The organism is Bosea sp. 29B (assembly GCF_902506165.1).
In the GTDB taxonomy this organism is placed as follows: Bacteria; Pseudomonadota; Alphaproteobacteria; order Rhizobiales; family Beijerinckiaceae; genus Allobosea.
In genome coordinates this window covers 3624657-3679598 of record NZ_LR733817.1, presented here as the reverse complement: position 1 = coordinate 3679598, position 54942 = coordinate 3624657, and the positions used below count along the sequence as shown (strand labels likewise).

The following is a 54942-nucleotide window of genomic DNA, read 5'->3' as shown; positions in this document are numbered from 1 at the left end:
GTGCCGGGCGGTGAGAACACGCTCTTCATGCCGGTGCGGGCATTGGGCGCGCCGCAGACGACCTGGACCGGCTCGCCCGAGCCGGTGTCGACCATGCAGACGCGCAGCCGGTCGGCATTCGGGTGCTGCTTCGCCTCGATGACATAGGCGATGGTGAAGGCACTGAGCGCCTTGGCCTTGTCCTCGACGCTTTCGACCTCAAGGCCGACACGCGTGAGCGTCTCGGTGATGGTGTCGAGCGTGTCGGTGGTGTCGAGATGCTCTTTGAGCCAGGAGAGGGTGAACTTCATGGTCTTCCGTCGCTACGCATATTGACCGCCGAGAGCGCCGGGACGGCTTGATTGAGCTCGTCCTCGCCATCGGCCTTGATCTTCATGGCATTGCCGCGCCAGCTGACTTCGCGCGCGACGAAGGCATAGGCCCAGATGCCGGGGAAAGCGAGATCGCGCGCCAGATAGGCGAGCGGGGTGCGCCAGTTCACGAACCAGCCGACGCCCCTGGCCAGCACAATCTCGCCGGCATACCAGAGCGCCAGCACGGCGAGCACGCCCTGCCAGGCGGAAAAGCCGAAGGCCGGTGCGCCGAAGGCGGCAAGCACGGCCGGCACCAGCGGGCCGACCAGGATCTCCGGCGCGAAGAAAGGCAGGAAGGTGACGCGGCGCAGGCGCGCCCAGCGGAACTGGCGCTGGACGACGTCGCGCAGGTTGCGCGGCCCGAGTGGCTGCTCGAAGGGCTGGCCGACGAGATGGACGCGCTTGCCGGCCTTGCGCACCAGCTTGGTCGCAGCCGCATCCTCGGCGATCTCGGCGGCCAGCGCGGCGATGCCGCCATTGGCGTCGAGAAAGGGCTTGTTCCAGAGCATCGACTTGCCTTGGGCGAACCCGAAACCGAGCGCCTCGCCGGCATATTGCCAGCGCGCCTGGAAGGTATTGAGGAAGGCGCACTCGACCTCGGCGCCGAAGCAGCCTGGCCGCGAGCCGGCCGGCGTCGAGCAGACAAGGCCGGTGTCTTCGCGCCAGGAGGCCATCAGCCGCTGGGCATAGTCCTTCGGCATCAGCACGTTGGAATCGGCGAGGACGACCCAGTCGTGACGCGCCGCCTCCCAGCCCTTGATGCAGTTGTTGAGCTTGGGATTGGCGCTGACGGCGACATCGCCGACGATCAGGCGGACGCGATCAGCGCCATAGACCCCGATCAGTTCCTCGATCAGCGGCACGATCGGATCATGGCCGTCGGCGACGCAGAAGATCGTTTCATAGACCGGGTAATCCAGCTCGAGGCCGGAGGTCAGCGTCTCCCGGCTGAAGGTCTCGATGCCGCGCACCGGACGCACGATCGTCACCGGCGGCGCGAGCTTCTGCAGGCGCGACGGTGCCTGCTTGCGGCGCAGGCGCACGAAGGCGACGGCCAAGCACAGCAGATTGGCGGCGACCATCAGCGCCGCGATCAGCCCAGCCCATTGCGCGCCGTTCATGCGTCTCCCCTCAGGGTGAGGTTTAAGAGGTCAACCCGCCGGTCAGGGTCGGCAGGTCGAGCGGGCGGAAGCCGTAATGCGACAGCCAGCGGACATCCGCCTCGAAGAACGGCCGCAGGTCCGGCATGCCGTATTTCAGCATGGCGATGCGATCGATGCCCATGCCCCAGGCGAAGCCCTGGTAGACGTCCGGGTCGAGCCCGCAATTCCTGAGCACGTTCGGATGGACCATGCCGCAGCCGAGAATCTCGAGCCAGTCCTCGCCCTCGCCGAAGCGGATCTCACCGTCCTTGCGCGAGCACTGGATGTCGACCTCGGCCGAGGGCTCGGTGAACGGGAAGAAGGACGGGCGGAAGCGCATCTTGACGCCCTCGACCTCGAAGAACGCCTTGCAGAACTCCTCCAGCACCCATTTCATGTGGCCAAAATGGGTCTTCTTGTCGATGACGAGGCCCTCGACCTGATGGAACATCGGCGTGTGGGTCTGGTCGGAATCCATGCGGTAGGTCCGGCCCGGGCAGATCACCCGGATCGGCGGCTCCTGCGACATCATCGTGCGCACCTGGACCGGTGAGGTATGGGTGCGCAGCAGCTTGCGCTCGCCATTTGCATCCGGCGCGAAGAAGAAGGTGTCGTGCATCTCGCGGGCGGGATGGCCGACCGGGAAGTTCAGCTTGGTGAAGTTGAGATCGTCGGTCTCGACGTCCGGGCCTTCGGCGACCGAGAAACCCATGTCGCCGAAGATCGCGGTGATCTCGTCGATGACCTGGCTGATCGGGTGGATGCGCCCGCGCGCCTCCGGGCCCTCGCGCACCGGCAGCGAGATGTCGAGCCGCTCGCTCGCGAGCCGCGCTTCCAGCGCCGCCTCGCCGAGCGCGTCCTTGCGGGCGGCAAGCGCCTGCTGGACGACATCGCGCAGGCCGTTGATGCGCGGCCCCTGCTCCTTGCGCTCCTCGGGCGTCATCGCGCCGAGCGTCTTCAGCAGGGCCGAAACCGAGCCGGACTTGCCGAGCGCCGCGATGCGCAATTGCTCCAGCGCCGTTTCGTCGCCGGCCGCCTCGATCTCACCGACAAGTGAATCGCGAAGAGTGTCGATGTCGTTCATGCCTGCTCTGGTCCGTTTGCGAGGCATCTTCTATGGTGTCGGCGGCGGAGAGGCTAGGGGCAATCGTGCTGGCAAAGCATCTCGCCAGCACGGAAATGCCACCCGAAATCCGGGATCGCGTGCAAAGATGACAATCTTGTCTCAAGCTCGGCGGCGCGTGCTTCTTTCCACGGCTTTTGCCGGCCTATTCGCTGCCGCATCACCGGCATCCGCCCAGCAGAGCGGCCAGCGCGTCACAATCACCGGCGAGATCAGCGACAGCTGGTGCACGATCAGCGGCCTGATGTTCGCCAGGGGCACGGCACATCATCAATGTGCGATCTGGTGCGCGCTCGGCGGCATTCCGGTCGCGATCCGCGACGCCGGCGGCAATCTCTACCTGATCCTGAAGATCGGCGACGACGAGGACAGCGCCGGAAATCCGCGCGTGGCAAAGATGGCGACGCACGAGGTCACGGTCGATGGCGAGCTGCTGGAGCGCGACGGGGTGAAGTACCTGCTGGTCGATCGCATCGCCGACGACAAGGGCGTCATCAACATGACGCAGGAGGAACACGGCATCCAGCCGTTCGGGAACTGAAGCCATGCGCGGCAGCCTCAAGGCACTGATCATCGCTGCGGGCCTGGCTACCGGCCCCGCCCTCGCTGCAGAGCCCTGGAACATCCCTCATGAGAAGCAGGCCGTACTGAAGGGCCGCGTCGTCGATGCGCTCTGCCAGCTCAAGGGCCGCTGTGCGCCCGATTGCGGCGGCGGCAAACGGCAACTGGGTCTGCTGCTCGCCGACGGCACATTCAGGCTGGTGGCGAAATCGAACATCGATTTCGCCGGGGCGACCAGCGACCTTGCACCCTATTGCGGCCGCGAGATCGAGGCCGACGGCCTGCTGATCGAGAACCCAGCGGTGACCCTGTTCTTCGTCCAGCGTCTGCGCGAGAACGCCGGGCAGGACTGGATCGCGGCCGAGCGTTTCAAGACCGAGTTCGAGGCGAAGAACGGCAAGGCCGAGGAATGGTGGCGCGCCGATCCGGAGGCCAACCGGATCATCGCCGCGGACGGGCCGTTCGGCATCAAGGGTCTCCAGCCGAAACCGAAGCCGTGAGCGCACGTATTACACGCCGAAACCTCTTCGTCGGGCTGGGCATGACGCTGACGACGAGAGCCTTCGGCCACGACCACAAGGCGGCGCCCGCCTCCCCGACCGCAAGCGCAGCGCCCGATCCGCTGGCGGCGCAGTTCGGCGGCCCGTTCGCGCTGACCGACCACACCGGCAAGCGCGTCACCGACGCCGACTTCCGCGGCCGCTTCATGCTGGTCTATTTCGGCTTCACCCACTGCACCGACACCTGCCCCGTCGACCTGCCGGTGATCGCCGGAGCCCTCGATGGGCTCGGCCTGCTCGCCGAAAGGATCACGCCGCTGTTCATCAGCGTCGATCCTATCAACGACACGCCTGCCGTGATGGCCACCTACGTCGCCAACTTCCACCCACGGCTGATCGGACTATCCGGCAGCGAAGTCGAGGTCGCCGCCGCCGCGAAGGCCTACAAGGTTCACCGCCGCAAGCTGACGCAGGCGCATCACGGCCTTGGCGAATACACGATCGACCATGGCTCGCTGACCTATCTGATGGGTCCCGATGGCCGCTTCCTGACTTTGCTGCCGCACGGGACCTCGCCGGAGCGCATGACGGCGGTGCTGCGCAAATACCTGTCGTGATCGCACGGAATTGGGCCAGATAGAGCCGATTGAGTCGGCGCGTTCCCGATCCTTCGACCACACCCGGTCCGACGGACACGCCAGCCGGGAGACGAGCATGCCCGACAACAGCGCCCAGAAGAATTCGCCCTCCTACCGGATCGCCGCACTCGACCAGGACTTCCTCCTCGGCGACTCGATGCGCGGGGCGCGCTTCATGCTCGAATACCAGAAGGCCGAGGATGCCTTGCGCGCCCGCGGCATCGTCTCGACCATCGTCGTCTTCGGCTCGGCGCGGGTGCGCGAGGGCAATCCGTGGTACGAGGCCGCGCGGAGCTTCGCCCGGATCGCCTCGGAACGTGGCGGTGCGCTCGACGGCAAGGATGGCGGCAAGCGCCATGTCATCGCCACCGGCGGCGGGCCCGGCATCATGGAGGCCGCCAATCGCGGCGCCACCGAGGCCGGCGCGGTCTCGATCGGCTTCAACATCACCTTGCCGCATGAGCAGGATCCGAATGCCTGGTCGACGCCGGACCTGACCTTCCGCTTCCATTATTTCGCGATGCGCAAGATGCATCTCGCCATGCGGGCGGCTGCGCTGGTCGTCTTCCCCGGCGGCTTCGGCACGCTCGACGAGCTCTTCGAGATCATGACGCTGGTGCAGACCGGCAAGATGCCGCCGGTGCCGATCGTGCTCTACGACAGCGCCTACTGGCAGGGGCTGATCAATCTAGAGCGGATGGCCGATGCCGGTTTCATCCGGCCGGAGGATTTGAAGCTGTTCTGCTATGCCGACAGCCCCGAGGAGGCCTATCAGCGCATCGTCGATGGCGCCGGCGAGAGCTGGACGCCGAAGGCGGTGGGCAAGGTGCAGACCTGAACGGCTCCGTCCTGCCCTCTATCGCCGTGGGTGCTGGATGTCGGCGACAGTGCGGAGCCGGCGGCCGACTGCCGGGCCGGTATAGACATCGGCCTGCCGGGCGGCGTCGGCGAAGACGATGCCGGTGTCGGCCTCTATCTTGGTCACCGGCACCTGGAAGTTCTGGCCGGGCTTCGTGCTGTTTGGACCGACGGGGAGCTGCTCGAACGGGATGTCGAGCGCATAATCCTGCTGGCTGACGATGTACCCGCTCGTGAAGAGCTTGTCGGCCTTGTCGGCGACGGCGATCACCTTCCAGTAGAATTGCGGGATGCGGATACCGCGGTGAAGCTCGTCGTCCGAGCGGAGCAGCGGGCCTGAGAAGACGGAGGCCCGCACATTCTCCTCGTCGGTGTTGTAGAGCAGGAAGTTCTCGAGACCCTGCCAGAGGTCGGCGCCCTGGTTGAAGCCCCAATATTGCGGCGAGCAGTTGGTCCAGTGGAAGGTGTCGTCATTCGCCAGCTTAGCCTCTCGGATGCCGCCCCAGACCGGATCGAGCCGGCGCACAAGATGGCCGCGGTCGAAATAGTTCTTCCGAGGCACCGGCTCGTTGCCATAGAGCTCGTCACCGTTCTGCAACTCCTCCGGGATGCGGCCATCATAGAACCAGGCGTCGTTGCCGCGGTCGAGATTGGTCCAACGCGTCCCGTCGATGTTGACCGCCGTGTAAAAGGCGAGCTTGCGATCCTCGGCGCCATTCAGGACCACGGAGAAATGCAGATAGCGCAGCACATCGTCCGCCGCGCCCGCCACCTTGGCCGGCGCACCATGGCGTAGCGCGGCCGGGCCGAGAGTCGGCAGCGGGATCCGCGTCGGCAGGAAGTCCGGTTCGTAGCCACGCCGCCCGTCGAAAAAGGAAACCGGATGGGTACGCCGGGTCGGCCTGCGCGCAGCCTCGAGCACCGCCGCCTCGGCGGCGACAGCAGCGATCGTCGCGATAGCCGGCCCAGCGATCAGCGGTGGCCCTATGATGCTCTGCGCCGGCACGGTTCCGGCGAAGGTCTTCACGCCGGTGGCGTCGGCGATCAGATCGACGATCAGCGGCGAGCGGACAAAGCCGTCGAGTTTCGACTGCCGCTCCAGATCAGCGATCAGTTTCGAAATCCGGACACCTTCATTGGCCAGCCAATGCACTTTATCGGCCGGGAGGCGCCTGGCCAGCGCCGCAGGTGCCGTGGTGCCGTCCGCGAGCACCCAATGCTCCTGCCCCTGGACAATCTTGCGATCGGGGACGCCGGCATGGTGCAGGCAGATCACCTGCCAGGCATCGGTGAAGACCGGTGCACCGGACGAGCCGGGGGCCGTATCCGAGGAATACCAGAGGAAGTTGTCGCGGGTCGGATCGGCGCGATCGCCATATTTGACGATCTTGTTCTCGCGCAGCGAGATGCGCTTGGTCCGGGCATCGGGGTGCTGGATGATCGTCGCGTACTGGCCGAGTTCGGTCTTGCCGGTGCGCGGATCGAGGCGCAGGAAACCGAGATCGGCGAGCGCGACATCGCCATCTTCGCTCGCCGGCGCCAGCGCGACGACGGTGTAGTCGAGCACATTCCTGTCGCTGGTGACGAAGCCGTCCTGCGGCGTCAGGCGGAAACGGGTGGGCCGCTTCAGCCGGCCCTCCCCGTCGAGCTCATACCCGAACTCGACCGTCGCCGTGATCGCCTCCTCGACCGAGCCGATGACATGGTTGTTGGTCAGGAGCAGGCGCGGGCCGATCAGGAAGCCGGTTCCCCATTCGCTGCCGTCGCCGACCGGCGCCGGCACGTTGATGCGGCAGACGGTCCGGGCCGCGAGCAGGCCGCGCTCGAGATAGTTGATCTCGACGAGGTCGTTCTCGCCGAGCAGGGCTTCGAAGACGTCGAAGTCGACGCCGGCCCCGGCGCGCGTGCGATGGACGATCTGCTCGGCCAGGCTTTGCGGGTCCTGGGCCGGGCGCTTCAGCTTGCGGCCGGCAGCGATGTCCTTGGCGAGACGGTCGTCGGCGACGAAATTCGAGATCTCGAGCATGGTGCGATCCTCCCCGCAGGAAGGGAGCACGCGATCGCAACACAACCGTGACGCGCGCGACCAAGCGGCCGCGAAAAGCAAAAGGCCGGCGTTTCCGCCGGCCTTTCGTATTCCGATCAGGTCAGATCACTCAGGCGGCCTGGGCCTCGGCGCCCAGCGCGCCCTTGACCGTCTCGACCACCGCAGCGAAGGCGGCGGCGTCGTCGATGGCGAGGGCCGACAGGGTCTTGCGGTCGAGCTCGAGGCCCGCCTTGGCGAGGCCGCCGATGAACAGCGAATAGGTCAGGCCGTGCTCGCGCACCGCAGCGTTCAGGCGCTGGATCCAGAGCGCGCGGAAGGTGCGCTTCTTGTTCTTGCGGTCGCGATAGGCGTACTGCATCGACCGATCGACGGCCGCCTTGGCGGCGCGGATCGTGTTCTTGCGGCGGCCATAGAATCCCTTGGCGGCCTTGAATGTCTTCTTGTGCTTGGCGTGGGACGTAACGCCCCGTTTCACGCGAGCCATGTTTGATCTCCGGAAAAGTTAGGGGACGTCAGCCGTTGGGGAGGAAGTACTTCTTCACGTTGGCGGCATCGCCTTCGAAAAGAACGTTCGTCCCACGGTGATTGCGGAGCTGCTTGTTGGTCCGCTTGATCATCCCGTGACGCTTGCCGGCCTGGGCGTAGAGCACCTTGCCGGTTCCGGTGACCTTGAACCGCTTCTTGGCGGCCGATTTAGTCTTCATCTTGGGCATTTCAGCTCCTCATAGGTCGCGAGCGCGAACAATGCGCCGCTTCAATTTTGCTTTGGGAAGCAAAGTACGACCGCCACGGCAGCCCTTATCAGCCGGGCGATCGAAGGTGGGGCCTATGACAGAAAAGCCTGGAGCTGGCAAGAGCTTGCAGTTGCGGGGAAAACCGCCCCTCGATGGCATGCCTCGCATCAGCGGACATCTATCATTTGAAAATCGTCATAGAACCGTAATTATTTCCGACCATCGCAGCCGCTTTCCCGCCCGGAGACACTCACCGTGAAGACACCCCTCCTCAGCCTGGCAGCGGGCCTTGCGCTCGTCGCCGCCTCCGCCGTCTCCGCCTTCGCCCAGGGCGGCAGCCAGTCGACCCTCGACCGGATCAAGGCACGCGGCCATATCGTCTGCGGCACCAGCGAAGGCGTGCCGGGCTTCTCGCTGCAGGATGGCAAGGGTGTCTGGAACGGCTTCGACACCGATGTCTGCCGCGCGCTCGCGGCCGCGATCTTCAACGACCAGGACAAGGCGCAATATCTGTCGCTGTCGAGCAAGAACCGCCTGGTGTCTCTGCAATCGGGCGAAATCGACGTGCTGGCGCGCACCACCACCTGGACGCTGAGCCGTGACATCGGCCAGGGCCTCAGCTTCACGGCGGTGAACTATTATGACGGCCAGGGCTTCATCCTGCGCAAGAAGCTCGGCGTGAACACGGTCAAGGAGCTCAATGGCGCCTCGGTCTGCGTCGCCCAGGGCACCACCACCGAGCTCAACCTCGCCGACTACGGCCGCACCAACAACCTCAAGTTCGAGACCGTCGCCTTCGCGACACTGGAAGAGACGGTCGCCGCCTATGAAGCCGGGCGCTGCGATGCCTACACCACCGACCTCTCCTCGCTCGCCGGCACGCGCAACAAGCTGCAGAAGCCGGACGAGCACATCCTGCTCCAGGAGGTGATCTCAAAGGAGCCGCTCGGTCCATGGGTCCGCAAGAGCGACCAGGCCTGGTTCGACATCGTGCGCTGGACCGTGTTCGCGCTGATCAATGCCGAGGAGCTCGGCGTCACCCGGGCCAATGTCGAGGAGTTGGCGAAGACCTCGCAGAATCCGGAAGTGCGCCGCATGCTCGGCGCCGAGAGCAAGTTCGGCGAGTCGCTCGGCCTGAGCAATGACTGGGTGGTGCGGATCGTCAAGGCGGTGGGCAATTACGGCGAAAGCTTCGAGCGGCATTTTGGCGCCCAGAGCCGCAACCCGCTGCCGCGCGGCGTCAACAAGCTCTGGTCGCAGGGCGGGCTGCAATACGCACCGCCGATCCGCTGAGCTTACCTGCAAACAGATCGGGCGGCCTCCTCCGGGAGGCCGCCCTTTTTTGTGAGACGGACTTTACGTTGCGGTTTGCCTTCAGCCCGTCCATGCCATCACCGTCCGCCGCGGCTCGGCGATCAGGCAGAACCCGATCGTGACGATCGCCAGCGCCGAAAACCCGCCGGCGACCGAGACGTAGAAGCCGGTGCTCGCGCCATAGACGTCGATCAGCCAACCGGAGGCGGCCGACCCCGCCGCCATGCCGATACCCATGCCGGTCATCACCCAGGTGATGCCCTCGGTCAGCTTTGAAGCTGGCACATGCCGCTCGACCAGCGCCATCGCGACGATGACGGTCGGCGAGATCGAGGCGCCGGCGATGAAGAGCACGATGCCCAGCATCCAGAGCGACGAGACGATCAGCAGCGGCAGTGTTGTCGCCGCGGCAAGCCCGATCGCGAGCAGCAATTGCGTGGCGAGCGGCATGCGCAGGCGGAGCGCGCCGAAAACGAGGCCGGTGATGAAGGAGCCGGCGGCATAGGCCGCGAGCGCCAGACTCGCCGCCGCCTTGTTGCCCTGCGCTTCGGCGAAGGCGACCGCGGTGACCTCGGCCGTGCCGAAGACGACGCCGAGCGCAACCATCAGCAGCGCGATGATCTGCACCGGCACCAGGCGGATGGCGGAGTTGCTGGCGTCGACGCCTTGCGCGTGCACGGGCGGCTCGGTCGCGCGCTGCGCCACGAACAGGGCCATGCCGACAGCGAGCATGATCGTTGCCGCAAGCGGCCCGGCTTCCGGGAACCAGATGACGCTCAGGCCGATCGAGATCACCGGGCCGAGCATGAAGATGACCTCGTCAATGACCGATTCGAAGGCAAAGGCGGTGCGCAAATGCGGCGTATCGCGATAGATCTCGGTCCAACGGGCACGCACCATCGCCATCATGCTCGGCTCGAGTCCGGCGAGAGCGGCAAAGAGGAAGAGCACCCAGATCGGCGCCTCGAGGCGCGTCGCTAGCATCAGCCCGATCAGCGCGACGATGGTCGCGAGCGTCGCGGGAATCAGCACCTTGCTCTGACCATGGCGGTCGACCAGCCGCGAGATCTGCGGCGCGATCAGCGCATTGGACAGCGCGAAGGTCGCGGCGACGCCACCGGCAAGCCAATACTGGCCGCGCGCCTGGGAGAGCATGGTGACGATGCCAATCGTCAGCATCGAGAATGGCATGCGGGCGAGGAAGCCGGCGGCTGAAAAGCCGATCGAGCCGGGAGCCCGGAAAATCTCGCGATAGGGGTTAGGCATGGACGTCTCCGTCACATCAAAGCGTGATTGACATACGTTGCGTATGTGACATGAGTAATTACATACGCAACGTATGTCAATTCACATACGCACCGTATGCGAAAGGAACATGGACGATGCGCAAGCCGCGCAGCCAGATGATCGCCGAGACGCGGACCAAGCTGATCGCCGCGGCGCGCGCCGCCTTCGGCACGGTCGGCTATGCGCAGACCTCGATGGATGATCTCACCGCCTCGGCCGGGCTGACGCGGGGCGCGCTCTACCATCATTTCGGCGACAAGAAGGGCCTGCTCGTCGCGGTGATCACCGAGATCGACGGCGAGATGAATGCCCATATGCAGGCGGTCTCGGCGAAGGCCGGCGACCCCTGGACCGGTTTCCGCGACGAATGCACCGCCTATATCGAGCTGGCGCTCGACCCTGAAATCCAGCGCATCATGCTGCGCGACGGCCCGGCGGTCCTCGGCGATCCCTGGGACTGGCCCACGCTGAGCGAGTGCATCCGCTCGATGACGGAAAGCCTGACGAAGCTGGCCGAGACCGGCGTCATCGCGCCTATCGATCCCGAAGCGGCTGCGAGGCTGATCGCGGGAGCAACGCAATATGCGGCACAATGGATCGCGAACGCCCCCGAGCCGGAAGCGATCTCGCGCAAGGCGATCGACGCCTTCAACCTCATGCTCGACGGGCTGCTGGTTCGGAGCTGACCTCGTCGGCTTTCCCATAAATACGAGTCGTCCCGGGCGACCGGAGGGAGACCCGGGACCCATTCCGGAACCTCTATCGGTGAGGCTCCGGAATGGATCCCGGATCGGCGCCGCTTCGCGGCTTGTCCGGGATGACACCGTGATGGATGCCGAAGCCTACCCCTCTTCAAGCCTGGATCGTCGTTTTGGCCAGGCGCTGACCGAGCCATCCCTCGCATTCCCCGTTTGTGAAACAATTGTTTCATATTAATCACTGTAATCGCTATGTTTCATTCATTGCCCTTCCCTGCTAAGGTCTGGCGCATGGACAAGCCCGGCCTGACGGCGAGCCTCACCGAGAGCTTCGAGCAGTTGCCCCAGCAATTGCAGGCGGCGGCGCGCTGGGTGCTCGATCATCCGGCCGATGTCGCGTTGCTGACCACGCGAGAGCAGGCCAAGCGCGCCGGCCTGTCGCCGGCCACCCTCACCCGGCTGGCGCAGCGCTTCGGGCTAAGGGGCTATGACGAGTTGCGCGCCGCCCATGCGGCAGCCCTGCGGCGGCGGCCGGAGGGTTTTGCCGGCCGGGCCGGCGAATTGATGCAGCGCCATGGCGAGGAAGGTCCGAGCGCAATCGCGCAGGACATGTTCGCGGCGCTGGCCGAGCATCTGAAAGCACTGCGCGAACCACAGGCGCTCGCCCGCTTCGAGCAGGCCGCCGACCTCTTGAGCGAGGCGCAAACCGTGTTCTGCTTCGGCCTGCGCTCGGCCTTCCCGGCCGCCTTCATGCTCGACTACATCCGCGACCTGATCGGGGCGAGCTCGGTGCTGGCCGACGGTGCCGGCGGGCGCGGCATCGATGCGCTGCGCCGGATCGGACCCGGCGATGCGCTCTTCGCCGTCTCGGTCGCGCCCTATACGCGCCAGACCGTGCAGGCTGCGGAGATCGCCAGGGAGAGCGGTGCAAAGGTGGTGGCGCTGACCGACAGCGCACTCTCTCCCCTCGCCGCCATCGCCGACGTCGCTCTGCTGGTGCGGACCGAGACACCGTCCTTCTTCCACACGATGACGCCGGCCTTCGCCGCGGTCGAATGCCTGGCGGCGCTGATGACGGCGCGCAAGGGCAAGGCCGCGCTCGACGCGATCGCCCGCCACGAGGCCGCGCTCGACGCGGCCGGCACCTTCCTCACTCCCCGATCAATCAGGCGAGGCCATCGATGAGCCACATCCTGCATCGCATGCTGAGCAAGACCTATCCGACCGCGACCGGCGGCGAGGGCATGGTGCTGCGCGACCGCGACGGGCGCGAGCATATCGACGCTTCGGGCGGCGCTGCCGTCTCCTGCCTCGGCCACGGCCATCCCGACGTGCTGGCGGCGATGCATGCGCAGATCGACAAGCTCGCCTACGCCCATACCAGCTTCTTCACCACCGACGCGGCCGAGGAGCTCGCCGACCATCTGATCGCACGGGCACCGCCCGGAATGGAGTCGGTCTATTTCTGCAGCTCCGGCTCGGAGGCGATCGAAGCCTGCCTGAAGATGGCCCGGCATTATTTCGTCGAGAAGGGCGAGAGAAGCCGAGTCAACTTCATCTCGCGGCAGCAGAGCTATCACGGCATCACGCTCGGCGCGCTCTCGGTCGGCGGGCGGATGAAGGATCGTGCTCCCTTCGAGCAGATGCTGATGCAGGGCCATCATATCTCGCCCTGCTATGAGTATCGCGGCCGGCGCGCCGACGAGACCAGCGAGGAGTATGCGCTTCGCGTCGCCGACGAGCTCGAGGCCAAGATCCTGGAGCTCGGGCCCGAGACCGTCTGCGCCTTCGTCGCCGAGACGGTGGTCGGCGCGACGCTCGGCGCGGTGCCGGCCGCGCCCGGCTATTTCAAGCGCATCCGCGAGATCTGCGACCGCCACGGCGTGCTGCTGATCCTCGACGAAGTCATGAGCGGCATGGGCCGCACCGGCACGCTCCATGCCTGCGAGCAGGAAGGCATCGCGCCCGATCTGATGGCGATCGCCAAGGGGCTCGGCGGCGGCTATGCGCCGATCGGCGCGATGCTGACGTCGAAGCGGGTCGTCGAGGCGGTCAGGCAGGGCTCGGGCGTCTTCCCGCACAGCCAGACTTACGTGGGCCATCCCCTTGCCTGCGCCACCGCGCTGGCGGTGCAGCAAGTGATCGAGCGCGACGACCTGCTCGCCAATGTCCGCAAGCAGGGTGCGCGGCTGGAGCAGCGCCTGCGCGAGCGCTTCGGCAATCATCACCATGTCGGCGACATTCGCGGGCGCGGCCATTTCTGGGGCGTAGAGATCGTCGCCGACCGCTCGACCAAGACACCTTTCGACCCGGCGCTCAAACTCAACGCCAGGATCAAGCAGGCGGCACAGGAGCGCGGACTGCTGATCTACCCGATGGGCGGAACCGCCGACGGCACCGCCGGCGACCATGTCCTGCTCGCCCCGCCCTTCATCATCGACGCTGCGACCGTCGACACCATCGTCGAGCGGCTGGGCGACGCGCTCGATGCGAGCTTGGCCTCGGCCCGATTGGCCTGAAGGTTCACCACGATCCGGGCCGGCAAGAGCCCGGTGCTTCCACAACAGGGGAACGATCATGAAACGACTGAAACAATTGGCTTTCGCCGGACTCGCCACGCTCGGCTTTGCCGGCGTGGCCAGCGCCCAGACCGGCACGCTCGACCGCGTCAAGGCGCGTGGTGAACTGATCTGCGGCAATCATATCGCCCTGCCCGGCTTCGGCATCCAGGGGTCGGACGGACGCTGGGACGGGCTCGACATCGACCTTTGCCGCGCCGTCGCCGCGGCGATCTTCAACGACCCGAACAAAGTCAGGTTCATCCCGACGACGCCGCAGATGCGCTTCGTCGTGGTGCAGTCCGGCGAGGTCGACATGCTCGCCCGCAACGCGACCTACACGATGTCGCGCGACACCTCGGCCGGCATGTCCTGGCCGATCATCAACTATTTCGACGGCCAGGGCTTCATGGTGCGCAAGTCGCTCGGGGTCACCGAGGCGAAGGGGCTCGAGGGCGCCTCGATCTGCGTGACGCAAGGCACGACGACCGAGCTCAACCTCGCCGACTTCTTCCGCGCCAACAAACTCAAGTACGAGATCATCGGCTTTGCCACCAACGAGGAGGGCGTGAAGGCGCTGGAGGCCGGGCGCTGCGACGCCTTCACCACCGACACTTCCGGGCTCGCCGCCGAGCGGCTGAAATTCTCCAAACCCGACGACTTCGTCGTGCTGCCGACGCTGATCTCGCGCGAGCCGCTAGGCCCGGCGGTGAAGCGCGGCGACGAGAGCTGGGTCGCGCTTGTAAAGTGGGTGCACTACGCCATGCTCAACGCGGAGGAGTTCGGTGTGACCAAGGCCAATGTCGACGAGCAGCTGAAGTCTGGGAATCCCGAGATCAAGCGGCTACTCGGCGTCGAAGGCAAGTTCGGCGAGGGGCTCGGCCTGAGCAATGACTGGGCCTATCGCGTGATCAAGCATATCGGCAATTACGGCGAGAGCTTCGAGCGCAATGTCGGCGGGGGTTCCAAGCTGCAGTTGAAGCGCGGGCTCAACGACCTCGCCTCGCGTGGCGGTCTGCAATACCCGCACCCGATCCGGTAGGACCTGCCCATGCGGATCGCGTTGATCCATGCGCTACGCCATTCGCCGCCTCCGATCGAGGCGGCGTTCGCGCGGCTATGGCCAGAAGTCACGCTGATGAACCTGCTCGACGACAGCCTCTCGGCCGATCTTTCCCGCGACGGGCGGATCACCGAGGCGATGACCGGGCGCTTCCTCAGCCTCGCCGGCTATGCGCGGGCGACCGGCGCCGATGGCATCCTCTTCACCTGCTCGGCCTTCGGTCCCTGCATCGAGGCGGCGCAACGCGCGCTGTCTCCCCTGCCCGTGCTGAAGCCGAACGAGGCGATGATCGAGGAAGCCATGGCGATCGGCGGCCGGATCGGCCTGCTCGCCAGCTTCGGACCGACGCTGCAGTCGATGCCGCCGGAGTTTCCGGGATCGCTCGCGGTCACGCCGAAACTGGCGGAAGGCGCGCTCGCCGCGCTCGATCGCGGCGACGGGGCCGAGCACGACCGGCTGGCGGCGCTTGCGGCGCGCGATCTGGCGGAGTGCGATGCGATCGCTCTGGCGCAGTTCAGCCTGGCTCGCGCCGCATCGGCAGTCGCGGAGGCGACGGGCAAGCCGGTGCTAACGACGCCGGACAGCGCCGTCAGGAAGCTCAAGCGTCTGCTTGGCCGATAGGCCCTGCCCGGTACCGGCCCGTCATGCTAGATTGACGGGATAGGCCCGGCGGATGGTCAACGGCCCATCCGGAACCGCGCGGCGACAAGCGGGCCGCCGTAGGCAGCTTCCGACGAAAGGCCGGGCCTTTCGGGGAGAAGCGCGATGACGACCTACATCATGCTGCTCAATTGGACCGACCAGGGCGCACGCAACCTCAAGGATTCGCCGACTCGTCTCGATACGGCCAAGCAGGCGCTGAAGGAGATGGGAGGCGATTTCAAAGCCTTCTTCATGACCATGGGCAAGCACGACATGGTCGTTATCTGCGAGGCACCGGACGATGCCGTGCAGGCGCGCTTCTGCCTGCGGCTCGCCATGCTCGGCAATGTCCGCTCGGAAACGCTGAAGGCCTTCCCCGAGACGGCCTATCGCGAGATCATCCGCTCCGTCAGCTAGACGCCACCGACATGGCAAAGCCCGGCCGAAACGGCCGGGCTTTGTGAAAGGCAGGTCCGGGTGCGGCCCCTTGGGCAAGGCGCGCAAGCCTCGCCTTATCGGGGCGCGAGCACCATGACCATCTGGCGGCCTTCGAGCTGCCAGTCGCTCTCGACCTTGGCGACCTCGACAGTATCGACCTTGACGCGCTCCAGCACCTTCACGCCGAGGTCCTGGTGCGCCATCTCGCGGCCGCGGAAGCGCAGGGTGACCTTCACCTTGTCGCCCTCCTCGAAGAAGCCGTGCATCGCCTTCATCTTCACGTCGTAGTCGTGCTTGTCGATGCCGGGGCGAAGCTTGATTTCCTTGATCTCGATGGTGCGCTGCTTCTTGCGCGCCTCGGACGCCTTCTTCTGCTCGAGAAAGCGGAAGCGGCCGTAGTCGAGGATCTTGCAGACCGGAGGCACAGAATTGGGGGCGATCTCGACCAAATCGAGACCGGCGTCCTCGGCAATCTTGAGCGCCTCGAAGAACGAGACCACGCCACGGTTGGCGCCGGTATCGTCGATGAGCTGGACGTCGCGGACGCCACGGATGTCGCGGTTGGCGCGAGGACCGTCCTTGACGGGGGCTGGTGCGGCACGGAAGGGACGACGAATGGCTGTATTCTCCTGTGAATGGCGCTCGTCGCGCCGTTGGTGAGACACATTGCACAACGCGAAGCGTTGTCAATGGATCAGGCGGTTTCAGCGCCCGAGCAGGGCGCAATAGACATCGAGTGTGTCATTGACCATCGAGGCCAATGAGAAGTGGCGCTCGACATGCAGCCGGGCGCGGCGCGCCAGCGCATCGCGGGCGGAGGGGCGCAGCGCCAGCGCCTCGCGCAGGGCTTGCGCGAGTGCCGCCGCATCATCGGGCAGGACATGCCAGCCCGATCGTTCCTGCGGCGCGACCTGGGGCGGAGCCAGCACCGTCTCCGGCACGGCGCCGAGATTGGAGACGACGACCGGCGTGCCCATGGCCTGCGCCTCCACCGCGACACGGCCGAAGGCTTCCGGCTCCGTCGAGGGGACTGCCACCACGGCCGCCGCCAGGAAGGCGGCCGGCATGTCCGAGCAATGGCCGACGCGGCGGACGCGGCCCTCGAGCCCGGCCCTGGCAATGGCGTCGTCGAGCTCACGCACATAGCCGTCGCGACCCTGCGCATCGCCCGCTAGGATGAAGGCAGTGTCCTCATCACCGGCATCGCGCAATTGGCGCGCCGCCTCGATCAGCACCTTCTGGCCTTTCCAGCCGGTGAGCCGGCCAGGCAGCAGCACGATGCGCTGATGCGGCTCGACGCCCCAGGCGCTGCGCAGAGCACTGATCCGCTCCGGGCTCACCGCCGACGGCGCGAAGGCCGAGAAATCGGTACCGCGATGGACGACGCGGATGCGATCGCGGGCGAAGGGATGGCGGGCGCGGATCAGGTCGGCCGTGTAGCCGGAGTTGGCGATGACGACGTCACTGCGCGCCATCACCGAATTGTACAGGTTCTTCACCACCGAGCGGGCATTGTAGGAGCCGTGATAGGTGGTGACGAAGGGCAGCTTCAGCGCCCGCGTCGCCGCCAGCGCGACCCAGGCCGGCGCCCGCGAGCGGGCGTGGACGAGTTCGACCCGCTCGCGCTTGCAGAGCAGCGCGAAGGTGCGCACGTTGAGCAGCATCGAGACCGGGTTCTTGGCCGCCGCCGGAAATGGCAGCCAGATGCCGCCCTTGGCCTGCAGTTCGGCGACGAGCCGCCCGCCCTCCGTCGCGACCAGCGCCCGCGCGCCGACCTCGGTCAGCCCGGCAGCGATGTCGACCGCAGTGCGCTCGGCGCCACCGGCTTCCAGCTCCGGGATGATCTGCAGCACGGTGCGCCCGGCCAGCGGATGCGTCTCGGTCGACGGCAGGGAGAGTTGCGCGCCGGAACGCAGGGAGGTGCTCACTATTCGAAAGGGCCTTCTGCTTGGCGACTCGCCGATGCTATCGGGGTCGTGATGATCACAAAATCGGGCGGGATTGCAGCAGGGTTATACCTGCTTTCGCCCGGTTCATCACAGGAGAGATTAAAGTGACGAGGCCCCAGCCGCAATTTCTGAACGTCGGCACCGGCGCGGAACGCCGCGAAATCGCGGTGCTGACGCAGGCCGGCAAGGGTCCGCCGGTGGTCTGGCTCGGCGGCCTGCGCTCGGACATGCGTGCCACCAAAGCCGAGGCGCTCGCCGCCTGGGCGGAGCGCACCGGGCGCGCCTTCATCCGCTTCGACTATGCCGGCCACGGCGAATCGGGCGGCGAGTTCGCGCAGTGGACGATGTCGCACTGGATCGAGGATGCGCAGGCGGTGCTGGCCGCCCATACGCAAGATCCCGCCGTCCTGGTCGGTTCGTCCATGGGCGGCTGGGTCGCGCTGCTGACGACGCTGAAGCTGCGCAAGACCGCCCCGGACCTGCAGCCCGCCGGCCTCGTTCTGATCGCGCCAGCGGTCGACTTCACCGAGGAGTTGATGTGGGCGCAGATGCCGGAGGCGATCCGCGAGACGATCATCCGGGACGGCGTCTGGCAGCGGCCGTCGGAGTACTCGCCGGAGCCGATGCCGATCACGCAGGCGCTGATCGAGGACGGCAGGAGCCATCTCCTGTTCGGGCATCCGCTCGAAACCGGCTGCCCCGTCCATATCCTGCAGGGAATGAAGGATCCCGATGTGCCTTATGGCCAGGCGCTCAAGCTCGTCGAGCATCTGCCGCACGATCCGGTCGTGCTGACCCTGATCAAGGACGGCGACCATCGTCTCTCGACGCCGGAGGACATCGCGCGCCTGGTCACCGCCGTCGAGGGCATCGCGCCCGCGACGGCATAGACGTTTCGGGTCAGTGCAGGCTGACCATCCGGAGATCGTGCTCCCAGGCGTTGGCCGTCGCGGCCTCGCGGGAATCGGTCACCAGGATCGGTGCGCCATCGGCTGCGAGCAGCGCGAAGAGCTGCAGGCCGGGTTCGATATCCGGCGCCTGCGGAAAGATGCGGGCCAGCTCATCCGACATGATCGGCTTGAGATAGGCGACCTGGCCGTTGCCGAGAGCGGCGAATTCGGCCGTGGTCAGAGGGTTGTTTCTGGTCTCAGTCATCGCGCCCTCCTTCAGAGCAGTGCGAGGCGGTTAGATTGTGCACCCTTGATCATGAACGGAAGGCAAACCGCATGCCCTCTCGTAAAGACCTTCTGTAGCCCTCAGGGGCCTAGTCGCGGCTCATGATATCGATACGCCGGACGAGCCGTTCCGGTTCCGGACGGGCCAGATCGATCGCGAGCAGCCCGTTCGAGAGATCAGCCCCCAGGACCTGCATGCCGTCGGCGAGCAGGAAGGAGCGCTGGAACTGCCGCGCGGCGATGCCGCGATGCAGGAAATGCCGCGTCTTGTCGTCGACCTGACGGCCGCGGATGGTCAGCTGGTTTTCCTCCAGCGTGATCTCGAGCTGGTCGCGCGAGAACCCGGCCACCGCAAGCGTGATCCTGAGCTTGTCGGGCTCATCCTCCGTGCGCGGCATGCGCTCGATATTATAGGGCGGATAGCCATCGCCGGCGCCTTTGGCGACACGGTCGAGTGCCCGCTCGATATCGTCGAAGCCGAGCAGGAAGGGATGCGACAGGCTAGGCGGACGCGTCATCACGAAGCCCTTGAAAAGGCGCCTCTGGAACTATCGGAGCCCGCTTGCGCAGCACCCCGCACGCGAAAGGCGAACCCAACCGCGCAAGCAAGATATGGCGAGCGGCCTGCCCTGCCGCAAGCCCTTGGCGACGGCACCTCAATCCAGCGCCGCGATCGCCTCGATCTCGATCAGCAGGCGCGGATCGACGAGGGCGGTGACGCCGACCATGGTGCTCGCCGGAAACGGGCCGTCGCCGAGATATTTCATCCGCACCTTGCGCACGGCGACCGCCTTCTCGGTGCTGAGGCCGACGACGTAGGTCACCAGCTTGAACACTTTCGTGAAGTCGGTGCCGGCGGCGGCCAGGGCGGCGGTGAGGTTGGCGTAGACCTGCTCGGCCTGGGCGGCGATATCGCCCTCCCCGACCACCTTGCCCATCGGATCGAACGCGACCTGGCCGGAGACATGCACCTGCTTGCCGGCCTCGACGATCGCGAGATGCGAATACCCGGTCGGGGGAGAGAGCGAAGCGGGATTGAGGAGATCGATCTTGCTGGGCATGGAGGGGCTCCCGAGGCGGGCGGCTCAAAGCCGCGTGGCGCGGCAAACTAGGCCGGCGCGGGGCAGACGCGCAATCTCGGGAAGAAACGGAATGGAGGAGGAAGATGGTACAGCCACCCCGGCTTGAACGGGGGACCTCTAGATCCACAATCTAGCGCTCTAACCAACTGAGCTATGGCTGCACGGCTTGCGCCTGATGTCGCGACGCCTGGAAGCGGTCCGGCGACGGCGCGGAACCTAGTGCCACGCCTCGCCGAATGCAACGGCAAATACAGGCCGGCGCGTGGAAAACCACGCCGGCTTTCAAAATCAACGGCGCGGCAGTTCCTGGCGCGCTGTCGCGGCGAGATCACCGAGATGGGCCGCGAAGGATTCGTAGCTGCGGCGGAAGGCCTTGGCCTGGAGCGCAACCGCGTCCGCAGCGCTCTGTGTGCGCGCCAGGGTCTCGACCTCGTCCAGCGTCGCCTTGAGTTCGGCGCAGGCATGGTCGAGGACCTTGGCCTGGACAGTGCCGAAGGCACGCGTCAACGCCAGGGTCGGCTCGAGCCAGGCGATAGTCGGAAGAGCTGCGACAGGAACCGGCTTCGGCGCCTCGGCCGGCTTGGCGACGACGGAGACGATAGCCACAGGCGTCGCAGCGGGCTTGGCGGGCTGAACGGCTTCGGCGACCTTGGCCGCAACGGGAGCAGCCGGCTTCACAGCAACAGGCTCGACCTTGGCGGGAGCAGGCTGCGCCTTGACCGGCTCGGCAGCGACCTTGGCAGAAGCGGCCTTAAGCGCCGGAGCAGCGACCTTGGCGGCCGGCTTCGCGATCTTGGTCTTCTGCGGGGCGACACGCTTGGCGGGTTCGGCAGCGGGCTTTACGACAGGCCTCGCTGCAGGCGCGGCGACAACGACAGCGGCGGGCTTCACCACCGGCTGGGCGACAGGCTGCGGGACGGCGGGCTTGGGAGCAGCGGCAGCGGGCTTGGCTTCGACCTTGGCGGCGGGCGCCTCGACCTTGGGAGCGAGCGCAACCGCGACCGGAGCAGCGACGGGCTTCACTTCGACCACGGGCTTGGCTTCCACAGGCTGGGCTACCACAGGCTTGGCCTCCGGAGCCTTGACGGGTGCAGCCTGCACGACCGGCGCGACCGGCTTCGGCTCACTCAGCGCCTTGACCGGCGCGAGGCTGACCGGCGCCTTGCCGGGGATCGTCTGCTTAGCCATCGGATCTCTCCTTCACGGTTTCGGCAGGACATGCCTGCGCGATAGATGCAACCGGGCACGAGCGAACTCCAGCGAGGTGAGTCTCACCCCATCGAAGAGTCACGCACCGGCCCGGCCGCTTGGTCGTGAAAGCCTGCTCCGCGCCCGCGGCGCTCAAGGCTTCACTTCAGCTTGGTCGCCTTGGCGGCGGTCTCGGCCGTCTTCTTGGCAACATCCTGCACGCTTGCGCCAACTTCCTTGAGCTGCGCCTGCAGCGCGGCGACCTGCGCCTTCAGGAACTCGGACTGGTGCTGGAGCACCTCATTCATGTCCTTCGACTTGACGAGCTTGTCGGCGAGATCGAAGGCGGCTGCGATGTTGTTCTCGGCATAGGACATCGCCTTTTTGGTCATGTCCTGGACGTTGACGCGGGCCGTCTCAGCCGAGCCATGGGCGCTGTCGACCGCCTTCTGGGCGGCGCCGATGAAGCCGTCGAAGGCCTTGCGAGCCTGATCGACGCTCTTTTCGGCGAAATCGCGCATCTCGGTGGGAACTTCGTAGGGAAGCTTGCCGTCCATGGTAGGTCCTCCTGCGACCGAGCCAAGCGTCCGCACCGTCTCCGGCGCCGCGCTTCTATTGTGCACTGCAATATCATTATTGCAGTGCAATGACAATGCCGCCACCGAGACGGCGGCGGGGGCATATTAACGCTGTTTTGAAACGTCAGGGGAGAGGCCGGGTTCCCGCATGGATTCACCCCGCTCGCGCGGTTATTAAAGATTTGTTAGGCATATTCGCGCGGGCTGGAGTCGCCAGCAGGCAGAGCGGAGCAGGATGAGCGAATCCGGACAGGATTGGAACGGCCTCACCGGCGCCCTGGCGCAGGATCCCGCACTCGCGGGCTTTGCCCGTGACGGCGCACTGCTGCTCTGGCCAGCCGGCGGCGATGCCCCGGTCTTCGCCAACGCCGGCGGCCGGGCGCTGCTCGGCACATTCGGCGGAGCTGACAAGCTTCCCGCGGCGACGCGCGAGCGTTTGCGCCTGCTTGCCGCTGGGCTCGCCTCACCGACGGCGCTGAGACTTGAAAGATTGCGGCTTGGCGCCTCCCTCGCAGGGCTCGTGACCTGCGGCTGCAAGCGCATCGAGACCGGCTCCGGCCTGGCGCTGGCCATCGGCGTCACCGCCTCCGAATTGCGCCGCCTCGGCATCACCGTGCCAAAGGACGAACCGACGGCGGTTGCTGCGCCGCCCCCTGCCGCGCCCCCAACGACGCCTGTCATGGCGGACACCGTTGCCGAATCACCCGAGCAGCCACGCCGCGCCAATCTGCGCTTCCTGTGGGAAAGCGACCTCGACGGGACGCTGGTCAGCCTGTCGCAGGATTTCGCCGCGCTGGTCGGCCCGAAGGCCGCGAGCGCGACTCAGGGGCGCAACTGGCCCGCGCTACTCGCGAGCGACATCGTCGATCTCGAGGGCGACCTGGCGACACGCCTCGCGACCTCCTCGACCTGGAGCGGCCGGGCCGTGCTCTGGCGCGTTTCCCCGGGCGAAGGGGCGCGCGTCGAGCTGTCCGGCTTCCCGCTGTTCGACGGCGAACGCAATCCCGCCGGCTTCCGCGGCTTCGGCCTCACCCGCTCGCCCGCCAACGAGGCTTTTCCGCAGCGGGAAGCGCCTGAAGAGGACGTCGCCTCCGTGGCTCCGGAGGCTGATATCCCGGCGGCAGAGCTGCCGGTCGCGGCTGTCGTGGAAGCCCCCACGCCCGCAGTTCCTTCGACCGAAGCTGCCGAGGCGGCGCCGATTGAGCCGGCCCGGGCAGAGGCCCGTGAAGACGAGACTGACGGCGTGCCGGCTAATGCGGACGTAACCGCTGAAGCGTCCTCCGAGCCGGAAGAAGCCGTAGAAGCACAAGACGCGCCGGCCGAGCCCAGGGCTTCGGATGACGATGCCACGACGGAGCAAGCCGAAGACGGTGGCGAGGCCGCAGAGGCCAGCGAACCGCCGCCGGCTCCCGAAGCGCCGCCGGCCAATGTCGTGCCGCTGCGGAATGGCCATCTGGCCGCCGTGCGCCCGGTGCTCGAGCCGTCCAAGACCCTGCTCTCCTCGGCCGAGCGCAACGCCTTCCGCGAGATCGCCAAGGCGCTCGGCGCCCGCATCGCCGGCGAGGAGGACGAGCCAGGCGGGCCGCGCCTGCCGGTCGCGGCGCAACTGCGCGTGCGGGAGAAGGAGACGAGCGACACTAAGGAAGAGTCGTCTGCCTCGGTTCCGGCGACTGCTGCGCCGGTGCCGCCCTCAGCTTCGGAAGGGCGCCCCCGCATCGCCAACGCCCATGCCGAGATTCTGGATCGACTCCCGATCGCAGTGCTGGTCAATCGCGACGAAACGGCGCTCTACGCCAACCGCACCCTGCTCGACCTGCTGGATTACGCCGACCTCGACGATCTCACTGCAGCTGGCGGCGTCAGCAAGCTGATCAGGGGGCTGAGTCACAACAGCGACGGCGCGATGATCCTGGTCGACCGCAGGGGCGGGCTGATCAGCGTCGACGGCCGGCTCTCCAGCGTGAGCTGGCAGGGCGAAGCGGCTACGCTCATGGCCTTCCGCAACAGCGTGCCGGGCGGCGACCTCAAGATGCTGACGCCCGAGGAGGCCGAGGAGCAGGAGCTCGCGGCCGAGTTCGCGGCGGAAGAAGAAGAGGCCACGTCCCGCGTGGAGCAGCTGCGGCTGGAGGGACAGGCCAACGACGCGCGCGTCTCCGAGCTGTCTGCGATGCTCGACACCGCGACGGATGGCGTCGTCACCGTCGACGGGCGCGGGCGCATCCTGTCGCTCAACAAGAGCGCCGAAGCGCTGTTCGGCTACGACCAGCGCGAGGTCGCCGGCGAGCTCTTCACGCTGCTCTTCGCGCCGGAGAGCCATTCGCCGGCCCTCGACTATCTCGACGGGCTGATCGGCGGCGGCGTCGCCTCGCTGATGAATGATGGCCGCGAGGTCATCGGCCGTGTGCGCCAGGGCGGGCGCATCCCGCTGTTCATGACCATGGGCCGCATCGCCGAAGGGCCGGACAGCAAGTTCTGCGCGGTGCTGCGTGACATCACCGCCTGGAAGAAGACCGAGGGTGAGCTGGTCGAGGCGCGCAAGACCGCCGAGAAGGCGAGCGCGCAGAAATCCGACGTGCTCGCCAAGATCAGCCACGAGATCCGCACGCCGCTCAACGCGATCATCGGCTTTGCCGAAGTGATGGCCGAGGAGCGCTTCGGCCCGATCGAGAACGAGCGCTACAAGGAATATCTGCGCGACATCCACCTGTCGGGCGGCTACGTCATCAGCCTGGTCAACGACCTGCTCGACCTCGCCAAGATCGAGGCCGGCAAGCTTGACCTCGACTTCGGTAGCGTCAACCTCAACGACATCGCGCTGTCCGCCGTGAACCTGCTGCAGCCGGAAGCGCAGCGCGGCCGCGTCGTGCTGCGCTCCGGCCTCGCGCCGAAGCTGCCGCCGGTCGTCGCCGACGAGCGATCGCTGCGCCAGATCGTGATCAACCTGCTCTCCAATGCGGTGAAGTTCACCGATGCCGGCGGGCAGGTGATCGTCTCGACCGCGCTCGGCGATCAGGGCGAGGCGATCCTGCGGGTCCGCGACACCGGCATCGGCATGGACGATGACGAGATCAAATTGGCGCTGGAGCCGTTCCGGCAGGTGCCGACGACGCGCAGATCGGGAGGTACCGGCCTCGGTCTGCCTTTGACCAAGGCGCTGGTCGAAGCCAATCGCGCGGCGCTCTCTATCACCAGCGTCAAGAAGGAAGGCACGCTGGTCGAGGTCACCTTCCCGCCGCAACGGGTGCTGGCGAGCTGAGGCCTGCTGCGCGGGTAGCGCCTCAATGCGCACGCCGGGGAAAGCGGGGCCGCACATTGGCGTGCGGCGCGGCCCGCTCTAGAGTTGCCATCCGGCCCCCGATCGGCGAGCATCCCCATGCAGTTCGCGCTCAGCGAAGAAGAAGAACTCATCCGCGAGAGCGCGCGCAAGCTCGCGACGGACCGGCTGGCGCCATTGGCCGAGCGGCTCGACCGCGGCGAAGGCCGACCGGAGTTCCTCGCCAACCTCAAGCTGCTCGCCGAGAACGGCTTCATGGCGCTCAACGTCAAGGGCCTGTTCGGCGGAACCGAGGCCGGCACCGTTTCCTTCGCCTTGGCGCTGGAAGAGCTTGCCGCCGCCTGCGCCTCGACGGCGGTCACGACCTCGGTGACCAACATGGTCGGCGAAGTCATCCAGGCCGTCGGCAACGAGGCGCAGAAATCGACCTATCTGCCGAAGCTGGCCGACGGGAGCTATCCCGCCGGTGCCTTCTGCCTGACCGAAGCCGGGGCGGGCTCCGACCCCGCCGGCATGAAGTTGCGCGCCCGGCGCGACGGCGACACCTATGTGCTCGACGGCCAGAAGATCTTCATCACCTCCGGTGAATATGCCGGGCTCTTCGTGGTCTGGGGCGTGACCGACCCCGACGTGCCGAAGGGCAAGGGTATCTCGGTCTTCCTGGTGCCGGCCGACATACCCGGCGTCAGTATCGGCAAGGCCGAAAAGAAAATGGGCCAGACCGGCTCGGCCACCAATACGATCCATTTCGACGGTGCGCGCATCCCGGCTGCCAATCTGATGGGCAAGGAGAATGATGGCTTCCGCGTCGCGGTCGGCGAGCTCGCCGGCGGGCGCATCGGCGTCGCCTCGGTCTCGCTCGGCATCGCCCGCGCCGCGATGGACGCGGCCAAGTCCTATGCGCGCGAGCGCAAGCAGTTCGGGCAGGCGATTTCCGACTTCCAGGGCCTGCAGTGGATGATCGCCGACCGCGAGCTCGACCTGCACGCGGCGCGCCTCCTGATCTTCGACGCGGCAGCGAAGAAGGATCGCGGCGAGCCCTTCGCCAAGGAGGCCTCGATGGCCAAGCTCTTCGCCTCGGAGGCGGCGCATCGCTGCACCGATACGGCGATCCAGATCCATGGCGGCGCCGGCTATTGCCGCGACTTCCCGGTCGAACGCTATGCGCGCGACGCCCGCATCACCCGGATCTATGAGGGCACCTCCGAGATCCAGCGCCTGATCATCGCACGTGAGACCTTGCGTCAGCTGGGCTGAGCTTCATAGATCATCGCGCGTCTGACCGGACGCGGTCACGATGATCTAGCACATTGTTATCGCATCGGATTTGTCCGAAAAGTGGATTCCACTTTTCGGTCCGATGCTATAGAATTTTCTTCTCCGCATCCGCTGGATTCGGAGTTCCTCCCCGCTCGCCGGAATCCTGCTCATGTCCCTGACCATCTATGGCTGCTATCGCTCGCGCGCGACGCGCAATGTCTGGCTCGCCAACGAGCTCGGCATCACCTTCAAGCATGTGCCGGTGATCCAGGTCTATCGCCTGCCCGATCCCAACGCCCCGGGCGCGCCGATCCATACTCGCAGCGCCGAGTTCATGGCGGTCAACCCGAACGGTCATGTCCCGTCGATCGACGATGACGGCTTCGTCCTGCACGAATCGCTGGCGATCAACCTCTACCTCGCTCGCAAGCATGGCGGGCCGGTCGCGCCGAAGGACGTCCAGGAGGAAGGGCTCGCCGCGATGTGGGCGCTCTGGGCCGCGACCGAATGCGAGACGAACGCGCTCAACCTGACCTACCATCTCGCAGCCTATCCGCCGGAGAAGCGTGACCCTGCCCTCGTCAGCAAGGCGCTCGAGGTGTTGGCCGCGCCATTCGCCGTACTCGACAAGGCCCTGGCGGGCGGCGGTGGCTATGTCATGGGCGGGCGCTTCACCGTCGCGGACATTAATGTCGCCGAGGTCATCCGCTACGCCAAGCCGGCGACGCAGCTCTTCGACGCCGCCCCGAACGTCAAGACCTGGCTCGACAAGCTGCACCAGCGCCCCGCCTTCAAGGCGATGTGGGCGGCGCGCGATGCGGAGCCGGCCTGACGCGTTTGGCGGAAATCGGGTGGCTGGGCCCGGCCCGGCCACCTACTGACGCAGGATGACCCGCCCTGCGAGGACAGATTGCGCCATGACACAGCCGACCTCCGCTCCCTCGCTCCGCATGGGCCCCACCGAGTGGCTCCTGCTGGTCGCCCTCTCGATCCTGTGGGGCGGCTCGTTCTTCTTCAACAAGATCACCGTGGCGGAATGGCCCCCCTTCGCCGTCGTGCAGGTGCGCGTCGGGTTGGCGGCGCTGGCGCTGCTGCTGGTGGTGCGGATCACCGGGCACTCGATGGCGGTCGGCCGCAGCGTCTGGCTGGCCTTCTTCGGCATGGGCATCCTCAACAACCTGATCCCGTTCAGCCTGTTCCTCTGGGGCCAGCAGCAGATCGCCAGCGGCCTCGCCTCGATCCTGAACGCGACCACGCCGGTCTTTGCCGTGCTGGTGATGCATTGCTTCGCCAATGAGAAGGCGACCGGGCTGAAGCTCGGCGGCGTGCTCGCCGGCCTGATCGGCGTCGGCATCCTGATGGGTCCCGATGTGCTCGGCGGCCTCGGCTCCAACCTCACGGCGCAGCTCGCTTGCATCCTCGCCGCGGTCTCCTATGCCTTCTCCGGCCTGTTCGGGCGGCGCTTCCGCGGCATGCCGCCGCTCGTCGCAGCTACGGGGCAGCTCACGGCCTCGACGGTGATGATCGTCCCGATCGTCTTTTTCCTGCACCCGCCCTGGACGCTGCCGGTCCCCTCGCAGCAGGCGATCCTGGCGGCGGTCGGCCTCGCCCTGATCTCGACGGCGCTGGCCTACATCATCTTCTTCCGGATCATGCGCACTGCGGGACCAAGCAACGTCATGCTGGTGACCTTCCTGATCCCGGTCAGCGCCATCCTGCTCGGCTCGGGGCTTCTTGGCGAAGAGCTGCTGCCCCGCCATTTCGCCGGCATGGCCGCGATCTTCGTCGGACTAGCCCTGATCGACGGCCGGGTCGCCGCACTGTGGAGCGCCAGGCAAGCCGACGCGCCAACAGCCTGACGAAGCCGCGGCCGGGCGCTCACAAGCTCCAAACGATCAATTCATTACCGCATCATCGGGCTCGAAGCGGCGTTCACCTCTGTGGACGCCGCTTTTTCGGCGCCGGGCTTTGTTGCCAATAAATTATGAATTGCTCTAGGGTCGCAAAACCGGCGGATAGCGCTAAAGGGCATAACCGAAACAACTGGCAGATATCACAAAAAACGATACGCCAGAGGGGAGCGCGACAACCATGGACCTGCGGCAGCTGCGATGTTTCATCGCGGTGGCGGAAGAGCTGCACTTCGGCCGGGCGGCCGAGCGGCTCGGCCTCGCACCACCAGCCCTTTCACGCCAGATAAGCGCGCTCGAGGACGAGCTCGGCGTCAGCCTGCTGACGCGCACCACAAGGCAGGTCGCGCTCACGCGCGCCGGCCTGATCATGCTGGAAGAGGCCAAGGCCATCCTCGTCCGGATGGAACGCGCATCGCGCTCGGTGCGCGAGGCGTCGCTGGCCTCGAGCAAGGTCTTGCGAGTCGGCGCGATCGACGCAGCCTCGTCCAGCTTCGTACCGGAGGCGCTGGTGACGTTCCGCTCGCGCCATCCCGGCATCGAGATCAAGTTCGTCGAGGCGATGACGGCGCCGCTGGTGCAGATGCTGGAGGCCGGCAAACTCGACCTCGCTCTGCTGCGCCCGCCGCGCAAGCCGACCGACTGCGCCTTCGAGATCCTGCGCGTCGAGCGGCCCATCGTGGTGCTGAGCGAGAGCCACCCGCTTGCGGCGCGTGAATTCCTGACGATGCAGGACCTGGTCGGTGAGCCCTTCGTCGTGCCGTCGAAGCGGATCCGCCCCTTCGCCTACGACCTCGTCATGGCTTATTTCGAGAGCGTCGGGGCGGTGCCCAACGTCACCATCGAGGCGACAGAGAAGCCAGCGATGATGTCCGCGGTCGCGGCCGGCCTCGGCATGGCGCTGGCGCCGGACTGGGTCTCGCGGCTGAGCTTCCCGGGCGTCACCATGCGGCGCCTGCGCGGCGCGCTGCTCGACCCGCCGCCGCCCGGCGCGCTCGTCGGCGTTGCCTGGCGGCCGCACCAGAAGCTCGCCGCCCGCGACGACTTCCTCGCCATTCTGCGCGAGAGCGTGACCCTTATCGACGAGGGCCACGTCTTGCCGTTCAGCGTCAACGGGCGTGGCAAAAAGCCTGCCATCCGCACAGCAACCACCCGAGCCGGAGGACATTGATGAGTCTGAACAAGATCGAGGCCGCGCGAGGTTGGCGCGTCCGTTCGACACAGGACCTGGCCGCCGGCCTGTTCATGATCGCGCTCGCCGGGCTGGCCCTCATCCTGTCGAGCGACCTTCCGACCGGGACGCTGCGCCAGATCGGCCCGGGCATGCTGCCCAAGGCCTTCGCCTGGATCTGCGCCGGCCTCGGCGCGGTGCTCGCCTTCAACTCGCTGCGCTACAATGGCGAGAAGCTCGCCGGCTGGTCCTGGCGCGGCGTCATCTTCGTGCTCGGCGCGGCGGTCGCGTTCGGCCTGACCATCCGTGGCTTCGAGATCGGCCCGCTCAAGGTGCCGCAGCTCGGCATGCTCGTCTCCGGCCCGCTGGTCGTGATCATCTCCGGCCTCGCGGCGGAGGATGTGAAGCCCAAGGAACTGATCATCTTCGCGATCGCCATGACGATCGGCTGCGCCCTGATGTTCAAATACGCGCTGGGTCTGCCGATCCCGCTGGCACCCTGGCTGCTGGGGATCTGATCCATGGCTGAAATGCTCGCCCACCTCTCGCTCGGCTTCGGCGTCGCGCTGACGCTGAAGAACATCGCGCTCTGCTTCGTCGGCTGCCTGGTCGGCACGCTGATCGGCGTGCTGCCCGGTGTCGGCCCGGTCGCCACCATCGCCATGCTGCTGCCGATCACCTTCGGGCTCGACCCGGTCGGCGCGCTGATCATGCTCGCCGGCATCTATTACGGCGCGCAGTACGGCGGCTCGACCACGGCGATCCTGGTCAACATCCCGGGCGAGGCCACCGCCGTCGTCACTACGCTCGACGGCCACCAGATGGCCAAGCAGGGCCGTGCCGGCGTCGCTCTGGGCACCGCTGCGATCGGCTCCTTCGTCGCCGGCTGCGTCGCGACCGTGATCATCGCCGCGCTCGGCGCGCCGCTGACCCGGCTCGCCTTGCTGTTCGGCCCGGCCGAATACTTCTCGCTGATGGTGATGGGCCTGTGCTTCGCGGTCGTGCTGGCGCGCGGCTCGATCCTCAAGGCCTTCTGCATGATCATGCTCGGCCTGCTGCTCTCGACCGTCGGTACCGACCTTGAGACCGGCCAGGAGCGCATGACCTTCGGCTTCCCGCCGCTCTCGGACGGCGTCGACTTCGCCGTGCTGGCGATGGGCGTGTTCGGCTTCGCCGAGGTGCTGCGCAACCTGGAGACCCCGGAAGCGCGCGACGTGGTCAAGTCGAAGATCGGCCGCCTGCTGCCCGACTGGAACGACATCAAGCAGTCGGCGGCGCCGTGCATACGCGGTACCTTCATCGGCGGCATCCTCGGCATCCTGCCCGGCAATGGCGCGGTGCTCGGGCCGTTCGCGAGCTACACGATCGAGAAGAAGCTCGCCAAGGATCCCTCGCGCTTCGGCAAGGGCGCGATCGAGGGCGTCGCCGGGCCGGAATCGGCCAACAATGCCGGCGCGCAGACCGCCTTCATCCCGCTGCTCACCCTCGGCATCCCGCCGAATGCGGTGATGGCGCTGATGGTCGGCGCGATGACCATCCACGGCATCATCCCCGGCCCGCAAGTCATGACCAAGAACCCCGACCTGTTCTGGGGCATGATCGCTTCGATGTGGATCGGCAACCTGATGCTGCTGATCATCAACCTGCCGCTGGTCGGCGTCTGGGTGAAGCTGCTGCAGGTGCCCTACCGCCTGATGTTCCCGGCGATCCTGATCTTCTGCTCGATCGGCATCTACTCGGTGAACAACCAGCCGGTCGACGTCGCCTTCACCGCGCTGTTCGGCCTGTTCGGCTACCTCCTGATCAAGCTCGGCTTCGAGCCGGCCCCGATGCTGCTCGGCTTCGTGCTCGGCAAGCTGATGGAGGAGAAGCTGCGCCAGGCGCTGATCATCTCGCGCGGCTCGTTCATGACCTTCCTGGAGCGGCCGATCTCGGCCGGCCTGCTGCTGGTCGCTGTCGTCATCCTCGTGATCGCGCTCCTGCCGTCGATGTCGAAGAAGCGCGACGAGGTCTTCACCGAATGACGGGGTTGCCTGCCAGCCCCGCCTTGCCATCCTCGCCATATCGTTTCCAGGGAGAGAGATTGATCATGAAGAAGCTCGTACTCGGTCTTGCTGCAGCGCTCGCCTTCACGCTGCCGGCGCAGGCCCAGTCCAAATACCCGGAGCGGCCGATCACCATGATCGTGCCCTTCGCCGCCGGCGGGCCGACCGACATCATCGCTCGCATCGTCAGCGAGAACATGTCGAAGACGCTCGGCCAGCAGATCGTGGTCGAGAACGTCGCCGGCGCCGGCGGCACCACCGGCATCGCCCGTGCGCTCACGGCTGCGCCGGACGGCTACACCATCTCGATGGGACATCTGGGCACCTTCTCGGCTGCTCCGGCGACCTATCCCGGCCTGAAATACGACCCGATAAACGGCATGCAGGCGATCGGCCTCGCCGGTGGCACGCCGATCCTGATCGTCGCCAAGAAGGCATTTGCGCCGAAGGACCTCAAGGAGTTCGTCACCTATGTGAAGGCGAACACCGACAAGGTGAACGAGGCCCATGCCGGCGTCGGCTCGGTGTCGTGGACGACCTGCACCCTGCTCAAGGGCCAGCTCGGCGTGCCGAAGCTGAACTCGGTCGCCTATCGCGGCACCGGCCCGGCTCTGAACGACCTGGTCTCCGGTCAGGTCGACTTCATGTGCGATCAGATCGTCAGCGTCGCCGAGCAGATCAAGGCGGGCACGATCAAAGCCTATGCCATCGCCTCGGCACAGCGCTCGCCGGCGCTGCCCGACGTCCCGACGACCACGGAAGCCGGGTTGCCCGAGTACCAGATCGAGGCCTGGAACGGCATCGCCGGGCCGAAGGGCATGCCGAAGGAGGCCGTCGACAAGCTGGTCGACGCGCTCGGCAAGGCGCTCGACGACGAGACCGTCAAGAAGCGCCTACTCGACCTCGGCACCGTGCTGCCGACCAAGGAAGAGCGCACCCCGGCCGGCTTCGCTGCGATCATCAAGCGCGACGCGGACAAGCTCTCGCCGGTGCTCGCCGCCGCGCCGAAGCAGTAAGCGCCTGACGCATAGACTTGCAGACGGCGGGCCTCGGGCCCGCCGTTTTCTTTTGACGGCGACACACTACGATGTGGACATGCGCCGCATCACCTTGCCCGTCTCGCCGATCTCAGCCGAAGCCTTCGCTCCCTATGGCCGCGTGCTCCGTCCCGCTGACGGACGCGATACCGGCCGCGAAGGCTATGACATCTGGATCCAGCCCTTCGCCGCCGAAAGCCGGCCTCGGCTGCAGATCGTGCGCTATCATGCGCGCCCCTTCGTGGTCGCCCTGATCGAGCGGCATCTGCATGTCACCGAGGCGCGCCAGCCGCTCGGCGGGCCGTCCGCCATCATCGTGGTCGCCGAGCCCTCCGACACCCCGCCGGCGCCCGAGACGCTGCGTGCCTTCCGGCTCGACGGCGAAGGTGTGCTGTTCCATCGCGGCACCTGGCACGCGATCGACGCCTATCCAGAGCACGGCAGCCACGCCGACTTCCTGTTCCTGTCGGAGGAAGCGACCGTGAACGAGCTGTTCGACAATCCCGGTCGCACGCCCCAGCGCACCCAGGTTCACGATTTCCGTGCCGCCGGGATCGAGCTCGTGATCGACGCCAACGCCTTGTTCGAGCAGGGAAACCCCTAGCGGCTTGTCACGATCGTTCACAGCTCGTGACCGCCTGTGCGGAACCTGAGGCAGAGCTTGCCCGTTTCCTTCCCCGAGGTTTCCACTCTGGAAGGAGAACGGACATGTTCAAGAAGCTTGCTCTCGTCACCGCCCTCGCCATCGTCCCGGCGGCGGCTTTCGCCCAGAATCCGGACGGCGCCCAGGGCGGCGCGGCCAGTGGCATCGTCGGCGGCGCGACCGCGGGTGCTGTCGGCGGCGCCGTGGTCGGCGGCCCGGTCGGCGCAGTCGTCGGCGGCGTCGGTGGCGCTGTGGTCGGCGGCTTCACTGGTGCGGTGATCGGCGACAATGCCCCGCGCTTCCGCACCTATGTGGTCGAGCAGCGCGTCCCGTCCTACGCCTATGCCGAGCCGGTAGCGGTCGGCACCGTTCTGCCGCAGCAGGGCGTGGTCTATCGCGAGGTGCCGGCCGAGTTCGGCGAGCGCGCCAGCGGCTATCGCTACACGGTGGTGAACAACCGCGCCGTGCTGGTCGAGCCGCAGACCCGCCGTGTGGTGCAGATCATCGAATGATCCAGGCAGATCCGCAGGTTGCTCGCGCCATCGCGGCCTGGGCAACCACTCCGGATCGCAAGGCCCGCCCCGGCAACGGGGCGGGCTTTTTTCTCGTCAGCGAGCCAGCGGCAGCCAGAGCCGCCTGTCGAAATCGAAGGGCTGGGTCCCGACGATCGCGATCGCTGGGGCATCACGATGACGCGGATTGATCAGGACATTGGCGCTGCGCGGCGCGATGAAAGACGGCACCCTGAGAAGCGCGCTCTCGCCCGCGGCCAGCCAGGTATCGCCGAGCGATCTCGGTTCCTCCACCATCTCGCCCTCGCTAATCGACGCTGCCCCGGTCTCGATCTCGATCAGCACATAATCGTCCGGGATCAGTTCAGGCGCGAGATCGAGATGGACGCGCACCTCGAGGATGGCGAGTGCCGGGTTCTCAGCCGCATAGACGACGGGACGCCCCGGCGAATTCCAGCGCCCACCGTAGAGCCGCGCCCCCTCGCCGCTCAGGTCGGCGAAAGGCGCGCGAGCAACGCGCCAGACCCGCATCAAGCAGCGATGCCGTGGGCGATCCTGCCGAGCAACGCTTCGACCTGAGCCGCGCCTTCCCCCGTATCGAGCAGGGCCAGCGGCTTCTCACCATCGAGCGCCGTAGTCGGCCGACGCAGCCAGGCGGCCGCCTTGCCTTGCGAACCGAACGTGACTTCGGCTTCCGCGATGACACGCGCGGCGCGCATCAGCCGGTCGGACTGTTCGGTCGTCAACGTTCCGATCTTACGGCGGTGGCTCAAGGTCTTGCGCGGCAGCACGAGCTCGTCGATCTCGGCCAGAGTCATCCGGCCGCTCTCGATCACGTGCTCAATCGTCCGCACCGGAAAACCATGCCGTACGGCAGCGATGAGGTCGCGGCTGCTGACCGCGGGGCGTCCCAGCGCCGCCTGGCCGCCGACGACATCCAATGCAGTCAGGGCAACCATGAGAATGCTCCTTGGCGATATGCCTACAAGATAGGGGCATATCGCCAAATCTGCAAGGTTGAGACGTCAACGCGTGCCGAACATCCGGTCGCCGGCGTCGCCGAGGCCGGGGACGATGTAACCGTGATCGTTGAGGCGCTCGTCGATCGCCGCCGTCCAGATGCGCACATCCGGATGGGAATCGCGCATGCGGGCAATGCCTTCCGGCGCCGCAAGCAGGCAGACGAAGCGCAGATCCTTAGCGCCGCGCTCCTTCAGCCGGTCGACCGCCGCCACCGCCGAGTTCGCCGTCGCCAGCATCGGGTCCATCACCACGATCATGCGGTCGGCGATATCGGAGGGCGCCTTGAAATAATACTCGACCGCCTGCAGCGTCTGCGGATCGCGATAGAGGCCGATATGGGCGACGCGAGCGGCGGGAACGAGCTCGAGCATGCCGTCGAGGAAGCCGACACCGGCGCGCAGGATCGGCGCGAAGACCAGCTTCTTGCCGGAGATGACAGGCTGCATCGATTTCTGCAGCGGCGTCTCGATCTCGATCATCTCGGTCGGCAGGTCGCGCGTGACCTCGTAGCAGAGCAGCATGCCGATCTCGTTCAAGAGCTGGCGGAAGCTCTTGGTCGAGCGGTCCTTCTCGCGCATCAGCGTCAGCTTGTGCTGCACCAGCGGGTGGTCGACGACGGTGACGCCGTTAGCGCTCGTGGCCATGCAATCCTGATCCCCCTCGTCTTCTTCTGGTCTTAGAATACCGTGCCGTCGCTGACGATGGTCAAGGGCGGACCGCCATCCTCGCGCTTCTCGCGGGCGATGCGGCGGCCGGCGGCCCAGGTGCCGCCCTCCAGCACCTTGGCCAGCGGCAACTGCTCGGCGCTCAGCCCAAGCTCGGCCCGCACCAGTTCGCCGATCTTGTCGAGCAGCGCAACCGTCAGCGCCCGCCACTCCACGACCAGTTGCGAGCCGACCTCATGGCCACGCGCCGCATCGGCAGAGTCCTTCAGTTCGAGCACGCCGAGATCGAGCAGAAGCCCGCCATTGCGGTATTCCGGCAGGCCGGTGAGATCGTCGATGCCGACGACCTGGATACCGGCCCATTGCAGCGGCTCGATCAGCGAATAGCTCAGCCACTGCGACAGCTTGTGGAAGGGCACGATGCCGGCCGTGACCTCGCCCGGCGCGATCAATGGGTGCTTCCAGCTGTCACCGAGTGCGATGCCGGCATAGCTCAGGCGCGAGGGCCAGATGCCGCCGAGCACCTCGAGCACCTGCGAGAGGATATAGGCGGCGCGGATCGAACGGCCCTCGGCCGCCTCGACCAGCCGGTCGAACAGGTCGCCGGGCCGGGTCAGCCCATGCTTCTCCAGCTCCTCGCCGAGGCGGTTGAGCAGCGCGGCGCGGCCTCCCAGCCCTATGAGCGGATTGCCGTCCGAGACCTGGAAGCCGGCCGCCAGCGCTTCAACGTCGAGATGCTCGAGCGCAGCGACATCCACCCGCAGCGGCTCGGCCGGATTGCTGGAGAAGGCTCCGGCGGCGAACATGTCGAGCGAGGCCAAGGCCAGCCCTTCCGAGCGGCCGATGCTCTGGCCGGTCACCGCATCGCGATAGCGCCAGTCGGCGCCGGCGCCGGCATCGAGCAGGACGCTGACGACAGCCAGATCATAGGCGGCGCGGCCCCTCGCCCGGGCGTCGGGGAAATGCGCCTTCGCATCGAGCAGCTGCCAGCGATCCATGCCGGCGATGATAAAATGGCGCCAGCGGGCATGGAAGGGAATGTCGAGCGCCGGATAGTTCTGGCGGATCGTCTCCAGCACATAAGCGGCGCAGGCCGGCAGCCGCTCGGGATGGACGCTGAAATGCGCCAGCCGGCCCTCGAGGCCGAGCCGCAACATCTCCTGCGCGCGCTCACGGACGGCAACCGGCTTGAGCAATTGGCGGACGGCTTCGGGATTGGTGTCAGGCATAGGCGGGATCAGAACTTTTCAAGGTCGCGGCCGACAGTGGCCTTGAGTGCATTGTCGCCAGGCGCGCCGTCCGGCGAATAGTAGCCCGCCGCCTTCTTGGCCTCGATCTCGACCGAGGCGTCCGGCGGGACCAGCTCGGGCGGGATGGCGACGCGCTCGCCGATCTCGATGCCGCTTTCGACCATGGCGTCGTATTTCATGTTCGACATCGACATCAGCCGGTCGATCCGCTTCACGCCGAGCCAATGCAGCACGTCCGGCATCAATTGCTGGAAGCGGGCATCCTGCACGCCGGCGACGCATTCGGTGCGCTCGAAATAGGTCGCGGCAGAATCGCCGCCTTCCTGGCGCTTGCGGGCATTGTAGACGAGGAACTTGGTGACCTCACCGAGCGCCCTGCCCTCCTTGCGGTTGTAGACGATCAGGCCGACGCCGCCGTTCTGCGCCTCCTTCACGGCTTCCTCGATGCCATGCACGAGATAAGGCCGGCAGGTGCAGATATCGGAGCCGAAGACGTCGGAGCCGTTGCACTCGTCATGGACGCGGCAGGCCAGCGTCTTCTTCGGATCGGAAATCGCCGAGACCTCGCCGATGACATAGGCCGTGATCGAGCCGATCGGCGGCAGGAAGACCTTGAGGTCGGGCCGCGTCACCAGCTCCGGATACATCCCGCCGGTCTGCTCGAACAACGTGCGACGCAACTCGTTTTCGCTGGTGGCGAAGCGCTCGGCTATCCCCGGCAGGTGCCAGACCGGATCGACCGCGATCTTCGTGACGCTGATGTCGCCGGAGCCGTGCAGGATGGCGCCATCAGCCGCCAGCCGGTGGCCGACCATGGCGGCGAGGATCTCGGGCAGGTTGAGCCGCGCCTTGGTGACCGCGATGGTCGGGCGGATGTCGATACCCTCACCGATCCACTTGCCGAAATCCTGGGCGACGCGGTGGCCGAACGGATCGAGCGAGACGATCCGACCGGGATCGAACCATTGCGGCTGCGGCAGGATGTCGGAGGTCGGATGGGTGTTGGTCAGGTCCGGGCGCTGTGCCGGATTCATGGCGCGGGCGGAGATGGCGAGCGCGCGATAGACCGAATAGGAGCCGCCATGGGCGCCGATGACGTTGCGGTCGGCCGGATTGGTCGTCGAGGCGATGACGGGGCCTCGCTCCGCCGGCGTGCCGGCACCCCACTGGATCGGGAAACGGGTCGAAGCGTTGCCGGGCTCGGGATGCGAGGTCAGGCGGATATGGCTGGTGCGGTTCTGCGAAGTCATCGCGGCGATCGCTCGATCTGTCGACCATGGCTGCGGCCATGCTCGAACGGGAAAGGGCCCCGGGACGGTTCGCGTCCGGGGCCCTCTGGACCGCTGAGATTCTGGATCAGCGCAGCATTTTCGTCAATTGCCGGTTGAAGACGTCACCACCGCCACGGCCGGGCCTTGTCCCGACCATCCATGTCCTCGCCGGTCACGGGCGATGTTCGCATGGATACTCGCCACGGGGCGAGCATGACGGCGGCCCCTTTGGCTAGAACACTGCGAGATAACGCAGCAACGAGATGATGCCGATGATGATGACGATGATCTGGATGATGTTCTTGACGTTGCCGTCAACCGGCAGCATCCGCACCAGATAAAGCACAAGCACGATCACCAGGACGGTGATCAAGAGCGAAATCAAAAGGCCCATGGCTCAAATCCTCTTATCGCGGCCGAAAGCCGGCCCCCCGAGGTGCTCGCTGCGACACGTTCGCAGGCAGCGGCCTCGGAGAAGAGAACGTCGAGCCCGGGGAAAAAGTTCCGGAAGGGGAGATGGTTGAGGGATTGGGAAAGCCATCATGGTCGGGCTTGTCCCGACCATTCACGTCTTCGCTCCACCAACCGAAGCCGGTGTTCAAGACGTGGATGCTCGCCACAAGGGCGAGCATGACTGACAGGGCGCGTCATTCCCGGGCGGAGCGAAGCGCAGACCCGAGAATCTCATGACGAGAAGGCGCCAATGGAGCCCCCTCCGGCCTGAGATGCTCGGGTCGAGCCCGAGCATGACGCCTGGTTACCCTGCGATCCGCCCGAAATCCGCCACGGCGCGGGTCGCCTCGCGCAGCTGGTTCAAGAGCTTGAGGCGGTTGGCGCGCAGGGCCGGATCGGGATCGTTGACCGTGACCTTGTCGAAGAAGGCGTCGACCGCCGGCCGGAGCTCGGCGAGAGCCGCCATGGCGCCCTCATAGTCCTCGGCAGCGACCGCGGCTTCCGCCTTCGGCGTCGCCTGGGCGAGCGCGACCGCGAGCGCCTTCTCCTCGATCAGCCCGGCATCGGCGATGAGCTGGAGATCGGCCTTGCCGGCAAAGGCGCCCTCGCCGTCCTTCTTCTCCTCGGCCTTGAGGATGTTGGCGGCACGGCGATAGCCGGCGAGCAGGTTCCTGCCGTCTTCGGTGTCAAGGAAGCGGCCGAGCGCGGCGACACGACGGGTTATGAGCAAGAGGTCGTCATTGGCCGACGCGCCCTCGCCCAGCACCGCATCGACCAGATCATGCCGCGCGCCCTGATCACGCAGCATCACCTTCAGGCGATCGTGGAAGAAGGAGAGGAGGTCAGAGAGAACATTATTCATTCTCTCCAGAGTTGCTTGTTTAGCTGCCGAGTCATCCACCTGATCGAGCGATGCAAGAATTCGCTCTGCAGCATCCGCATTCCCGACAGCAAGCGCTGCGCTGGAAATCGCTTCGCTGATCGGCACAAAAAACTCTAACGCCAGTCGATGAACTTGCGGGACAGTCGCAGACTTCAAGATAGGTCCAAGCTGCAACCGCACCCCATTTTCCACCACCAGCCGGATCACGCCCAGCGCCGCGCGGCGCAGCGCATAGGGGTCCTTGCTCCCGGTCGGCTTCTCGTCGATCGCCCAGAAGCCGACCAGCGTGTCGAGCTTGTCGGCGAGCGCCACTGCGACTGAGACACGATCGCTCGGGACGCGGTCGGAGGGGCCGAGCGGCTTGTAGTGCTCCTCAATGGCCGCTGCGACCGAGGCGTGCTCGTCCTGCAACTCGGCGTATTTCCGCCCCATCAGCCCCTGAAGCTCGGGAAACTCGCCGACCATCTCGGTCGGTAGGTCGGCCTTGGCGAGCCTGGCGGCGCGCTCGGCCAGCGCCGGATCGGCGCCGACGATCGGGGCGAGTTCCTTCGCCAGCGCGGCGATGCGCTGGACGCGCTCGCCTTGCGTGCCGAGCTTGGCGTGGAAGACGACGCCGAGCTTGTCGAGTTTCGCCATGCGCTGGTCGAGCGGCTTGGCGAGATCGAGCCCAAGCTTGTCGGCGCTCTCCTTCAACGTGTCGAGATCGGGCAGCGGACCGCGATCGGTCTGCCAGAAATAGGCGGCGTCAGAGAGGCGCGCCCGCACCACGCGGCCATTGCCGGCGGTGATCGCCAGGCCGCCATCGCTGGCCATCAGGTTCGAGACCGGGATGAAGCGGTTGGCGAGTTCGCCGCTATTGGGATCGCGCAGCACGAAGCATTTCTGGTTGGCGCGGATGGTGGCGCGGATCGCTTCGCCGGGGATTTCGAGGAAGCGCTCCTCGAAATCGCCCATCAGCACGACCGGCCATTCGACGAGGCCGGCGACCTCCTCCAGCAGCCCCTCGTCCTCGACCAGTTCCAGCCCCGCGGCGAAAGCGAGATTCCTGGCGTCGGCGAGAATGATCTCCTTGCGGCGATCGGCGTCGAGCACCACCTTGGCCCGCTCCAGGCTCGGGACATAGTCGTCGAAGCGCTTGACCGTGATCGGGCCGGGCGCATGGAAGCGATGGCCATAGGTGACGTTGCCGGATTTGATGCCGTCGACCTCGAAGGGCACGACCTCCGGATCCTCGGTCTCGGCGCCGAAGGTACAGAGGATCGAGTGCAGCGGGCGGACCCAGCGCAGCGAACCGCTCTCTGCCGAAGCCATGCCCCAGCGCATCGATTTCGGCCAGGGGAAGGCGCGGATGACCGCCGGCACGATCTCGGCGATGGCCGCGACCGTCTCCTGCCCCGGCTTCTCGATCACGGCGACATAAGAGTCGCCCTTCTTGGGGTCGCTGACGATCGTTGCCTGGTCGAGCGAGGCCAGTCCCGCAGCCTTGAGGAAGCCCTGCACCGCAGCCTCGGGCGCGCCGACGCGCGGCCCTTTCCGCTCCTCGCGGAAATCGCGGCCGCGCACCGGCAGGCCGGCGATGGTGAGCGCGAGGCGGCGCGGCGTCGCGAAGGCCTTGGCGCCTTCATAGGTCAGGCCGCGCTCGACCAGCGCATCGGTGACGAGCTTCTTCAGGTCGTCCGCCGCCTTGCGCTGCATGCGGGCCGGGATCTCTTCCGAAAAGAGTTCGAGCAGGAGATCAGGCATCAGTTCGCTCCCCCGCCGGCGGTCTTCAGCCAGGCGGCGCCGCAGGCCTTGGCGAGCTCGCGCACGCGCAGGATGTAGCTCTGGCGCTCGGTGACCGAGATCACGCCGCGTGCATCGAGCAGGTTGAAGACATGGCTCGCCTTGATGCACTGGTCATAGGCCGGCAAGGCCAGCTTGTGCTGGGCGGAATTGGCGTCCTCCCTCGCGTCGCCGGCGGCGAGCAGCGCCTTGCACTCGGCCTCGGCATCGCTGAAGTGGCGGAACAGCGTCTCGGTGTTCGCGTACTCGAAATTATGCCGCGAAAACTCCTGCTCGGCCTGCAGGAAGACGTCGCCATAGGAGACGCGGTCCTCACCTTCGAGGCCGTTGAAGTTGAGATCGTAGACGTTCTCGACGCCCTGGACATACATGGCGAGGCGCTCGAGCCCATAGGTCAATTCACCCGCGACAGGCGCGCATTCGACGCCAGCCACCTGCTGGAAATAGGTGAACTGGCTGACTTCCATGCCGTCGCACCAGCACTCCCAGCCAAGGCCCCAGGCACCGAGCGTCGGGCTCTCCCAATCGTCCTCGACGAAGCGGACATCGTGCAGGGCCAGATCGACGCCGATCGCCTTGAGCGAGTCGAGATAGAGCTGCTGCAGGTCCGGCGGCGACGGCTTCAGGATCACCTGGAACTGGTAATAGTGCTGCAGCCGGTTCGGGTTCTCGCCATAGCGGCCATCCTTGGGCCGGCGCGAGGGCTGGACATAGGCCGCCTTCCAGGGCTTGGGCCCGAGCGCGCGCAGCGTCGTCGCCGGGTGGAAGGTACCGGCGCCGACTTCCATGTCGTAGGGCTGGAGGATGACGCAGCCGCGCTCGGCCCAGAAGCGCTGCAAGGTCAGCAGCAGCCCCTGGAAGGAACGGGTCGGGTTCAACGGATCGGAGGACGCGGCCAAGGGCATCAGCCTTTTAAATTGTCGAGAAACATGCGGCGTGATTAGGGGCTGGCGACGCTCATGGTCAAGCGCAACGGCATGTCCCGGGACTGTCGCCAGAGATGCGTCGTCTCGCCGGTGGGCGCAATTCCAGCCGCAGAACCGCTGCACAGTTCTGCAGGAATTGCTCCTGGCAATGAATGACCCATGAACCCTTCGGCAAGCATCGCGTTCATATAGAGGCGGCTATTGTCGCCCTATCGAACGGTCCGCGGCGCTCGGGGCGAGCGCTTGAGACGGGCCGACGCGACAAGCAGGAGTACACAATGCTGTCGAATCGTATCGCCGCCGCCCTGTTCGGTGCCGGCGCCCTTCTCTTCACCGGCCTCGCCGTCGCCCCGGCCAATGCCGCGCCGATCGCGGCCGGCAGCGTCCCGGCCACCACCGGCCAGATCGAGCAGGTCCAGTATTACGGCCGGCCCTATTATGGCCCGCGCCGCTATTATGGCCGCCCGGTCTATCGTCCGCGCTGCTATTTCGTCGACCGGCGCGTCTGGAACGGCTGGCGGTGGGTGATCCGCCCGGTGCGCGTCTGCCGCTGACGCGATAGCCCCTCGAAGGGCCTGGCGGCACGCGCCGTCAGGCCCCGAGGCCAGCCGGCAGCCATAATGACGCCCGATCGCCGCGCCACAGGCCGGCCCCGTTCATGAAGAAGGATACGATATGCTTCGCAAGTTTTTCCTTGGCCTCTCGGCCGCCGCGGTGCTCGGCGCCGCCTCGCTCGGCGTGAGCGCCATCACGGCAGCTCCGGCCGATGCCCAGGCCCTGAGCGGCGGCTATCCCTATCCCGGCAGTGGCAGCCGGCATCCGTCGGCGCCGGGCTACAGCAATCCCGGCTGGGGCGGCGGTCCGCATGTCCGCCCGCGGCCGGGCTATGGCCGCCCACACTATGGGCAACGCTGCCGCATCGTCGACCAGCGCGTCTGGAACGGCCGCCGCTGGGTGATCCGCCCGGTGCGCGTCTGCCGCTGACGGCCACCTGGCTTCATGAAGACAGGCTGAACGGCGCGGCCACGCCCCGTTCAGCCCCGCGACCGCTAACTGGCCGCCACGATGATGCCCGATTGCCCCGGCACAGGCCGGGCCTATCAGCGAAGGAGGTAACCATGCTTCGCAAACTTGTTCTTGGACTTTCCGCCGCGGCCGCGCTCGGTGTGGCCGGCCTCGGCATGGGTGCGGTCACCGCCACACCGGCGGAGGCGCAGGCGCTGGGCGGCGGCTATGGCCCTCATGTCTGGGGCGGCGGCGGTTACTATGGCCGCCCGCGTTACGGCTATGGTGGGCCACGCTATGGCTATGGTGGACCGCGCTACGGCTATGGCGGCGGCTATTACGGCCCGCGCTGCTATGTCCGCCCGGTCCGCTATTGGGACGGCTGGGGCTGGGTGGTGCGCGAGCGCCGCATCTGCCGCTGAGCTTAACTCTAGGCGAGCACGGCCTCGCCACGATGGAGCGCCTCGCTGAAGGCGCTGAAGCGCCCATCCGCGCCGTTGAGAACCAAAGCCGGCAGCAACGCTGCCGGCTTTTTGCTGCCGAGGCGGCCCGAGACGATCACCCGGATTGCCGGCCGCTCGGCCTGCCCATGGATCGGGCGGATTTCGATCGCGCCGAAACCCGTCTCCAGCCCAGTGAGAATCGCTCCCAGAGCTTCGGCGCGGTGGATGATGCTGACGCCGCCGCCCGGCTTCAGCAGATGGCGCGCCGTCTTCAGCCAGTCGTCCAGGGATTGTCCGGCGACATGCGCCGCACGGCGATTGGCAACTGGCGAGGCGCGGACCTCGCTTGCTTCGAAAAAGGGCGGATTCATCGCTACCCAGGCCATGGATGCTACCGCCAGCCCCTCACGGGCAAGATCGCTGTTGCGCTCACCAATCGTCCCGACCGCGACGCGCACCCGGCCGCCCAGGTTATTGAGCCCGGCATTGCGAGCCGCGAGCGCCGCAAGCTCCGGATCGCGCTCGACCAGAACGACCTCCAACCCCGGCTGGCGTAGCGCGACGGCGAGCCCGACCGTGCCGACGCCAGCGCCGAAATCGGCGAGCGGTCCTGCATCCAGCTCCGGAATCGCGGCGGCCAGCAGCACGGCATCCGAGCCGGCGCGATGACCTTTCACCGGCTGCAGCAGGCACAGGCGCCCGCCGAGCAGCCGATCCTCGCCGATCTCACCGAGACCGGGTGCCTCAGCGCTATTCTCAGGGTTGTTCATGGCGCAATTCGCCGCCATAGCCGGCTTCGACCAGCAAGGCGCGGGCGCGCTTGCTGTCCTGCTCGCGCACCAGCAGGCGCCGCGGAAAGGCGCCGATCATGCCTTCGAGCGAGCTGATGTGCTGGTCGGCGATCAGGCAGTCGAGATTGGCCGAGGCCAGCAGCGCCTCGATGGCGCCGAGCAGGACGAGATCATTGGAGCGGACGAGTTCGTGCATGCCGTCATGGAGCCCACGAGGCCGGCCCGGCGCAACAGGAAAGATCGCATAGCCCGGGTCAGAACGGCAGCGCAGCGTCAAACTGCTGCGTCGCGAAAGGATTGCCGGGGCTGGCCACGCATGCGACGTTTGTGGCAAGGGCATGGGCGCGCGGATGCGCGAGAATGAGGCCGGAGTTTGCGCGTGGGCGTCGTCGTAGCTTTCGAAGACAAGGACACCAGCCAGGGCGGCATCGAGCCGCTGGTCGGGCTGACGCGCGCCGACATGGAACGCGTCAACGCGATGATCCTGTCGCGCACCGGCTCCGAGGTCACGATGATCCCGGAAGTCGCGAACCATCTGATCTCCTCCGGCGGCAAGCGCCTGCGGCCGATGCTGACCTTGGCGACGGCAGCGCTCTGCGGCTATCGCGGCGAGGGCCATGTCAAGCTCGCGGCCAGCGTCGAGTTCATGCACACGGCGACGCTGCTGCATGACGACGTCGTCGACGAGAGCGACATGCGCCGTGGCAAGGCGGCCGCCCGCATGCTCTGGGGCAACGAGGCGAGCGTGCTGGTCGGCGACTTCCTGCTCGGCCAGGCCTTCAAGATGATGGTCGAGGTCGGCTCGTTGCGGGCGCTCGACATCCTCTCGACCGCCGCGGCCGTCATCGCCGAGGGCGAGGTGATGCAGCTCGCCGCCGCCAAGAACACCGAGACGACCGAGGACGAATACCTCGCCGTGATCCGCGGCAAGACCGCCGAGCTCTTCGCCGCGGCCTGCGAGGTCGGGCCGGTGATCGCCGGCTCGTCCAAGGGCGAAGCCGCTGCCTGCCGCAGCTACGGGCTCAATCTCGGCATCGCCTTCCAGCTCGTCGACGACGCGCTCGACTATGGCGGCTCCGCGGGCCAGCTCGGCAAGAACGTCGGCGACGACTTCCGCGAGGGCAAGATCACGCTGCCGGTGGTGCTGTCCTTCCGCCGCGGCAATGAGGAGGAGCGCGCCTTCTGGCGTCGCACCCTGCAGGAGGGGCAGGTCCGCGAGAGCGATCTCGCTGATGCGCAGGCCCTGATGCGCAAGCACAGTGCGCTGGCCGACACGATCGAGCGCGCCCGCCACTACGCCAAGATGGCGAAGGACGCGCTCGGCCTTTACCCGTCATCACCGATGAAGCAAGCGCTCAACGACGCCGTCGATTTCTGCGTGGCGCGAGCGCACTGAGTTCCGTCAGCGCTGCTCAGCCGCGATCCTAAGCCCCAGCGCCAGCAGGAGCCCACCGGTCACCGCCTCGATGACGCGCCTCACCTGCGAGCGCCGCAGCACGTCGCCGGCCTTGGCGACGACGAGCGCATAGGCGGAAAGCCAGAGCAGCGTCATCGCTGCGAAGACCAGCCCGAGCAGGAACAGCGTGCTGAAGCTCCCGCTGCCGGCCGCGAATTGCGGCAGCAGGCTCGCGAAGAACACCGCGATCTTGGGATTGCCGAGATTGCTGATCAGCCCTTGCCGGTAAGCGATCGCAGGCGCTAGCTGACGCGGCGGAGGCAGCTCGGCCGTCGCGGACGAGGCTTGCCCTTGGCGGCGGAAGGCCTCTCGCAGCGCCATGACGCCGAGCCAGATCAGATAGGCGGCGCCGACGTATTGAATGGCGCGGAAGACCGGCTCGCTCGCCACCAGCAGCGCGACGAGACCGAGACTGGTCGCCAGCGCCCAGATCGACAGGCCCGTAGCGACGCCGAGCGCGGTGAGCACACCGCCGGCGCGGCCGCCGAACAAGGTGTTGCGGATGGTCAGCGCCGTATCCGGCCCCGGCGTGCAGATCACCAGCGCCGCGACACCGACATAGGCAAGGAAGGAAGCCAGCGTCATGATGCGCCCTCCGGGCGAGTTGTGACGCTTATCTCAGCACAGTCGGCTTCAGCCACCAATCCGGCCGGCCATGCGCCAGACGCTTGGCAGCCGCAGCGCTGGCGCGGCAATCGTCGAACACGGCGAAGCAGGTCGCGCCCGAGCCGGACATGCGCGCCAGCCGGCAGCCCGGCGAGGCTGACAGCGCCGACAGCACCTCGCCGATCGCCGGCGCGACGACGCGGGCCGGTGCTTCGAGATCGTTGCCGGTGGCGGCCAGCGCGGTGATCAGGGCTGCCGATGTTGCGGGCGCGGAGGCGTTCGCCTGGAACGGCTCAACGCCCCCCGGATGCCCCTGCCCCGACTGGAGCCCCAACGCACGGAACACCGGCGCCGTCTCGACAGCCACTCCAGGATTGACCAGCAGCGCGAACAAGCGCGGCAACCTCAGCACCGGGCCGAGCCGCTCGCCGACGCCGCGCATGACGCGGGCGCGCGCCTCCAGGCAGACCGGGACATCGGCGCCGATCCGGCCAGCGGCAGCGAGCAATGCCGGGTGCGAGAGCGGCAGGTCGTTGAGTCGCGCCAGCAGGCGCAGGGCCGCAGCGGCATCGGTCGAGCCGCCGCCGATGCCCGAGGCGACCGGCAGGCGCTTGACGAGATGGAAGCGGCCGGAGCGCAGCCCGGCGATCTCTTCGCGAAGCACGCGCTCGGCCTTGAGGACGAGATTGTCCGGGCCGGTCGAGAGACCGGCGGCAAAGGGGCCGGAGATTTGCAGCTCTCCGGCTTCGCCCGGCGTCAGGCTGAGCTCGTCGCCGACACCGGCGAAGGCGACGAGGCTGTCGAGCTCATGATAGCCATCGGCGCGGCGGCCAAGGACGCTCAGGGAGAGGTTGACCTTGGCCGGGGCGCGGGTCGCCAGTCTGGCAAACAAGGATCAGCCGCCATCCTTCTTCGGCTCGGCCGCATTGGCCGAGGGCGCCGGGTCTTCCAGACCCTTGTCGATCTTGCGCAGGATCCGGGTCAGATCCTCCGGCTCCGGCCCGAGATCGCGGGCATAGTTCCACTGATAGCGCGCTTCGAGATAGCGTCCGGTCTTCCAGTAGACGTCGCCGAGATGGTCGTTGATCACCGGGTCGGACGGGCGCAGCTCCATCGCCTTCTCCAGCTCCGTCACCGCCTCGTCATAGCGGCCGAGCCGGTAATGCGCCCAGCCGAGCGAGTCGATGATGTAACCGTCGCGCGGGCGAAGCTCCACGGCACGGCGCAGCATGCCGAGCGCCTCTTCGAGCTTGAGGTTCTGGTCGACCAGCGAATAGCCGAGATAATTCAGCACCAGGGCGCGCTCGCGGCCGAGTGCCTCCGGCATCAGCTCCAGCGACTTGCGCAGATCGGCCTCGGCCTGCGGCCATTTCTTGATACGCTCATAGGCGATGCCGCGCGAATAGAAGATGTCCCAGTTGGCGCGGCTCGGTGTGCCGAGCTTGGCGACCGCCTTGTCATAGGTCGCGGCCGCCTCCTCGAAGCGCTTGCGCGAGCGATAGATGTTGCCGAGCGCGGAGATCGCCTCGATGTCGTCGGGGCGGGCCGTGATGATGCCCTCGAGATGCTTGACCGCTTCGTCGGTCTTGCCGAGCTGCTCGAGGCCGAGCCCGATCTGGATGTCGGCGACAGGGCGCAGCGGCGAGTTCTCCGGCATGCGCCGGTAGACCTGGACGGCGTCCTCGGTCTGCTTGGCGCGCTCCAGGATATCGGCCAGCGTCAGCACGGCGAGGTCGTGGCCGGGATCGAGATGGACCGCAAAGCGCAGATAGAGCAGCGCGGTCGCCTCGTCGCCCTGAAGAATGCCCGCGCTCGCGAGCCCGTAGAGCACTTCGGCGGCGCCCTGCTGGGTGTTGCCGACGATGCGCTGCAGCGGCTCCTTGCTGCCGATCTTGGCGATGGCGTCGCGGACCACCGGATGGTTCGGGCGGACGCTCCGCTCGAAATCGTTCAGGGTCGCCAGGGCCGCCTCACTATCGCCAGCGCGCGCCTGCTGGCGCGCCCAGAGATCGACGAGGCGCAGATTGGTCTTCTCGGCATCATAGGCCGCCTTGAGGCGGCGATTCGCCTCGTTGCGGCGCCCCGCGATGTCAAGGATCAGCCCGGCATGGAAATCGCGGAAGCGATCGAAGGTCGATTCGCCCTTGAGACGCTCCAGCGTGTCGATGGCGCGATTCGTCTCGCCCGAGCCCGAGTAAGCCCAGGCGGCGAGCAGGGTCGCGGTGATGTCGGCAGAGCGGCCACGGCCGCCGCGCTGCAGCTGGGTGCGGGCGGCACCATAGTTCTTCTGCTTCAGCGCACGCACGCCGAGCGCGAGCTGGGCGAGGCCATTGGTGGCGTCGCGCTGGATCAGCTTCTCAGCGGCGCGGAACGTTTCGTTCATCGCGCCATCGGCGAGGAAGGCGACGAAGCCGCGCTCGAGCAGTTCGCTGTTCTGCGGATCGTTCCGGATCGCCTCGCGCAGATAGATCGAGGCCGCGCCAAGATCCCGGGCCGAGCCGGCTACCACGGCCGCCAGGTAATTGCCTTCAAGACTCTCGGCCGGCTCGAACTTCTCGACCGGGCGCGCCTGCGCGAGTGCCGGCACGCCGACATGCAAACCTGCGACAAACGCCAGCACAAGAGCGGCGCTACGGCCGTTGATCTGAAACGTCACGTTCGACATTCTCCTCGGTCCGCCCCGGTCGCCGGGGACTGGTCCGTCGACGGGACCGTGACCTGAACGATTAGGCCGCCAACATGGCCGTTTCCGGGCTTGCCGACAAGAGCGGCGCCCCCTGCTGCGTCATCGCTGTCACGCTGACGTGAAAAAGTCACAGGCCGCCCGGCTCTCCCACGAACACGATAGATTCGGTCAATTTTTCAGGCGTAGTCTTCGTTCCGCCGCGCGTTCGCGGCGATTCGTCAAAGGTGCTCCCAGATGAAGAAGGTCTCGCTCGCGCTGGCGGCCGTTCTCACGCTCGCCGGCATTGCCGGCGGCTGCGCCACCAAGGAACCCGAGAAGCCGGCTCCAATCGTCCGCAAGGGCTGATTCGTCGCCTTTTCAGGGCTGAACAATGAAAAAGGCCGCGCGGTCCAAGCCGCGCGGCCTTTCACGTTTCAAGCGCTCATCGCGAACCGGCTGCCAGCGCGATCACATGTTCGAGTAGTTCGGACCGCCCGCCCCTTCCGGCACCGTCCAGGTGATGTTCTGGGCGGGGTCCTTGATGTCGCAGGTCTTGCAGTGAACGCAGTTCTGCGCGTTGATCACGAAGCGCGGCAGCGACTGCTTCTCCGGATCGGCATAGACCACCTCATAGACGCCGGCCGGGCAATAGAGCCGCGCCGGCTCGCCATAGATCGGCAGGTTCTGCAGCACCGGCACGTTCGGGTCGGTCAGCTTCAGATGCGCCGGCTGGTCCTCCTCATGATTGGTCGCCGAGAGGAAGACCGAGGAGAGCTTGTCGAAGGAGATCTTGCCGTCGGGCCTGGGGTAAACGATCGGCTTGACCATGCCGATCGGCTTCAGCGTGGCGTGGTCGGGCTTGCCGTGCTTCAGCGTGCCGAAGGGCGACCAGCCGAAGAGCTGGTTCAGCCACATGTCGATGCCGCCGAGCATGACGCCGCCGAGCGTGCCGAGCTTCGACCAAAGCGGCTTGACGTTACGCACCAGCTTGAGGTCGCGCCCGATCTCGGAGGCGCGCCAGCTGTCCTCGATGCCGTCGACCATGTCATGCGAGCGGCCTGCCGCCAGCGCCGGCACGAGATGCTCGGCCGCCAGCATGCCCGACAGGATGGCGTTGTGGCTGCCCTTGATGCGCGGCACGTTGACGAAGCCTGCCGAGCAGCCGATCAGCGCCCCGCCCGGGAAAGTCAGCTTCGGCACCGACTGCCAGCCGCCCTCGGTGATGGCGCGCGAGCCATAGGAGAGGCGCTTGGCGCCCTCGAAGACGTCGCGGATCATCGGGTGCGTCTTGAAGCGCTGGAACTCGTCGAAGGGCGAGAGCGTCGGGTTCGTATAGTTGAGGTGGACGACAAAGCCGACAGAAACCAGGTTGTCGTCGAAATGGTAGAGGAAGGAGCCGCCGCCGGTCGACATGTCGAGAGGCCAGCCGAAGGAGTGCTGCACCAGCCCCTTCTTGAACTTCTCCGGCTTGACCTGCCAGATTTCCTTGAGGCCGATGCCGTATTTCTGCGGCTCACGGCCCTCGTCGAGGGCGAAGCGCTTGATCGCGATCTTGGAGAGCGAGCCGCGCGCGCCCTCACCAAGCAACGTATAGCGGCCGCGCAATTCCATGCCGCGGGTGAAGCGGTCGGAGACCGTGCCATCCTTGGCAATGCCCATGTCGCCGGTAGCGATGCCGCCGACCGAGCCGTCCTCATTGTAGAGCAGCTCGGCGGCGGCGAAGCCGGGATAGATCTCGACGCCGAGCGCCTCGGCTCGCGCCGCAAGGTATTTTGCGACCAGGCCGAGCGAGCCGACGAAGTTGCCGTGATTGTTCATCAGCTTCGGCATGGCGAAGTTCGGCAGGCGCGCCCCGCCGGCCGGGCCGAGGAAATAGAAGACGTCCTCGGTCACCTGCGTATGCAGCGGGCGAGCCTCGTCCTCGCGCCAGTCGGGCAGGAGCTTGTCGAGGCCGCTCGGATCGATGACCGCGCCGGAGAGGATGTGCGCGCCGACCTCGGAGCCCTTCTCGACCACGACGACCGAGATGGCTTCGTCGAGCTGCTTCAGCCGGATCGCGGCGGCGAGCCCGGCGGGACCGGCGCCGACGATGACGACGTCATAGTCCATGCTCTCGCGCGGCGTGCTCTGCGCTTCCTTCAGATCCATGCTGCCCTCCACCCCGCGCCGGCTATGTCTCGTTAGATAGTTTATATATGAACTATCTTGATCAACCCGCCAAGCGCTGCCGCAAGGCTGATTGGAATTCCTCTATCCGGGGCTCCCGTTCATTTTGCAACAGCGAAGGGCTCGCTTCGTTCCGAACGCCGCTCTATTCTCGCGCTCATGTCGCTCGACGCCGTCTCCGCAGCTGAATTGATCGCCTGGTACGCCGAAATGGGCGTGACCGAGGCGCTCGACGAGACGCCGCACGACCATTTCGCAGCCGCACCGGAACCGGCGCGACAGCCTGTCGCACGGTCAGCGGGCGCTGTGCAGCAACCCGTCAGGCGCCCTGTGGCCGTGGCTGCGGCAACCCCGCCTGACGAGGCGGCGCTGTCGGCGCGAGCGCTGGCACGCGAGGCGATGACGCTGGACGCGCTCAAGACCGCGCTGGCGAGCTTCGAGGGCTGCCCGCTCAAGGCGACCGCCAAGAACCTCGTCTTCGCCGACGGCAACCCGGCCGCGAAGGTGATGTTCGTTGGCGAGGCGCCGGGCGCCGACGAGGACCGGATCGGCCTGCCCTTCGTCGGCCGCTCGGGACAGTTGCTCGACCGGATGCTGGCTGCGATCGGGCTCAACCGGCAGGAGCACGTCTATATCGCCAATCTCCTGCCCTGGCGGCCGCCCGGCAACCGCACGCCGACGCCGCAGGAGGTCGCGATCTGCCTGCCCTTCATCCAGCGCCAGATCGAACTGGTCGATCCGGATGTTCTGGTCTGCATCGGCGGCCCCTCGGCACAGGGGCTGCTGGGCGTCTCCGGCATCCTGGCCTCGCGCGGGCGCTGGATGGAATACGACACCGGCACGCGCATGATCCGGGCGATCGCGACGCTGCACCCGGCTTACCTGCTGCGCCAGCCCTTGCAGAAGCGCCTGGCCTGGCGCGACCTGCGCGCGCTCAAGACCGCCCTCGCCGCGCTTTGACGCAGCGGCGCGATGCCACTGCGGCATCGGCACCGGCTGCCCTGTCGCATCGCCTTGATTATTCCGAGTGCAAAGTAGACGCTGCAACCAGCAGGGTCATTCGGCCATGGCGATCCGTGGCCGGCACGCCGGAGCGATGCGATGGAAATCGACGCCTTTCTGCTGTCACGCATCCAGTTCGCCTTCACGATCTCCTTCCACATCGTCTTCCCTGCCTTCACGATCGGGCTCTCGGCCTATATCGCGACGTTGCTCGGCCTGTGGCTGAAGACCGGCGACCAGAAATTCCATCTCCTCGCCCGGTTCTGGACCAAGATCTTCGCCGTGTCCTTCGCCATGGGCGTGGTCTCCGGCATTGTGCTGTCCTACCAGTTCGGCACGAACTGGAGCCGGTTCTCTGTCGCGGTCGGCAACGTCATCGGCCCGCTGATCGGCTACGAGGTGCTCACCGCCTTCTTCCTCGAGGCCTCCTTCCTCGGCGTGCTGTTGTTCGGCTGGAAGCGCGTGCCGCCCTGGCTGCATTTCCTCTCGGCCGTGATCGTCGCCGGCGGCACCGCCCTTTCCGGCTTCTGGATCCTCTCCGCCAATAGCTGGATGCAGTACCCCGCCGGGCACGAGGTCCGCGACGGCATCGCCTACCCGGTCGACTGGCTGAAGATCATCTTCAACCCGACCTTCCCCTTGCGCTTCGCGCATATGATGACGGCGGCCTACCTCACCACTGCCTTCGTCGTGCTGGCGACCGGGGCGCGCCATCTGCTCGCCGGGCACCGCACCGAATCGGCCAGGACGATGGTGCGCATGGCGATCCTGATGATCGCGCTGACCGCGCCACTACAGGCCGTGATCGGCGACTTCCACGGCAAGCAGACCGCGATCTACCAGCCGGCCAAGCTCGCCGCGATCGAGGCGCATTGGGACTCCTCCAAGCCCGGCGCGCTCGTGCTCTTCGCCTGGCCGGACGAGAAGGCGGAGCTCAACCGTTTCGAGATCGCGATCCCCGGCGTCGCCAGCCTGCTGACCCATGGCAGCATGGACGCGCTCTTTCCGAGCCTGAAGGATTTCAAGGTCGAGGACCGCCCGCCGGTGCTCATCCCCTTCTTCGCCTTCCGCCTGATGGTCGGCATCGGCACGCTGATGATCGTCTTCGGCTGGGTCGGCGCCTGGCTGTGGAAGCGCGGCGCCGTCTTCGAGACGCGCAGCTGGCTCTGGCTCGCCCAATACAGCTGGCCGGCAGGCTTCCTCGCCATCCTGTCGGGCTGGTTCGTTACCGAAGTCGGCCGCCAGCCCTGGCTCGCTACCGGCATCCTGCGCTCGAAGGACGCAGTCTCGCCGGTGACGACGCTGGAGGTCGCGATCTCGCTGGCGCTGTTCGTCTTCGTCTACTGCGTCGTCTTCGCCGCCGGCATCGCCCTGATCAACCGCCTGATCGACAAGGGGCCGGACGAGATCAGCCCGGAAGACCCGCCCGAACAGCCCTCGAAGCGGCCGCTCAAGGCCGCGCAGGCGCCGGCCTCCGCCATTTTCGGCGACGGCCACCCCGGCGACGACAAGATCCAGCCGGCGAATTGAGGAGAACCTGAGATGGAATGGTATCTCCCCGTGATCTGGGCCGGGCTGATCGGCACCGCCGTGATGCTCTATGTCGTGCTCGACGGTTTCGACCTCGGCATCGCCATCCTGTTCCCGACGACCAGGGACGAAAGCGAGCGCGACCAGATGATGAATTCGGTCGCGCCGTTCTGGGACGGCAACGAAACGTGGCTGGTGCTCGGCGGCGGCGGCTTATGGGTCGCCTTCCCCTATGCCTACGCCGTCATCATGCCGGCCTTCTACATCCCGGTGATCCTGATGCTGCTGGCGCTGATCTTCCGCGGCGTCGCCTTCGAGTTCCGCTGGGTGGCCAAGCCCCATCACAGGATATGGGACCTCGCCTTCTGGGCAGGATCGACGGTGGCGGCCTTTGCGCAAGGGCTGATCCTCGGCGGCCTGCTCCAGGGCGTGAAGGTGGTCGACAAGCAGTTTGCCGGCGGCCCGCTCGACTGGCTGACCCCGTTCACGCTGATGTGCGGCGCCGGTGTCGTCATCGGCTATGCCACGCTCGGCGCGACCTGGCTGGTCTACAAGACCGAAGGGCCGGTGGCCGAGCGGGCGCGCCGGCAGGCCAGGACGCTGCTGCTGGGCCTGCTCGCCTTCGCCGTGGTGGTCTCGCTGTGGACGCCCTATGCGCATCCGCGCATCGCCGAGCGCTGGTTCGCCCCGTCGAACCTTGTGCTGCTCTGGCCCTTCCCGGTGCTGACCGCCTTTTGCGGCTACATGGCCTGGAAGCGGCTGCATGGCGCGCATGAGTTCACGCCCTTCGCCTTCACGATCGCGATCTTCCTGCTCTGCTTCCTCGGCCTTGCGATCTCGAACTATCCCTATCTGGTGCCGCCCGGCCTGACGATCTGGGACACTGCGGCAGCGCCGGCCTCGCATGTCTTCGTGCTGATCGGCGTCAGCTTCCTGCTGCCGATGATCCTGTTCTACACGGCCTTCGTGTACTGGACCTTCCGCGGCAAGGTGAAGGCCGATGCCGGTTATCATTGAGGCCACCCACACGTAGGATGGGCAGAAGGAAGCAAGCCTGAGCGGGATCAAGCCATGAGCGGGATCGAGACATTGCGTCGCGCAGCGGTGGGCATCTTGATGCTGGCTGCCGTCCCAGCCCTGGCGGCGCCGCAGAAGCCGGTCCTCGACGCGGCGGAAGCCGAGAAGCCCGCTTATCTCGAGACGCTCAAGGCCCTGGTCTCGATCGAGTCAGGGTCGCGCGATGCC

General features: G+C 66.7%; 58 protein-coding genes and 1 tRNA gene (2 of these 59 running past the window's edge). 30 read left to right on the top strand and 29 right to left on the bottom strand.

Features of this window, described 5'->3' with window-relative positions:
- The 3 genes in view from pheT to pheS are tightly spaced (at most 22 nt apart) and all read right to left on the bottom strand, a layout consistent with a single transcriptional unit that may run on beyond the window.
- Positions 1-290, bottom strand: partial view of a phenylalanine--tRNA ligase subunit beta gene (pheT, locus tag GV161_RS17810; RefSeq protein WP_152016951.1) — the 5' portion only. The gene continues 2134 nt to the left of window position 1, outside the view; the window shows 290 of its 2424 coding nt (coding positions 1-290); its start codon is at positions 288-290; its stop codon lies beyond the left edge, outside the window.
- Positions 287-1474, bottom strand: a complete 1188-nt coding sequence (locus tag GV161_RS17805) for a glycosyltransferase (RefSeq protein ID WP_152016950.1) — start codon at positions 1472-1474, stop codon at positions 287-289. The genes pheT and GV161_RS17805 overlap by 4 nt, the downstream gene beginning before the upstream one ends.
- A 22-nt stretch (positions 1475-1496) precedes the next feature.
- Positions 1497-2579: a phenylalanine--tRNA ligase subunit alpha gene (gene pheS, locus GV161_RS17800; RefSeq protein WP_152016949.1), complete on the bottom strand. Its 1083-nt coding sequence runs from the start codon at positions 2577-2579 to the stop codon at positions 1497-1499.
- Between pheS and GV161_RS17795 the strand changes: the two genes are divergently transcribed.
- The 4 genes from GV161_RS17795 (at position 2569) to GV161_RS17780 (ending at position 5155) form a co-directional block, all read left to right on the top strand.
- Positions 2569-3159, top strand: coding sequence for a hypothetical protein (locus GV161_RS17795; RefSeq protein ID WP_152016948.1), 591 nt, complete (start codon positions 2569-2571; stop codon positions 3157-3159). The two genes, pheS and GV161_RS17795, sit on opposite strands and share 11 nt — an antisense overlap.
- Before the next feature lie 4 nt (positions 3160-3163).
- Positions 3164-3679: a hypothetical protein gene (locus tag GV161_RS17790; RefSeq protein ID WP_152016947.1), complete on the top strand. Its 516-nt coding sequence runs from the start codon at positions 3164-3166 to the stop codon at positions 3677-3679.
- Positions 3676-4296, top strand: coding sequence for an SCO family protein (locus GV161_RS17785; protein ID WP_159650287.1), 621 nt, complete (start codon positions 3676-3678; stop codon positions 4294-4296). Before GV161_RS17790 ends, GV161_RS17785 begins: the two co-directional genes overlap by 4 nt.
- A gap of 97 nt (positions 4297-4393) precedes the next feature.
- Positions 4394-5155 carry a TIGR00730 family Rossman fold protein gene (locus GV161_RS17780; RefSeq protein WP_152016945.1) on the top strand — a complete coding sequence of 254 codons (762 nt, stop codon included), beginning with the start codon at positions 4394-4396 and terminating at the stop codon, positions 5153-5155.
- A gap of 18 nt (positions 5156-5173) precedes the next feature.
- Here GV161_RS17780 and GV161_RS17775 read toward each other — a convergent pair whose 3' ends face one another.
- The 3 genes from GV161_RS17775 to rpmI form a co-directional block, all read right to left on the bottom strand.
- Complete coding sequence (locus tag GV161_RS17775; RefSeq protein ID WP_152016944.1) at positions 5174-7201, bottom strand: DNA/RNA non-specific endonuclease; 2028 nt, start codon at positions 7199-7201, stop codon at positions 5174-5176.
- 130 nt (positions 7202-7331) lie between these two features.
- Entirely contained in the window at positions 7332-7706 is a 375-nt protein-coding gene (gene rplT, locus GV161_RS17770; protein WP_152016943.1) for a 50S ribosomal protein L20, read from the bottom strand.
- A 28-nt stretch (positions 7707-7734) separates the two neighbouring features.
- Complete coding sequence (gene rpmI, locus GV161_RS17765) at positions 7735-7935, bottom strand: 50S ribosomal protein L35 (protein ID WP_091831700.1); 201 nt, start codon at positions 7933-7935, stop codon at positions 7735-7737.
- 276 nt (positions 7936-8211) lie between these two features.
- Between rpmI and GV161_RS17760 the strand changes: the two genes are divergently transcribed.
- The gene (locus tag GV161_RS17760) at positions 8212-9249 is read left to right on the top strand and encodes an amino acid ABC transporter substrate-binding protein (RefSeq protein ID WP_244624259.1); all 1038 of its coding nucleotides are present in this window, start codon (positions 8212-8214) and stop codon (positions 9247-9249) included.
- 81 nt (positions 9250-9330) lie between these two features.
- Here the strand turns inward: GV161_RS17760 and GV161_RS17755 are convergent, their stop codons facing one another.
- The gene (locus GV161_RS17755) at positions 9331-10536 is read right to left on the bottom strand and encodes an MFS transporter (RefSeq protein ID WP_152016942.1); all 1206 of its coding nucleotides are present in this window, start codon (positions 10534-10536) and stop codon (positions 9331-9333) included.
- Positions 10537-10652: 116 nt separating this feature from the next.
- Here GV161_RS17755 and GV161_RS17750 point away from each other — a divergent pair, with 116 nt between their 5' ends.
- From GV161_RS17750 to GV161_RS17725, 6 genes are all read left to right on the top strand, one after another.
- The gene (locus GV161_RS17750) at positions 10653-11243 is read left to right on the top strand and encodes a TetR/AcrR family transcriptional regulator (RefSeq protein WP_152016941.1); all 591 of its coding nucleotides are present in this window, start codon (positions 10653-10655) and stop codon (positions 11241-11243) included.
- A 303-nt stretch (positions 11244-11546) separates the two neighbouring features.
- Positions 11547-12440 (top strand): MurR/RpiR family transcriptional regulator, encoded by an 894-nt coding sequence (locus GV161_RS17745; RefSeq protein ID WP_159650286.1) that lies wholly within the window; start codon positions 11547-11549, stop codon positions 12438-12440.
- Positions 12437-13774, top strand: coding sequence for an aspartate aminotransferase family protein (locus tag GV161_RS17740; RefSeq protein ID WP_152016939.1), 1338 nt, complete (start codon positions 12437-12439; stop codon positions 13772-13774). Before GV161_RS17745 ends, GV161_RS17740 begins: the two co-directional genes overlap by 4 nt.
- A 58-nt stretch (positions 13775-13832) precedes the next feature.
- On the top strand, positions 13833-14855 hold the full coding sequence (locus tag GV161_RS17735) for an amino acid ABC transporter substrate-binding protein (protein WP_152016938.1): 1023 nt from the start codon (positions 13833-13835) through the stop codon (positions 14853-14855).
- Positions 14856-14864: 9 nt separating this feature from the next.
- Entirely contained in the window at positions 14865-15497 is a 633-nt protein-coding gene (locus GV161_RS17730; RefSeq protein ID WP_152016937.1) for an aspartate/glutamate racemase family protein, read from the top strand.
- Positions 15498-15641: 144 nt separating this feature from the next.
- Positions 15642-15935 carry a GYD domain-containing protein gene (locus tag GV161_RS17725; protein ID WP_152016936.1) on the top strand — a complete coding sequence of 98 codons (294 nt, stop codon included), beginning with the start codon at positions 15642-15644 and terminating at the stop codon, positions 15933-15935.
- A gap of 95 nt (positions 15936-16030) precedes the next feature.
- Here GV161_RS17725 and infC read toward each other — a convergent pair whose 3' ends face one another.
- Positions 16031-16573 (bottom strand): translation initiation factor IF-3, encoded by a 543-nt coding sequence (gene infC / locus GV161_RS17720; RefSeq protein WP_152017510.1) that lies wholly within the window; start codon positions 16571-16573, stop codon positions 16031-16033.
- An 87-nt stretch (positions 16574-16660) separates the two neighbouring features.
- Positions 16661-17884 carry a glycosyltransferase family 4 protein gene (locus GV161_RS17715; RefSeq protein ID WP_244624258.1) on the bottom strand — a complete coding sequence of 408 codons (1224 nt, stop codon included), beginning with the start codon at positions 17882-17884 and terminating at the stop codon, positions 16661-16663.
- Between the two features lie 125 nt (positions 17885-18009).
- Between GV161_RS17715 and GV161_RS17710 the strand changes: the two genes are divergently transcribed.
- Positions 18010-18795: an alpha/beta hydrolase gene (locus GV161_RS17710; RefSeq protein WP_193219595.1), complete on the top strand. Its 786-nt coding sequence runs from the start codon at positions 18010-18012 to the stop codon at positions 18793-18795.
- 10 nt (positions 18796-18805) lie between these two features.
- Here GV161_RS17710 and GV161_RS17705 read toward each other — a convergent pair whose 3' ends face one another.
- From GV161_RS17705 to GV161_RS17680, 6 genes are all read right to left on the bottom strand, one after another.
- Complete coding sequence (locus GV161_RS17705) at positions 18806-19060, bottom strand: DUF1150 domain-containing protein (RefSeq protein ID WP_091831714.1); 255 nt, start codon at positions 19058-19060, stop codon at positions 18806-18808.
- A gap of 109 nt (positions 19061-19169) precedes the next feature.
- The gene (locus GV161_RS17700; RefSeq protein WP_091831716.1) at positions 19170-19598 is read right to left on the bottom strand and encodes an Hsp20 family protein; all 429 of its coding nucleotides are present in this window, start codon (positions 19596-19598) and stop codon (positions 19170-19172) included.
- Between the two features lie 138 nt (positions 19599-19736).
- The gene (locus tag GV161_RS17695; RefSeq protein ID WP_152016935.1) at positions 19737-20141 is read right to left on the bottom strand and encodes a RidA family protein; all 405 of its coding nucleotides are present in this window, start codon (positions 20139-20141) and stop codon (positions 19737-19739) included.
- 105 nt (positions 20142-20246) lie between these two features.
- A tRNA-His gene (locus GV161_RS17690) sits at positions 20247-20323 on the bottom strand.
- A 127-nt stretch (positions 20324-20450) separates the two neighbouring features.
- Positions 20451-21350, bottom strand: a complete 900-nt coding sequence (locus tag GV161_RS17685) for a hypothetical protein (protein ID WP_152016934.1) — start codon at positions 21348-21350, stop codon at positions 20451-20453.
- Between the two features lie 161 nt (positions 21351-21511).
- Positions 21512-21907: a phasin gene (locus tag GV161_RS17680; RefSeq protein ID WP_244624257.1), complete on the bottom strand. Its 396-nt coding sequence runs from the start codon at positions 21905-21907 to the stop codon at positions 21512-21514.
- Between the two features lie 256 nt (positions 21908-22163).
- Between GV161_RS17680 and GV161_RS17675 the strand changes: the two genes are divergently transcribed.
- The 10 genes from GV161_RS17675 (at position 22164) to GV161_RS17630 (ending at position 33780) form a co-directional block, all read left to right on the top strand.
- Positions 22164-25184 carry a PAS domain-containing sensor histidine kinase gene (locus GV161_RS17675; RefSeq protein WP_152016933.1) on the top strand — a complete coding sequence of 1007 codons (3021 nt, stop codon included), beginning with the start codon at positions 22164-22166 and terminating at the stop codon, positions 25182-25184.
- 117 nt (positions 25185-25301) lie between these two features.
- On the top strand, positions 25302-26459 hold the full coding sequence (locus GV161_RS17670) for an acyl-CoA dehydrogenase family protein (RefSeq protein WP_152016932.1): 1158 nt from the start codon (positions 25302-25304) through the stop codon (positions 26457-26459).
- A 172-nt stretch (positions 26460-26631) separates the two neighbouring features.
- On the top strand, positions 26632-27294 hold the full coding sequence (locus tag GV161_RS17665) for a glutathione S-transferase family protein (protein WP_152016931.1): 663 nt from the start codon (positions 26632-26634) through the stop codon (positions 27292-27294).
- Between the two features lie 85 nt (positions 27295-27379).
- Positions 27380-28321, top strand: a complete 942-nt coding sequence (locus GV161_RS17660; RefSeq protein WP_244624256.1) for an EamA family transporter — start codon at positions 27380-27382, stop codon at positions 28319-28321.
- A gap of 232 nt (positions 28322-28553) precedes the next feature.
- Positions 28554-29543 (top strand): LysR substrate-binding domain-containing protein, encoded by a 990-nt coding sequence (locus tag GV161_RS17655; protein ID WP_152016930.1) that lies wholly within the window; start codon positions 28554-28556, stop codon positions 29541-29543.
- On the top strand, positions 29543-30061 hold the full coding sequence (locus GV161_RS17650) for a tripartite tricarboxylate transporter TctB family protein (RefSeq protein ID WP_152016929.1): 519 nt from the start codon (positions 29543-29545) through the stop codon (positions 30059-30061). Before GV161_RS17655 ends, GV161_RS17650 begins: the two co-directional genes overlap by 1 nt.
- Before the next feature lie 3 nt (positions 30062-30064).
- Positions 30065-31567: a tripartite tricarboxylate transporter permease gene (locus GV161_RS17645; protein WP_152016928.1), complete on the top strand. Its 1503-nt coding sequence runs from the start codon at positions 30065-30067 to the stop codon at positions 31565-31567.
- 65 nt (positions 31568-31632) lie between these two features.
- Positions 31633-32604: a tripartite tricarboxylate transporter substrate-binding protein gene (locus GV161_RS17640; RefSeq protein ID WP_152016927.1), complete on the top strand. Its 972-nt coding sequence runs from the start codon at positions 31633-31635 to the stop codon at positions 32602-32604.
- Between the two features lie 79 nt (positions 32605-32683).
- A complete protein-coding gene (locus tag GV161_RS17635) occupies positions 32684-33229 on the top strand; it encodes an ureidoglycolate lyase (protein WP_152016926.1) in 546 nt (181 codons plus the stop codon).
- Positions 33230-33333: 104 nt separating this feature from the next.
- Positions 33334-33780: a DUF1236 domain-containing protein gene (locus tag GV161_RS17630; protein WP_152016925.1), complete on the top strand. Its 447-nt coding sequence runs from the start codon at positions 33334-33336 to the stop codon at positions 33778-33780.
- 96 nt (positions 33781-33876) lie between these two features.
- Here the strand turns inward: GV161_RS17630 and GV161_RS17625 are convergent, their stop codons facing one another.
- The 8 genes from GV161_RS17625 to GV161_RS17595 all read right to left on the bottom strand — a co-directional run bounded on the left by GV161_RS17625 (position 33877) and on the right by GV161_RS17595 (position 41985).
- On the bottom strand, positions 33877-34311 hold the full coding sequence (locus GV161_RS17625) for an RES family NAD+ phosphorylase (RefSeq protein WP_152016924.1): 435 nt from the start codon (positions 34309-34311) through the stop codon (positions 33877-33879).
- Positions 34311-34739 carry an antitoxin Xre/MbcA/ParS toxin-binding domain-containing protein gene (locus GV161_RS17620; RefSeq protein ID WP_152016923.1) on the bottom strand — a complete coding sequence of 143 codons (429 nt, stop codon included), beginning with the start codon at positions 34737-34739 and terminating at the stop codon, positions 34311-34313. The genes GV161_RS17625 and GV161_RS17620 overlap by 1 nt, the downstream gene beginning before the upstream one ends.
- A gap of 66 nt (positions 34740-34805) precedes the next feature.
- The gene (gene upp, locus GV161_RS17615) at positions 34806-35447 is read right to left on the bottom strand and encodes a uracil phosphoribosyltransferase (RefSeq protein ID WP_100959125.1); all 642 of its coding nucleotides are present in this window, start codon (positions 35445-35447) and stop codon (positions 34806-34808) included.
- Between the two features lie 32 nt (positions 35448-35479).
- On the bottom strand, positions 35480-36697 hold the full coding sequence (locus GV161_RS17610) for a URC4/urg3 family protein (RefSeq protein ID WP_152016922.1): 1218 nt from the start codon (positions 36695-36697) through the stop codon (positions 35480-35482).
- Positions 36698-36705: 8 nt separating this feature from the next.
- On the bottom strand, positions 36706-37968 hold the full coding sequence (locus tag GV161_RS17605; RefSeq protein ID WP_152016921.1) for a GTP cyclohydrolase II: 1263 nt from the start codon (positions 37966-37968) through the stop codon (positions 36706-36708).
- A 253-nt stretch (positions 37969-38221) separates the two neighbouring features.
- Positions 38222-38383, bottom strand: coding sequence for a Thivi_2564 family membrane protein (locus tag GV161_RS30950; RefSeq protein WP_193219594.1), 162 nt, complete (start codon positions 38381-38383; stop codon positions 38222-38224).
- Positions 38384-38746: 363 nt separating this feature from the next.
- Complete coding sequence (gene glyS, locus GV161_RS17600) at positions 38747-41068, bottom strand: glycine--tRNA ligase subunit beta (protein ID WP_152016920.1); 2322 nt, start codon at positions 41066-41068, stop codon at positions 38747-38749.
- Positions 41068-41985, bottom strand: a complete 918-nt coding sequence (locus GV161_RS17595; protein WP_193219609.1) for a glycine--tRNA ligase subunit alpha — start codon at positions 41983-41985, stop codon at positions 41068-41070. The genes glyS and GV161_RS17595 overlap by 1 nt, the downstream gene beginning before the upstream one ends.
- 326 nt (positions 41986-42311) lie before the next feature.
- Here GV161_RS17595 and GV161_RS17590 point away from each other — a divergent pair, with 326 nt between their 5' ends.
- The 3 genes from GV161_RS17590 (at position 42312) to GV161_RS17580 (ending at position 43460) form a co-directional block, all read left to right on the top strand.
- Positions 42312-42587: a hypothetical protein gene (locus GV161_RS17590; protein WP_193219593.1), complete on the top strand. Its 276-nt coding sequence runs from the start codon at positions 42312-42314 to the stop codon at positions 42585-42587.
- 121 nt (positions 42588-42708) lie between these two features.
- Positions 42709-43017, top strand: coding sequence for a hypothetical protein (locus GV161_RS17585; protein WP_152016918.1), 309 nt, complete (start codon positions 42709-42711; stop codon positions 43015-43017).
- Positions 43018-43151: 134 nt separating this feature from the next.
- Positions 43152-43460 carry a hypothetical protein gene (locus GV161_RS17580; protein WP_152016917.1) on the top strand — a complete coding sequence of 103 codons (309 nt, stop codon included), beginning with the start codon at positions 43152-43154 and terminating at the stop codon, positions 43458-43460.
- Between the two features lie 8 nt (positions 43461-43468).
- Here GV161_RS17580 and GV161_RS17575 read toward each other — a convergent pair whose 3' ends face one another.
- Both GV161_RS17575 and GV161_RS17570 read right to left on the bottom strand, forming a co-directional pair.
- Complete coding sequence (locus tag GV161_RS17575) at positions 43469-44251, bottom strand: methyltransferase (RefSeq protein ID WP_152016916.1); 783 nt, start codon at positions 44249-44251, stop codon at positions 43469-43471.
- Positions 44238-44468: a DUF2007 domain-containing protein gene (locus tag GV161_RS17570; RefSeq protein WP_152016915.1), complete on the bottom strand. Its 231-nt coding sequence runs from the start codon at positions 44466-44468 to the stop codon at positions 44238-44240. The genes GV161_RS17575 and GV161_RS17570 overlap by 14 nt, the downstream gene beginning before the upstream one ends.
- A gap of 231 nt (positions 44469-44699) precedes the next feature.
- Here GV161_RS17570 and GV161_RS17565 point away from each other — a divergent pair, with 231 nt between their 5' ends.
- Entirely contained in the window at positions 44700-45668 is a 969-nt protein-coding gene (locus GV161_RS17565) for a polyprenyl synthetase family protein (RefSeq protein WP_244624300.1), read from the top strand.
- Positions 45669-45674: 6 nt separating this feature from the next.
- Here GV161_RS17565 and GV161_RS17560 read toward each other — a convergent pair whose 3' ends face one another.
- The 4 genes from GV161_RS17560 to GV161_RS17545 form a co-directional block, all read right to left on the bottom strand.
- Entirely contained in the window at positions 45675-46313 is a 639-nt protein-coding gene (locus GV161_RS17560; protein WP_244624255.1) for a LysE family translocator, read from the bottom strand.
- A 28-nt stretch (positions 46314-46341) separates the two neighbouring features.
- Positions 46342-47226, bottom strand: coding sequence for a 4-(cytidine 5'-diphospho)-2-C-methyl-D-erythritol kinase (locus tag GV161_RS17555; protein WP_152016914.1), 885 nt, complete (start codon positions 47224-47226; stop codon positions 46342-46344).
- Positions 47227-47229: 3 nt separating this feature from the next.
- Positions 47230-48990, bottom strand: coding sequence for a tetratricopeptide repeat protein (locus GV161_RS17550; protein ID WP_244624254.1), 1761 nt, complete (start codon positions 48988-48990; stop codon positions 47230-47232).
- A gap of 477 nt (positions 48991-49467) precedes the next feature.
- Positions 49468-51147: an electron transfer flavoprotein-ubiquinone oxidoreductase gene (locus tag GV161_RS17545; protein ID WP_244624253.1), complete on the bottom strand. Its 1680-nt coding sequence runs from the start codon at positions 51145-51147 to the stop codon at positions 49468-49470.
- A gap of 177 nt (positions 51148-51324) precedes the next feature.
- Between GV161_RS17545 and GV161_RS17540 the strand changes: the two genes are divergently transcribed.
- The 4 genes from GV161_RS17540 to GV161_RS17525 all read left to right on the top strand — a co-directional run.
- Positions 51325-52125, top strand: a complete 801-nt coding sequence (locus GV161_RS17540; RefSeq protein WP_152016912.1) for a uracil-DNA glycosylase — start codon at positions 51325-51327, stop codon at positions 52123-52125.
- 141 nt (positions 52126-52266) lie between these two features.
- Positions 52267-53697 carry a cytochrome ubiquinol oxidase subunit I gene (locus GV161_RS17535; protein WP_152016911.1) on the top strand — a complete coding sequence of 477 codons (1431 nt, stop codon included), beginning with the start codon at positions 52267-52269 and terminating at the stop codon, positions 53695-53697.
- A gap of 12 nt (positions 53698-53709) precedes the next feature.
- Positions 53710-54714, top strand: a complete 1005-nt coding sequence (gene cydB, locus GV161_RS17530; protein ID WP_152016910.1) for a cytochrome d ubiquinol oxidase subunit II — start codon at positions 53710-53712, stop codon at positions 54712-54714.
- A 54-nt stretch (positions 54715-54768) separates the two neighbouring features.
- Positions 54769-54942 carry the start of a glutamate carboxypeptidase gene (locus GV161_RS17525; protein WP_152016909.1) on the top strand. Its footprint extends 1086 nt past the window's final position, so the window shows 174 of its 1260 coding nt (coding positions 1-174); its start codon is at positions 54769-54771; its stop codon lies beyond the right edge, outside the window.

Bases quoted from the DNA above. Each gene is read 5' to 3' on its own strand.
- GV161_RS17805 (WP_152016950.1), bottom strand. From the start codon at position 1,474: ATGAACGGCGCGCAATGGGCTGGGCTGATCGCGGCGCTGATGGTCGCC.
- GV161_RS17795 (WP_152016948.1), top strand. From the start codon at position 2,569: ATGTCGTTCATGCCTGCTCTGGTCCGTTTGCGAGGCATCTTCTATGGT.
- pheS (WP_152016949.1), bottom strand. From the start codon at position 2,579: ATGAACGACATCGACACTCTTCGCGATTCACTTGTCGGTGAGATCGAG.
- GV161_RS17790 (WP_152016947.1), top strand. From the start codon at position 3,164: ATGCGCGGCAGCCTCAAGGCACTGATCATCGCTGCGGGCCTGGCTACC.
- GV161_RS17780 (WP_152016945.1), top strand. From the start codon at position 4,394: ATGCCCGACAACAGCGCCCAGAAGAATTCGCCCTCCTACCGGATCGCC.
- GV161_RS17775 (WP_152016944.1), bottom strand. From the start codon at position 7,201: ATGCTCGAGATCTCGAATTTCGTCGCCGACGACCGTCTCGCCAAGGAC.
- rplT (WP_152016943.1), bottom strand. From the start codon at position 7,706: ATGGCTCGCGTGAAACGGGGCGTTACGTCCCACGCCAAGCACAAGAAG.
- rpmI (WP_091831700.1), bottom strand. From the start codon at position 7,935: ATGCCCAAGATGAAGACTAAATCGGCCGCCAAGAAGCGGTTCAAGGTC.
- GV161_RS17755 (WP_152016942.1), bottom strand. From the start codon at position 10,536: ATGCCTAACCCCTATCGCGAGATTTTCCGGGCTCCCGGCTCGATCGGC.
- GV161_RS17750 (WP_152016941.1), top strand. From the start codon at position 10,653: ATGCGCAAGCCGCGCAGCCAGATGATCGCCGAGACGCGGACCAAGCTG.
- GV161_RS17745 (WP_159650286.1), top strand. From the start codon at position 11,547: ATGGACAAGCCCGGCCTGACGGCGAGCCTCACCGAGAGCTTCGAGCAG.
- GV161_RS17740 (WP_152016939.1), top strand. From the start codon at position 12,437: ATGAGCCACATCCTGCATCGCATGCTGAGCAAGACCTATCCGACCGCG.
- GV161_RS17735 (WP_152016938.1), top strand. From the start codon at position 13,833: ATGAAACGACTGAAACAATTGGCTTTCGCCGGACTCGCCACGCTCGGC.
- GV161_RS17730 (WP_152016937.1), top strand. From the start codon at position 14,865: ATGCGGATCGCGTTGATCCATGCGCTACGCCATTCGCCGCCTCCGATC.
- GV161_RS17725 (WP_152016936.1), top strand. From the start codon at position 15,642: ATGACGACCTACATCATGCTGCTCAATTGGACCGACCAGGGCGCACGC.
- GV161_RS17705 (WP_091831714.1), bottom strand. From the start codon at position 19,060: ATGACTGAGACCAGAAACAACCCTCTGACCACGGCCGAATTCGCCGCT.
- GV161_RS17700 (WP_091831716.1), bottom strand. From the start codon at position 19,598: ATGACGCGTCCGCCTAGCCTGTCGCATCCCTTCCTGCTCGGCTTCGAC.
- GV161_RS17695 (WP_152016935.1), bottom strand. From the start codon at position 20,141: ATGCCCAGCAAGATCGATCTCCTCAATCCCGCTTCGCTCTCTCCCCCG.
- GV161_RS17685 (WP_152016934.1), bottom strand. From the start codon at position 21,350: ATGGCTAAGCAGACGATCCCCGGCAAGGCGCCGGTCAGCCTCGCGCCG.
- GV161_RS17680 (WP_244624257.1), bottom strand. From the start codon at position 21,907: ATGGACGGCAAGCTTCCCTACGAAGTTCCCACCGAGATGCGCGATTTC.
- GV161_RS17675 (WP_152016933.1), top strand. From the start codon at position 22,164: ATGAGCGAATCCGGACAGGATTGGAACGGCCTCACCGGCGCCCTGGCG.
- GV161_RS17670 (WP_152016932.1), top strand. From the start codon at position 25,302: ATGCAGTTCGCGCTCAGCGAAGAAGAAGAACTCATCCGCGAGAGCGCG.
- GV161_RS17665 (WP_152016931.1), top strand. From the start codon at position 26,632: ATGTCCCTGACCATCTATGGCTGCTATCGCTCGCGCGCGACGCGCAAT.
- GV161_RS17660 (WP_244624256.1), top strand. From the start codon at position 27,380: ATGACACAGCCGACCTCCGCTCCCTCGCTCCGCATGGGCCCCACCGAG.
- GV161_RS17655 (WP_152016930.1), top strand. From the start codon at position 28,554: ATGGACCTGCGGCAGCTGCGATGTTTCATCGCGGTGGCGGAAGAGCTG.
- GV161_RS17650 (WP_152016929.1), top strand. From the start codon at position 29,543: ATGAGTCTGAACAAGATCGAGGCCGCGCGAGGTTGGCGCGTCCGTTCG.
- GV161_RS17645 (WP_152016928.1), top strand. From the start codon at position 30,065: ATGGCTGAAATGCTCGCCCACCTCTCGCTCGGCTTCGGCGTCGCGCTG.
- GV161_RS17640 (WP_152016927.1), top strand. From the start codon at position 31,633: ATGAAGAAGCTCGTACTCGGTCTTGCTGCAGCGCTCGCCTTCACGCTG.
- GV161_RS17635 (WP_152016926.1), top strand. From the start codon at position 32,684: ATGCGCCGCATCACCTTGCCCGTCTCGCCGATCTCAGCCGAAGCCTTC.
- GV161_RS17630 (WP_152016925.1), top strand. From the start codon at position 33,334: ATGTTCAAGAAGCTTGCTCTCGTCACCGCCCTCGCCATCGTCCCGGCG.
- GV161_RS17625 (WP_152016924.1), bottom strand. From the start codon at position 34,311: ATGCGGGTCTGGCGCGTTGCTCGCGCGCCTTTCGCCGACCTGAGCGGC.
- GV161_RS17620 (WP_152016923.1), bottom strand. From the start codon at position 34,739: ATGGTTGCCCTGACTGCATTGGATGTCGTCGGCGGCCAGGCGGCGCTG.
- upp (WP_100959125.1), bottom strand. From the start codon at position 35,447: ATGGCCACGAGCGCTAACGGCGTCACCGTCGTCGACCACCCGCTGGTG.
- GV161_RS17610 (WP_152016922.1), bottom strand. From the start codon at position 36,697: ATGCCTGACACCAATCCCGAAGCCGTCCGCCAATTGCTCAAGCCGGTT.
- GV161_RS17605 (WP_152016921.1), bottom strand. From the start codon at position 37,968: ATGACTTCGCAGAACCGCACCAGCCATATCCGCCTGACCTCGCATCCC.
- GV161_RS30950 (WP_193219594.1), bottom strand. From the start codon at position 38,383: ATGGGCCTTTTGATTTCGCTCTTGATCACCGTCCTGGTGATCGTGCTT.
- glyS (WP_152016920.1), bottom strand. From the start codon at position 41,068: ATGCCTGATCTCCTGCTCGAACTCTTTTCGGAAGAGATCCCGGCCCGC.
- GV161_RS17590 (WP_193219593.1), top strand. From the start codon at position 42,312: ATGCTGTCGAATCGTATCGCCGCCGCCCTGTTCGGTGCCGGCGCCCTT.
- GV161_RS17585 (WP_152016918.1), top strand. From the start codon at position 42,709: ATGCTTCGCAAGTTTTTCCTTGGCCTCTCGGCCGCCGCGGTGCTCGGC.
- GV161_RS17580 (WP_152016917.1), top strand. From the start codon at position 43,152: ATGCTTCGCAAACTTGTTCTTGGACTTTCCGCCGCGGCCGCGCTCGGT.
- GV161_RS17575 (WP_152016916.1), bottom strand. From the start codon at position 44,251: ATGAACAACCCTGAGAATAGCGCTGAGGCACCCGGTCTCGGTGAGATC.
- GV161_RS17570 (WP_152016915.1), bottom strand. From the start codon at position 44,468: ATGCACGAACTCGTCCGCTCCAATGATCTCGTCCTGCTCGGCGCCATC.
- GV161_RS17560 (WP_244624255.1), bottom strand. From the start codon at position 46,313: ATGACGCTGGCTTCCTTCCTTGCCTATGTCGGTGTCGCGGCGCTGGTG.
- GV161_RS17545 (WP_244624253.1), bottom strand. From the start codon at position 51,147: ATGGATCTGAAGGAAGCGCAGAGCACGCCGCGCGAGAGCATGGACTAT.
- GV161_RS17540 (WP_152016912.1), top strand. From the start codon at position 51,325: ATGTCGCTCGACGCCGTCTCCGCAGCTGAATTGATCGCCTGGTACGCC.
- GV161_RS17535 (WP_152016911.1), top strand. From the start codon at position 52,267: ATGGAAATCGACGCCTTTCTGCTGTCACGCATCCAGTTCGCCTTCACG.
- cydB (WP_152016910.1), top strand. From the start codon at position 53,710: ATGGAATGGTATCTCCCCGTGATCTGGGCCGGGCTGATCGGCACCGCC.